At 61.0% G+C, this 55584-nt stretch carries 52 protein-coding genes, 8 tRNA genes and 1 pseudogene (1 of these 61 running past the window's edge); 40 read left to right on the forward strand and 21 right to left on the reverse strand.

The annotated features are described in order from the left end of the window. The 5 genes from lpdA to BFP99_RS11200 all read left to right on the forward strand — a co-directional run. Positions 1 to 86, forward strand: the final stretch of a protein-coding gene (gene lpdA / locus BFP99_RS11180) for a dihydrolipoyl dehydrogenase (protein ID WP_065924490.1). The gene continues 1351 nt to the left of window position 1, outside the view; only the last 86 of its 1437 coding nucleotides appear in the window; its start codon lies off the left edge, out of view; it ends in the stop codon at positions 84 to 86. A 204-nt stretch (positions 87 to 290) separates the two neighbouring features. Next, positions 291 to 1457: an ADP-forming succinate--CoA ligase subunit beta gene (gene sucC, locus BFP99_RS11185; RefSeq protein ID WP_003233235.1), complete on the forward strand. Its 1167-nt coding sequence runs from the start codon at positions 291 to 293 to the stop codon at positions 1455 to 1457. Next, positions 1457 to 2338 (forward strand): succinate--CoA ligase subunit alpha, encoded by an 882-nt coding sequence (sucD, locus tag BFP99_RS11190; RefSeq protein ID WP_003172813.1) that lies wholly within the window; start codon positions 1457 to 1459, stop codon positions 2336 to 2338. The genes sucC and sucD overlap by 1 nt, the downstream gene beginning before the upstream one ends. Before the next feature lie 417 nt (positions 2339 to 2755). Further along, positions 2756 to 4069: a branched-chain amino acid transport system II carrier protein gene (gene brnQ / locus BFP99_RS11195; protein WP_065924491.1), complete on the forward strand. Its 1314-nt coding sequence runs from the start codon at positions 2756 to 2758 to the stop codon at positions 4067 to 4069. Between the two features lie 143 nt (positions 4070 to 4212). Then, positions 4213 to 4950 (forward strand): DUF599 domain-containing protein, encoded by a 738-nt coding sequence (locus BFP99_RS11200; RefSeq protein WP_027607062.1) that lies wholly within the window; start codon positions 4213 to 4215, stop codon positions 4948 to 4950. Between the two features lie 96 nt (positions 4951 to 5046). On the opposite strand, the gene BFP99_RS11205 is transcribed toward BFP99_RS11200, so the two are convergent. Then, a complete protein-coding gene (locus BFP99_RS11205; RefSeq protein WP_010211724.1) occupies positions 5047 to 5298 on the reverse strand; it encodes a hypothetical protein in 252 nt (83 codons plus the stop codon). Between the two features lie 158 nt (positions 5299 to 5456). On the opposite strand from BFP99_RS11205, the gene BFP99_RS11210 reads away from it, so the two are divergent. The 4 genes from BFP99_RS11210 to BFP99_RS11225 all read left to right on the forward strand — a co-directional run bounded on the left by BFP99_RS11210 (position 5457) and on the right by BFP99_RS11225 (position 9284). Continuing rightward, positions 5457 to 5933 carry a PaaI family thioesterase gene (locus BFP99_RS11210; RefSeq protein WP_065924492.1) on the forward strand — a complete coding sequence of 159 codons (477 nt, stop codon included), beginning with the start codon at positions 5457 to 5459 and terminating at the stop codon, positions 5931 to 5933. Then, a complete protein-coding gene (locus BFP99_RS11215; protein ID WP_065947271.1) occupies positions 5930 to 6382 on the forward strand; it encodes a PaaI family thioesterase in 453 nt (150 codons plus the stop codon). Before BFP99_RS11210 ends, BFP99_RS11215 begins: the two co-directional genes overlap by 4 nt. An 89-nt stretch (positions 6383 to 6471) precedes the next feature. After that, a complete protein-coding gene (gene htpG, locus BFP99_RS11220; RefSeq protein ID WP_065947272.1) occupies positions 6472 to 8376 on the forward strand; it encodes a molecular chaperone HtpG in 1905 nt (634 codons plus the stop codon). Positions 8377 to 8555: 179 nt separating this feature from the next. Next, positions 8556 to 9284 (forward strand): dienelactone hydrolase family protein, encoded by a 729-nt coding sequence (locus BFP99_RS11225; RefSeq protein WP_065924495.1) that lies wholly within the window; start codon positions 8556 to 8558, stop codon positions 9282 to 9284. Between the two features lie 46 nt (positions 9285 to 9330). Here the strand turns inward: BFP99_RS11225 and BFP99_RS11230 are convergent, their stop codons facing one another. Then, positions 9331 to 10197, reverse strand: a complete 867-nt coding sequence (locus BFP99_RS11230) for a pirin family protein (RefSeq protein ID WP_065947273.1) — start codon at positions 10195 to 10197, stop codon at positions 9331 to 9333. Between the two features lie 64 nt (positions 10198 to 10261). Continuing rightward, on the reverse strand, positions 10262 to 10678 hold the full coding sequence (locus tag BFP99_RS11235; RefSeq protein ID WP_065924497.1) for an OsmC family protein: 417 nt from the start codon (positions 10676 to 10678) through the stop codon (positions 10262 to 10264). 141 nt (positions 10679 to 10819) lie between these two features. On the opposite strand from BFP99_RS11235, the gene BFP99_RS11240 reads away from it, so the two are divergent. Then, complete coding sequence (locus tag BFP99_RS11240) at positions 10820 to 11842, forward strand: amidohydrolase family protein (protein WP_065947274.1); 1023 nt, start codon at positions 10820 to 10822, stop codon at positions 11840 to 11842. Positions 11843 to 11947: 105 nt separating this feature from the next. Here the strand turns inward: BFP99_RS11240 and fabB are convergent, their stop codons facing one another. The 5 genes from fabB to BFP99_RS11265 all read right to left on the reverse strand — a co-directional run bounded on the left by fabB (position 11948) and on the right by BFP99_RS11265 (position 18894). Continuing rightward, the gene (fabB, locus tag BFP99_RS11245; protein WP_027607070.1) at positions 11948 to 13168 is read right to left on the reverse strand and encodes a beta-ketoacyl-ACP synthase I; all 1221 of its coding nucleotides are present in this window, start codon (positions 13166 to 13168) and stop codon (positions 11948 to 11950) included. Positions 13169 to 13179: 11 nt separating this feature from the next. Continuing rightward, positions 13180 to 13695, reverse strand: coding sequence for a 3-hydroxyacyl-[acyl-carrier-protein] dehydratase FabA (gene fabA / locus BFP99_RS11250; protein ID WP_003210552.1), 516 nt, complete (start codon positions 13693 to 13695; stop codon positions 13180 to 13182). A gap of 249 nt (positions 13696 to 13944) precedes the next feature. Next, entirely contained in the window at positions 13945 to 15846 is a 1902-nt protein-coding gene (locus BFP99_RS11255) for an ATP-binding protein (RefSeq protein ID WP_065947275.1), read from the reverse strand. Further along, positions 15843 to 16772: an ABC transporter substrate-binding protein gene (locus tag BFP99_RS11260; RefSeq protein WP_065947276.1), complete on the reverse strand. Its 930-nt coding sequence runs from the start codon at positions 16770 to 16772 to the stop codon at positions 15843 to 15845. Before BFP99_RS11260 ends, BFP99_RS11255 begins: the two co-directional genes overlap by 4 nt. A gap of 1 nt (position 16773) precedes the next feature. Then, a complete protein-coding gene (locus BFP99_RS11265) occupies positions 16774 to 18894 on the reverse strand; it encodes a TonB-dependent receptor plug domain-containing protein (RefSeq protein WP_323146955.1) in 2121 nt (706 codons plus the stop codon). A gap of 195 nt (positions 18895 to 19089) precedes the next feature. On the opposite strand from BFP99_RS11265, the gene BFP99_RS11270 reads away from it, so the two are divergent. From BFP99_RS11270 to BFP99_RS11305, 8 genes are all read left to right on the forward strand, one after another. After that, the gene (locus BFP99_RS11270; protein WP_065924502.1) at positions 19090 to 20115 is read left to right on the forward strand and encodes an NAD(P)H-dependent glycerol-3-phosphate dehydrogenase; all 1026 of its coding nucleotides are present in this window, start codon (positions 19090 to 19092) and stop codon (positions 20113 to 20115) included. A 10-nt stretch (positions 20116 to 20125) separates the two neighbouring features. Continuing rightward, positions 20126 to 20473, forward strand: a complete 348-nt coding sequence (locus tag BFP99_RS11275) for a DUF4389 domain-containing protein (RefSeq protein WP_065939916.1) — start codon at positions 20126 to 20128, stop codon at positions 20471 to 20473. Continuing rightward, positions 20470 to 20919, forward strand: a complete 450-nt coding sequence (sixA, locus tag BFP99_RS11280; RefSeq protein WP_065947277.1) for a phosphohistidine phosphatase SixA — start codon at positions 20470 to 20472, stop codon at positions 20917 to 20919. The genes BFP99_RS11275 and sixA overlap by 4 nt, the downstream gene beginning before the upstream one ends. A gap of 118 nt (positions 20920 to 21037) precedes the next feature. Then, positions 21038 to 21481: a hotdog fold thioesterase gene (locus BFP99_RS11285; RefSeq protein ID WP_065924505.1), complete on the forward strand. Its 444-nt coding sequence runs from the start codon at positions 21038 to 21040 to the stop codon at positions 21479 to 21481. A gap of 97 nt (positions 21482 to 21578) precedes the next feature. After that, the gene (locus BFP99_RS11290; protein WP_027607078.1) at positions 21579 to 22382 is read left to right on the forward strand and encodes an alpha/beta fold hydrolase; all 804 of its coding nucleotides are present in this window, start codon (positions 21579 to 21581) and stop codon (positions 22380 to 22382) included. Continuing rightward, positions 22379 to 23233, forward strand: coding sequence for an alpha/beta hydrolase (locus tag BFP99_RS11295; protein WP_065924506.1), 855 nt, complete (start codon positions 22379 to 22381; stop codon positions 23231 to 23233). The genes BFP99_RS11290 and BFP99_RS11295 overlap by 4 nt, the downstream gene beginning before the upstream one ends. A 102-nt stretch (positions 23234 to 23335) precedes the next feature. Continuing rightward, positions 23336 to 24154: a DUF4892 domain-containing protein gene (locus BFP99_RS11300; RefSeq protein WP_065924507.1), complete on the forward strand. Its 819-nt coding sequence runs from the start codon at positions 23336 to 23338 to the stop codon at positions 24152 to 24154. A gap of 71 nt (positions 24155 to 24225) precedes the next feature. Beyond that, the gene (locus BFP99_RS11305) at positions 24226 to 25287 is read left to right on the forward strand and encodes an AI-2E family transporter (protein ID WP_065947278.1); all 1062 of its coding nucleotides are present in this window, start codon (positions 24226 to 24228) and stop codon (positions 25285 to 25287) included. Here BFP99_RS11305 and BFP99_RS11310 read toward each other — a convergent pair. Together BFP99_RS11310 and BFP99_RS11315 are read right to left on the reverse strand one after the other, a co-directional pair. After that, complete coding sequence (locus BFP99_RS11310; protein ID WP_065924509.1) at positions 25284 to 26321, reverse strand: sensor histidine kinase; 1038 nt, start codon at positions 26319 to 26321, stop codon at positions 25284 to 25286. The genes BFP99_RS11305 and BFP99_RS11310 overlap by 4 nt on opposite strands. Beyond that, the gene (locus BFP99_RS11315) at positions 26321 to 27085 is read right to left on the reverse strand and encodes a response regulator (protein ID WP_065924552.1); all 765 of its coding nucleotides are present in this window, start codon (positions 27083 to 27085) and stop codon (positions 26321 to 26323) included. The genes BFP99_RS11310 and BFP99_RS11315 overlap by 1 nt, the downstream gene beginning before the upstream one ends. A 259-nt stretch (positions 27086 to 27344) precedes the next feature. Between BFP99_RS11315 and pyrF the strand changes: the two genes are divergently transcribed. Continuing rightward, entirely contained in the window at positions 27345 to 28043 is a 699-nt protein-coding gene (pyrF, locus tag BFP99_RS11320; RefSeq protein WP_065947279.1) for an orotidine-5'-phosphate decarboxylase, read from the forward strand. Positions 28044 to 28092: 49 nt separating this feature from the next. Here the strand turns inward: pyrF and BFP99_RS11325 are convergent, their stop codons facing one another. Next, complete coding sequence (locus tag BFP99_RS11325) at positions 28093 to 29100, reverse strand: NADP-dependent oxidoreductase (RefSeq protein WP_065947280.1); 1008 nt, start codon at positions 29098 to 29100, stop codon at positions 28093 to 28095. Between the two features lie 228 nt (positions 29101 to 29328). Between BFP99_RS11325 and BFP99_RS11330 the strand changes: the two genes are divergently transcribed. From BFP99_RS11330 to BFP99_RS34070, 4 genes and pseudogenes are all read left to right on the forward strand, one after another. After that, complete coding sequence (locus tag BFP99_RS11330) at positions 29329 to 30090, forward strand: SDR family oxidoreductase (RefSeq protein ID WP_065924512.1); 762 nt, start codon at positions 29329 to 29331, stop codon at positions 30088 to 30090. A 202-nt stretch (positions 30091 to 30292) separates the two neighbouring features. Then, on the forward strand, positions 30293 to 31705 hold the full coding sequence (locus BFP99_RS11335; protein ID WP_065924513.1) for an aminotransferase-like domain-containing protein: 1413 nt from the start codon (positions 30293 to 30295) through the stop codon (positions 31703 to 31705). A 1024-nt stretch (positions 31706 to 32729) separates the two neighbouring features. Further along, positions 32730 to 32927: pseudogene (locus BFP99_RS34065) on the forward strand (HAMP domain-containing protein); the annotation flags it as partial. Positions 32928 to 32945: 18 nt separating this feature from the next. Next, positions 32946 to 33788 carry a methyl-accepting chemotaxis protein gene (locus BFP99_RS34070; RefSeq protein WP_370671245.1) on the forward strand — a complete coding sequence of 281 codons (843 nt, stop codon included), beginning with the start codon at positions 32946 to 32948 and terminating at the stop codon, positions 33786 to 33788. A gap of 36 nt (positions 33789 to 33824) precedes the next feature. Here BFP99_RS34070 and BFP99_RS11345 read toward each other — a convergent pair whose 3' ends face one another. Beyond that, positions 33825 to 34637 carry an alpha/beta fold hydrolase gene (locus BFP99_RS11345; RefSeq protein WP_065924515.1) on the reverse strand — a complete coding sequence of 271 codons (813 nt, stop codon included), beginning with the start codon at positions 34635 to 34637 and terminating at the stop codon, positions 33825 to 33827. A gap of 126 nt (positions 34638 to 34763) precedes the next feature. Further along, positions 34764 to 35534 carry a hypothetical protein gene (locus BFP99_RS11350; RefSeq protein ID WP_027607090.1) on the reverse strand — a complete coding sequence of 257 codons (771 nt, stop codon included), beginning with the start codon at positions 35532 to 35534 and terminating at the stop codon, positions 34764 to 34766. A 359-nt stretch (positions 35535 to 35893) separates the two neighbouring features. On the opposite strand from BFP99_RS11350, the gene BFP99_RS11355 reads away from it, so the two are divergent. The 5 genes from BFP99_RS11355 (at position 35894) to BFP99_RS11375 (ending at position 37190) form a co-directional block, all read left to right on the forward strand. After that, positions 35894 to 35969, forward strand: a tRNA-Glu gene (locus tag BFP99_RS11355). Between the two features lie 3 nt (positions 35970 to 35972). Then, positions 35973 to 36048: transfer RNA gene (locus tag BFP99_RS11360), tRNA-Gly, on the forward strand. Between the two features lie 105 nt (positions 36049 to 36153). Further along, positions 36154 to 36229 (forward strand) — tRNA-Glu (locus tag BFP99_RS11365). A 3-nt stretch (positions 36230 to 36232) separates the two neighbouring features. Then, positions 36233 to 36308: transfer RNA gene (locus BFP99_RS11370), tRNA-Gly, on the forward strand. A 144-nt stretch (positions 36309 to 36452) separates the two neighbouring features. Then, positions 36453 to 37190, forward strand: coding sequence for a hypothetical protein (locus BFP99_RS11375; RefSeq protein WP_065924516.1), 738 nt, complete (start codon positions 36453 to 36455; stop codon positions 37188 to 37190). A 64-nt stretch (positions 37191 to 37254) separates the two neighbouring features. Here BFP99_RS11375 and BFP99_RS11380 read toward each other — a convergent pair whose 3' ends face one another. Then, positions 37255 to 38994, reverse strand: a complete 1740-nt coding sequence (locus tag BFP99_RS11380) for a dipeptidase (RefSeq protein WP_065924553.1) — start codon at positions 38992 to 38994, stop codon at positions 37255 to 37257. Between the two features lie 145 nt (positions 38995 to 39139). Then, the gene (locus BFP99_RS11385; RefSeq protein ID WP_065924517.1) at positions 39140 to 39766 is read right to left on the reverse strand and encodes a hypothetical protein; all 627 of its coding nucleotides are present in this window, start codon (positions 39764 to 39766) and stop codon (positions 39140 to 39142) included. An 89-nt stretch (positions 39767 to 39855) separates the two neighbouring features. Here BFP99_RS11385 and BFP99_RS11390 point away from each other — a divergent pair, with 89 nt between their 5' ends. After that, positions 39856 to 40788, forward strand: a complete 933-nt coding sequence (locus BFP99_RS11390) for a LysR family transcriptional regulator (RefSeq protein WP_065924554.1) — start codon at positions 39856 to 39858, stop codon at positions 40786 to 40788. 69 nt (positions 40789 to 40857) lie between these two features. On the opposite strand, the gene BFP99_RS11395 is transcribed toward BFP99_RS11390, so the two are convergent. Then, entirely contained in the window at positions 40858 to 41265 is a 408-nt protein-coding gene (locus BFP99_RS11395) for a PA2817 family protein (RefSeq protein ID WP_010567536.1), read from the reverse strand. A 75-nt stretch (positions 41266 to 41340) separates the two neighbouring features. Continuing rightward, positions 41341 to 43788 (reverse strand): acyl-CoA dehydrogenase, encoded by a 2448-nt coding sequence (locus BFP99_RS11400; RefSeq protein WP_065924518.1) that lies wholly within the window; start codon positions 43786 to 43788, stop codon positions 41341 to 41343. A gap of 191 nt (positions 43789 to 43979) precedes the next feature. Here BFP99_RS11400 and BFP99_RS11405 point away from each other — a divergent pair, with 191 nt between their 5' ends. The 4 genes from BFP99_RS11405 (at position 43980) to BFP99_RS11420 (ending at position 47156) form a co-directional block, all read left to right on the forward strand. After that, a complete protein-coding gene (locus BFP99_RS11405) occupies positions 43980 to 44639 on the forward strand; it encodes a transglutaminase-like domain-containing protein (RefSeq protein WP_065947282.1) in 660 nt (219 codons plus the stop codon). A gap of 56 nt (positions 44640 to 44695) precedes the next feature. Next, positions 44696 to 45313, forward strand: coding sequence for a glutathione S-transferase family protein (locus tag BFP99_RS11410; protein ID WP_065947298.1), 618 nt, complete (start codon positions 44696 to 44698; stop codon positions 45311 to 45313). 134 nt (positions 45314 to 45447) lie between these two features. Then, a complete protein-coding gene (locus tag BFP99_RS11415; RefSeq protein ID WP_027607098.1) occupies positions 45448 to 46380 on the forward strand; it encodes an ABC transporter ATP-binding protein in 933 nt (310 codons plus the stop codon). Continuing rightward, positions 46377 to 47156 (forward strand): ABC transporter permease, encoded by a 780-nt coding sequence (locus BFP99_RS11420; protein WP_012723134.1) that lies wholly within the window; start codon positions 46377 to 46379, stop codon positions 47154 to 47156. Before BFP99_RS11415 ends, BFP99_RS11420 begins: the two co-directional genes overlap by 4 nt. A 128-nt stretch (positions 47157 to 47284) precedes the next feature. Here BFP99_RS11420 and BFP99_RS11425 read toward each other — a convergent pair whose 3' ends face one another. Then, positions 47285 to 47824, reverse strand: a complete 540-nt coding sequence (locus BFP99_RS11425; RefSeq protein ID WP_065947283.1) for a TetR/AcrR family transcriptional regulator — start codon at positions 47822 to 47824, stop codon at positions 47285 to 47287. A 91-nt stretch (positions 47825 to 47915) separates the two neighbouring features. Between BFP99_RS11425 and BFP99_RS11430 the strand changes: the two genes are divergently transcribed. The 3 genes from BFP99_RS11430 (at position 47916) to BFP99_RS11440 (ending at position 52284) form a co-directional block, all read left to right on the forward strand. Then, entirely contained in the window at positions 47916 to 49115 is a 1200-nt protein-coding gene (locus BFP99_RS11430; protein WP_065947284.1) for an MFS transporter, read from the forward strand. Positions 49116 to 49203: 88 nt separating this feature from the next. Next, positions 49204 to 50352: a TDT family transporter gene (locus BFP99_RS11435; protein ID WP_065947285.1), complete on the forward strand. Its 1149-nt coding sequence runs from the start codon at positions 49204 to 49206 to the stop codon at positions 50350 to 50352. 57 nt (positions 50353 to 50409) lie between these two features. After that, positions 50410 to 52284, forward strand: a complete 1875-nt coding sequence (locus tag BFP99_RS11440; RefSeq protein ID WP_065924523.1) for an MFS transporter — start codon at positions 50410 to 50412, stop codon at positions 52282 to 52284. Positions 52285 to 52340: 56 nt separating this feature from the next. Here BFP99_RS11440 and sugE read toward each other — a convergent pair whose 3' ends face one another. From sugE to rdgC, 3 genes are all read right to left on the reverse strand, one after another. After that, a complete protein-coding gene (sugE, locus tag BFP99_RS11445; RefSeq protein WP_027607103.1) occupies positions 52341 to 52655 on the reverse strand; it encodes a quaternary ammonium compound efflux SMR transporter SugE in 315 nt (104 codons plus the stop codon). Positions 52656 to 52762: 107 nt separating this feature from the next. Next, the gene (locus BFP99_RS11450) at positions 52763 to 53728 is read right to left on the reverse strand and encodes a bile acid:sodium symporter family protein (protein ID WP_065924524.1); all 966 of its coding nucleotides are present in this window, start codon (positions 53726 to 53728) and stop codon (positions 52763 to 52765) included. A 91-nt stretch (positions 53729 to 53819) separates the two neighbouring features. Beyond that, a complete protein-coding gene (gene rdgC, locus BFP99_RS11455) occupies positions 53820 to 54740 on the reverse strand; it encodes a recombination-associated protein RdgC (RefSeq protein WP_065939896.1) in 921 nt (306 codons plus the stop codon). A 159-nt stretch (positions 54741 to 54899) separates the two neighbouring features. Here rdgC and BFP99_RS11460 point away from each other — a divergent pair. The 4 genes from BFP99_RS11460 to BFP99_RS11475 all read left to right on the forward strand — a co-directional run bounded on the left by BFP99_RS11460 (position 54900) and on the right by BFP99_RS11475 (position 55419). Beyond that, a tRNA-Val gene (locus BFP99_RS11460) sits at positions 54900 to 54975 on the forward strand. Between the two features lie 19 nt (positions 54976 to 54994). Beyond that, a tRNA-Asp gene (locus BFP99_RS11465) sits at positions 54995 to 55071 on the forward strand. Positions 55072 to 55247: 176 nt separating this feature from the next. Next, a tRNA-Val gene (locus BFP99_RS11470) sits at positions 55248 to 55323 on the forward strand. Between the two features lie 19 nt (positions 55324 to 55342). After that, positions 55343 to 55419: transfer RNA gene (locus tag BFP99_RS11475), tRNA-Asp, on the forward strand. The last annotated feature ends 165 nt before the right edge of the window (positions 55420 to 55584 follow it).

The raw sequence follows: 55584 nt of genomic DNA on the forward strand, positions 1-55584 counted from the left end.
ATCCGACCCTGTCCGAAGCGCTGCACGAAGCCGCGTTGGCAGTGAATGGCCATGCCATCCACATCGCCAACAAGAAGAAGCGCTAAGCGAGATAATAAGAAACCACGGCGGAGTTGCCCGTCGTGAGCCTTGCGCGCAAGACTCACCGCGGAATATCCGCTGGACGCAGTCTTGCGCAGCTTTACGGGCCTTGAGCCCCGCAAGTTGCGCAAGCAGCAGTCACAGGTGGCGCGGCACTCATAATGAGCGCAGCGCCGAATGCGCAGTACCTAACGAAGACGGTAAAAAGCATGAATCTTCACGAGTATCAGGGTAAGCAGCTGTTCGCTGAATACGGCCTGCCAGTTTCCAAGGGCTACGCAGTAGACACCCCGGAAGCAGCAGCAGAAGCTTGCGACAAAATCGGCGGCACCGAGTGGGTTGTCAAAGCCCAGGTCCACGCTGGTGGTCGCGGTAAAGCGGGCGGCGTTAAGCTGGTTCGCAGCAAAGAAGACGCCAAGGCCTTCGCACAGCAGTGGCTGGGCAAGCGTCTGGTGACTTACCAGACTGATGCCAATGGCCAGCCAGTCACCAAGATCCTGGTTGAATCGTGCACTGATATCGCTAAAGAGCTGTACCTGGGCGCTGTCGTTGACCGTTCGAGCCGTCGCATCGTGTTCATGGCTTCCACCGAAGGTGGCGTGGACATCGAGAAGATCGCTCACGAAACCCCAGAAAAAATTCTGAAAGCCACTATCGACCCACTGGTTGGCGCCCAGCCATTCCAGGGTCGCGAGCTGGCTTTCCAGCTGGGCCTGGAAGGCAAGCAAGTTGCCCAGTTCGCCAAGATCTTCGTAGGTCTGGCCAAACTGTTCCAGGATCACGATCTGGCCCTGCTGGAAGTGAACCCGCTGGTGATCAAGGCTGACGGCGATCTGCACTGCCTCGACGCCAAGATCAACATCGACGCCAACGCCATGTACCGTCAGCCTAAGCTGAAGACTTTCCACGATCCGTCCCAGGACGATCCGCGCGAAGCGCACGCTGCCAAGTTCGAACTGAACTACGTAGCCCTGGAAGGTAACATCGGTTGCATGGTCAACGGTGCCGGCCTGGCCATGGGTACCATGGACATCGTCAACCTGCATGGCGGCAAACCAGCCAACTTCCTCGACGTGGGCGGTGGTGCTACCAAGGAACGCGTAACCGAAGCCTTCAAGATCATCCTGTCCGACTCCAACGTCGCTGCAGTACTGGTCAACATCTTCGGCGGCATCGTTCGTTGCGACATGATTGCCGAAGGCATCATCGGCGCAGTGAAAGAAGTCGGCGTTAAAATCCCGGTTGTTGTTCGCCTTGAAGGCAACAACGCTGAACTGGGCGCTAAAGTACTGGCAGAAAGCGGTTTGAACATCATCGCGGCTACCAGCCTGACCGACGCTGCTCAACAAGTTGTCAAAGCTGCGGAGGGCAAATAATGAGCGTCCTGATCAATAAAGACACCAAAGTTATCTGCCAGGGTATTACCGGTTCGCAAGGTAGTTTCCACACCCAGCAAGCCATCGAATACGGCACCAAGATGGTTGGCGGCGTAACCCCGGGCAAAGGCGGCACCGAGCACCTGGGCCTGCCAGTGTTCAACACCGTGAAAGACGCTGTAGCTGCCACTGGCGCCACCGCCAGCGTGATCTACGTTCCAGCTCCTTTCTGCAAGGACTCGATCCTGGAAGCGGCATTCGGCGGCATCAAGCTGATCGTGTGCATCACCGAAGGCATTCCTACCCTGGACATGCTGGACGCTAAAGTTAAGTGCGACGAGCTGGGCGTAGTCCTGATCGGCCCTAACTGCCCAGGCGTGATCACTCCAGGCGAATGCAAGATCGGCATCATGCCAGGTCACATTCACTTGCCAGGTAAAGTCGGTATCGTTTCCCGTTCCGGCACCCTGACCTACGAAGCTGTGAAGCAAACTACTGACGCCGGTTTCGGTCAGTCGACTTGCGTCGGCATCGGCGGTGACCCGATCCCGGGCTCCAACTTCATCGATATCCTGAAGCTGTTCCAGGAAGACCCGAAGACCGAAGCGATCGTGATGATCGGTGAGATCGGCGGTTCGGCTGAAGAAGAAGCGGCTGCCTACATCAAGGCACACGTGACCAAGCCGGTTGTTTCCTACATCGCTGGTGTGACTGCCCCTGCGGGCAAGCGCATGGGCCATGCTGGCGCAATCATCTCTGGCGGCAAAGGCACTGCAGACGAGAAATTCGCTGCACTGCAAGACGCAGGCGTTAAAACCGTGCGTTCGCTGGCAGACATCGGCAAGGCCTTGGCCGAGCTGACCGGTTGGGCTGTCAAGTAAGCCTCGCGCTTAGCTGACGCTTTACCAGCAAAGGCCACCTTCGGGTGGCCTTTGTGCATTCTGCAGATTGTTGACGATTCAAATGTGGGAGGGGGCTTGCCCCCGATTGCAGTGCATCAGCCAGCTGATGTGGGACTGACGCACCGCTATCGGGAGCAAGCCCCCTCCCACAATTTTGTTTGTATTGCCAAATTAAGTATGAAAACGCGACATCGAGATGTCGCTTATCGGACAGTACGCCCCGCAACAGTGCGTTTGTCAGGCTAATTCTGTACCCTAGCCGCCTCTTTATGCGTCCGCCTCCCAAAAGGAAGCTGCGCGCTAGACCGGTCGGTGCCCATAAGGGCCGGCAGCATTTCCCTCATCCATAGGGAATCCCTCTCTAAATTCCGATTCAGTAGTGTGGTATTTCCTCAAATGAAAGTGTTGAAAAGCCAGGACATCCTGGCGTTGGGCTTCATGACCTTCGCCCTGTTCGTGGGCGCCGGCAACATCATCTTCCCGCCTATCGTTGGTTTGCAGTCCGGGCCTCATGTCTGGATGGCGGCGCTGGGCTTCCTGATCACCGCCGTTGGCCTGCCGGTGGTCACCGTGATCGCCCTGGCCAAGGTCGGTGGCGGCATGGACGCGCTGAGCAGCCCGATCGGCAAGATCGCCGGTGGCCTGCTCGCGGCGGCGGCGTATCTGGCGGTAGGGCCGCTGTTCGCCACCCCGCGTACCGCGACCGTGTCGTTTGAAGTGGGCCTGGCGCCGCTGACCGGCGAAAGCCCGCTGGCGCTGTTCCTCTACAGCTCGGTGTATTTCCTGGTGGTGTTCTTTGTCTCCCTGTACCCAGGCCGACTGCTGGACACCGTGGGTCGCTTCCTGGCGCCGCTGAAGATCATCGCCCTGGCCATCCTCGGCATTGCCGCGTTTGCCCTGCCGGCAGGTGAGGTGGGTGTCGCCACCCCGGAATACGTCGCCGCACCGTTTTCCCAGGGCTTTATCAATGGCTACCTGACCATGGATACCCTGGGGGCGCTGGTGTTTGGCATTGTGATCGTCAATGCGATCCGTTCCCGTGGTGTCGAATCGCCCAAGCTGATCACCCGCTACGCGATCATTGCCGGGTTGATTGCCGGCGTCGGTTTGGCGCTGGTGTATGTCAGCCTGTTCCGCCTCGGGTCGGGCAGCCATGAAGTCGCTGCCGGCGCTGCCAATGGCGCCGCAGTGCTGCACGCTTATGTTCAGCACACCTTCGGTTCCCTGGGCAGTGGGTTCCTGGCTGTATTGATCTCCCTGGCATGCCTGGTCACTGCCGTCGGCCTGACCTGCGCATGTGCCGAGTACTTCAGCAAAATCCTGCCGCTGTCCTACAAGACCCTGGTAGTGATCCTGGCGCTGTTCTCGCTGTTCGTGTCGAACCTGGGCCTGACCAAGCTGATTGCGTTCTCGATCCCGGTACTCACCGCGATCTACCCGCCGTGCATCGTGCTGGTGGCCTTGAGCTTCTGCAAAGACTTCTGGCAGGAACAGGGCCGTATCGTCGGGCCGGTGATGCTGGTGTCGTTCATCTTTGGTTGCATCGACGCGCTCAAGGGCGCAGGCCTGGCAGGCTGGATGCCTTCGCAGCTGGCGAACCTGCCGCTGAGCGAGCAAGGCCTGGCGTGGCTGGTGCCGTCGGTGATGACGCTGGTTGTGGCGGTCGTCATTGATCGCATGCTGGGTAAGCGCAGCGAAGCCATCGCATAACAAGCGGGTTTCATGCAGTACGGAAATGCCTCGTATCAATCGATACGGGGCATTTTTTTTGAGCGCAAGGCAGTGTCTTTTTCTTTGCGCTAACGTCGAACAGACGCAAAAAGTTTCTCAATCTTCTTTCTGCAAGGACCCGCATGTCGTTCGTCGAAGCCAATCAGATCCACCTGCTTGCCGCCCTCTGGTTCATCCTGTGCTGGGGCGGCTACACCCGTTATGCCACCTGGAAAGCCCGAGACACCGCGTGCCTGGCCAGCGTGCTGCATTTGTATCGCGAGGACTGGATGCGCCGCATGCTGCTGCGTGACAACCGCATCGCCGATGCCAGCGTGATCGGCAACCTGGAGCGTAATGCCTCATTCTTCGCCTCCAGCACCTTGATCATCCTCGCCGGCATTCTCACGGTGCTGGGGGCTTCCGAGCGGGCGGTGTCATTGCTGGCGGACATACCCATGGTGCAGCAGGCCTCCCAGGGCATGTCGGAGATCAAGCTGCTCTGCCTGGCGCTGGTCTTCGTGTATGCCTTCTTCACCTTCAGTTGGTGCATGCGCCAGTACAACTTTGCCGCGGTGCTGGTCGGGTCGGCACCGATGATCGGTGAACGGCATGTGTCGGAGCAGGAGCGCAAGGCGTTTGCCCTGCGTGCGGCGCGGGTGATCTCCATGGCCGCCAACCAGTTCAACTTTGGCCTGCGTTCTTATTACTTCGGCATGACCATGCTGGCGTGGTTCGTCAGCCCCTGGTTGTTCATGTTGATGAGTGCCGGGGTGGTGTTTGTGTTGTATCGCCGGGAGTTTCATTCCGACGTACTGCAAGTGATGGTGTATACGCAGACGGATACACCGATGCCTGAGCCCGCCAAAGAGGAGATTTAATGCGTGACGCGCTGAGTTAAAACAACAGGCAAAGTAAAGCCCGCTCTATAAGCGGGCTTTCTTTTTATTGCAGCGAAGCTATTTCATGCAGCGGTATCAGGAACCGGTGGCAGGAGTAGCTGGTGCTGCTTCTTTTGCGGCGGCTTCGTTCGATTCAGCCTGAGCTTTGGCAGCATCGGCGTTTTCTTTCGCAGCGTCGTTCACTTTATCCTGAGCTTTCGCCATGTCTTTTTGAGCTTGCTCAGAATGCGCTGCGGCATCTTGGGCTTTGTCTTCGGATTTCTTGTCGCAAGCAGCGAGACCGAGGGCAGCGGCCAACATCATGGAAATAGCTAAAGTCTTACGCATGGGGTGTTTCTCCTTAGTGAAGATATCTACTGGCCTTTCGAGCATGGCCGTTCAGCATTAGTTCCTTTTATTCCACAGATATATAAACAACGACCTCAAAGGAACTTTCGCCCGCACCGTCTATTTCGCCCATCAACACTAATAAGAGTCTGCAACGAATGACCGAAAATCCCTTGTTAGAGCGCGCGACGCGCTTTGTCTCGGCCTTGCGCCATTGTCAGGTGCTGGGTATCAGCGTTCATCATGCCAGCGAGGAGGGCATCACGTTGGCCATGCCTTACGCCCCGCAGTTGGTGGGTGACCCCCAGACCGGCGTGATCCACGGTGGCGCTTTGACATCCTTGATGGACACTGCCTGCGGCATGGCCACCCTGTGTGTCCTGCCGGAGTTCGAGGTGTGCCCGACCCTGGACCTGCGTGTCGACTATATGCATCCCGCCGAGCCGCATAAGCCGGTATATGGTTTCGCCCAATGCTACCGGGTGACCACCGACGTGATCTTCACCCGTGGTTTTGCCTACCAGGACGATCCGCAACAACCCATCGCCCATGTGGTGGGCACTTTCATGCGCATGGGCAAGCGTCTCAAGGGCACCCACGGGTTGGGGCGCGCGATCAAGGGAGAGCAGGCATGACCCATCGATTCAAGACCCGCCTGGAACAGGCTCATCAGCGCGGCAACTACGAGGCGCTGCTGGACCTGATCCCCTACGCCAAACTGATCGGTATCGAATGCACCCGGCTGGGGGATGAATTGCTGTTTCGCCTGCCGGCCCACAAGGACAATATTGGTAACCCCATATTGCCGGCGCTTCACGGCGGGGTGATTGCCGGCTTCATGGAACTGGCAGCGGCGTTGCACCTGCTGGTGTTTACCGGAGCGCCTGGCCTCCCGAAAATCATCGATTTCTCCCTCGATTACCTGCGCGCCGGCCAGTTTCGCGACACTTACGCCAAATGCCAGGTGTGGCGCCAGGGCCGACGGGTGGCGAATTTGGCGATCACCGCCTGGCAAACCACCGCCGCCGAGCCCATCGCCACCGCCCGTGCGCATTTCAAGATCGAGGACGTGGTCCGCCCTTGAAATCCTGCTCTTAGCCCCCAACTTTGATGACAACCCGCCGCCAACCATTCAGGGCGCGGCCACTGCCATCCAATTGGAGTTTGATGACCATGAGTGTGGAAACTCAAAAGGAAACCCTGGGCTTCCAGACCGAGGTGAAGCAACTGCTGCACCTCATGATCCATTCGCTGTATTCCAACAAGGAAATCTTCCTTCGCGAATTGATCTCGAACGCCTCTGACGCTGTCGACAAATTACGTTTCGAAGCCCTGTCCAAGCCTGAACTGCTGGAAGGCGGCGCGGAACTGAAAATCCGTGTGAGCTTCGACAAAGACGCCAATACCGTCACCCTCGAAGACAACGGTATCGGCATGAGCCGTGAAGATGCGATCACCCACCTGGGGACCATCGCCAAATCCGGTACCGCCGACTTCATGAAAAACCTGTCCGGCGACCAGAAGAAAGATTCGCACCTGATCGGCCAGTTCGGTGTGGGCTTCTACTCGGCCTTCATCGTGGCCGACAAGGTTGAAGTGTTCAGCCGTCGTGCCGGCCTTGACGCCAGCGAAGGCGTGCACTGGGCTTCCAAGGGCGAGGGCGAATTTGAAATCGCCACCATCGACAAGGCTGACCGTGGTACCCGCATCGTCCTGCACCTCAAATCCGGTGAAGACGAGTTCGCCGACGGCTGGCGCCTGCGCAATATCATCAAGAAGTACTCCGACCATATTGCCTTGCCGATCGAGCTGCCGAAAGAACAAGCGGCTGCCGAAGGTGAAGAGAAGCCTGCCCAGGAATGGGAAACCGTCAACCGCGCCAGTGCCCTGTGGACCCGTCCGCGTACCGAGATCAAGGACGAGGAATACCAGGAGTTCTACAAGCATATCGGCCACGACTACGAAAACCCGCTGAGCTGGAGCCATAACAAGGTCGAAGGCAAGCTGGAATACAGCTCGCTGCTCTACGTGCCGGCCCGTGCGCCGTTCGACCTGTACCAGCGTGAAGCGCCAAAAGGCCTGAAGCTCTACGTGCAGCGCGTGTTCGTGATGGACCAGGCGGAGTCGTTCCTGCCGCTGTACCTGCGCTTTATCAAGGGTGTGGTCGACTCCAATGACCTGTCGCTGAACGTGTCGCGGGAAATCCTGCAAAAAGACCCGATCATCGATTCCATGAAGTCGGCGCTGACCAAGCGCGTACTCGACATGCTGGAAAAACTGGCGAAGAACGAGCCAGAGCAATACAAGGGTTTCTGGAAAAACTTCGGCCAGGTCATGAAAGAAGGCCCGGCGGAAGATTTTGCCAACAAGGAAAAAATCGCCGGTCTGCTGCGCTTTGCTTCCACCCAGGGTGAAGAGGGCGAGCAGGTGGTGTCCCTGGCCGAGTACCTGGCACGTGCCAAGGAAGGCCAGGACAAGATTTACTACCTCACCGGCGAAACCTACGCACAGGTCAAGAACAGCCCGCACCTGGAAGTCTTCCGTAAGAAAGGCATCGAAGTGCTGCTGCTGACCGACCGTATCGATGAGTGGCTGATGAGCTACCTCAACGAGTTCGACGGCAAATCCTTTGTCGACGTGGCCCGTGGCGACCTGGACCTGGGTAACCTGGACTCCGAGGAAGAGAAGAAAGAAGCCGAGGAGGTCGCCAAGGCCAAAGAAGGCCTGGTTGAGCGGATCAAGGCGTCCCTGGGCGATGCCGTCAGCGAAGTGCGGGTTTCCCACCGTCTGACCGATTCCCCGGCGATCCTGGCCATCGGCGAGCAGGACCTGGGCATGCAGATGCGCCAGATCCTCGAAGCCAGCGGCCAGAAGGTCCCGGACTCCAAGCCGATCTTCGAATTCAACCCGGCTCACCCGTTGATCGAGAAACTCGACGGCGAGCAGAGCGAAGAGCGCTTTGGCGACCTGTCCCACATCCTTTTCGACCAGGCGGCCCTGGCCGCTGGCGACAGCCTCAAGGACCCGGCCGCCTACGTGCGCCGACTGAACAAGCTGTTGGTTGAACTGTCGGTTTGATACCGTTGTAGAAAAACCCGCTTCGGCGGGTTTTTTCGTTTGTAGGAGCGAGCTTGCTCGCGAAAAAACTGCGGGCGGCGCTGGGTGTCAGGTTGCCCGCGTGATCGTTGAGGTTCTTCGCGAGCAAGCTCGCACCTACAGCCTATTTCCGTTCTAGTGATCTTCAACTGGAGAAAATGATGAGCCAAGTCACTGTGCGTTCCGTGGTCTATCAGATTGATGGCCAGTCTTATGAAAGCCGCCTGGCGTTCGATGCCAGCCAAAAGAACCCGCTGCCCGGCCTGCTGATGGCGCCGAACTGGATGGGGGTGAGTGCGGGTGCCGAGGAGATCGCCAAGAGCGTTGCCGCCAAGGGCTACGTGGTGCTGATCGCCGACCTCTACGGGCAAACCGTGCGCCCGTCGAATGGCGATGAAGCCGGCGCCGCAATGATGCCGTTGAAGAATGATCGCCCGTTGCTGAACAAGCGCATGCAGGCTGCCCTTGAGCAGCTGCAGGGCCAGACCGAAGCGGCAGTGGACACCTCGAAGCTGGCCACCTTTGGTTTCTGCTTCGGCGGTTGCTGCTCCCTGGAGCTGGCACGTACCGGTGCGCCATTGAAGGCTGCCGTATCGTTCCACGGCACCCTCGACACGCCGAACCCGGCAGACGCGAAAAACATCAAGGGTCCAGTGCTGGTACTGCACGGTGCTTCCGACCCGTTGGTGCCGAAAGAGCAACTGCCGGCGTTCGAAGATGAAATGAACGCGGCCGGCGTGGATTGGCAATTGCTGAGTTACGGCGGTGCGGTGCATTCCTTCACTGACCCGGATGCCAATGTGCCGGGCAAGATGATGTATGACGCCAAGACCGCTGCACGGGCGTTCCGGTCGATGCATAACTTGCTGGATGAAGTGTTCAAGGGCTGAATCTTCAGCGCCTGTTCCGGCGTCATCGGGGGCTTGCCCCCGATAGCTATCTCACCGGCAACTCAATTCTTTCAGTTTCACCCGGCACCGTCGGCCAATCCCCAGCGGCCCAGCGTTGCCTGGCCTGCTCGATCTTCAACGGATCGCTCGCGACAAAATTCCAATTGATCCGCCGTGGCCCATCCAGCGGTGCTCCGCCAAACACCACCAACTGGCAATCGCTCTCGGCGAACAGGGTCATTGCCTGCCCGGCCGGCAATACCACCAGGCTGTGCACCTCAAGCCGCTCACCCTCCAACTGGGCTTCACCCTCCAGCACATACACCGCGCGTTCCTCGTGCTCGTCAGGAATCAGCAGGGTCGTGGCCGTTTGCATGTGTACATCTGCATACAACGTAGGCGACAGCACCGGCACCGGTGATTTGAGGCAGAAGCCACTGCCGGCGATCAGGCGAATCCGCACGCCCAGGTTGTCACTCACCGGCAGGCTCGCTGCAGGGTGATGGCTGTAGTGTCCCGGCCCCGCTTCGTGGTCCTTGGGCGACGCCAGCCACACTTGCAGGCCATGCATGCTGAAACCGTGGGCCTTGAGTGCCTCGGGTGTGCGCTCGACATGGGCGATTGCACCGCCTGCAGTCATCCAGCTGACATCGCCGGCCTCTACCACTTGATCCGACCCCAGGCTGTCCTTGTGCTGCAGTGCGCCTTCGAACAGATAGGTGAGGGTGGACAGGCCGATATGCGGGTGCTGGCGGATGTTCATGCCGCTGCCCGGTGCATAGCGGGTCGGCAGCATATGGTCGAAAAACACAAAGGGCCCGACGCTGCGACATTCCCGCGAGGGCAGCGGGCGCAGGATCGGCTGGCCTTCGACATCTTCGGGGCGTGGGCGGATCACGGTGAGGGTGGTCATGGTGCGTCCCAGTCTGAGCGGGTTGTAGGGTAATGAGCATAACCCGCTCGACGGGAGGTTGCCGCTATTGGCTGAACGCGCCTTCAGAGAGGCGGGTTTCGATGGTGACCTCGGCGGTGGTCATCAGCTTGTGTACCGGGCAGCGATCGGCCACACGGTGCAGCTCGTCGCGCTGTTCGTCGGTGAGTACGCCCTTGAGCGTCAGCTTGACGTTGAGCCTGTATTTGCCCTTTTGCTCTTCGCTGGCGTCGTGGGTGACTTCCACGGTCACGCCGGTCAGGGGGATGTCTTTTTTCTGGGCATAGAGCTTGACGGTCAGCGCCTTGCACGATGCCAGCGCGGCGTCGAAGTAATCGTGGGGGGAGGGCGCCGAGTCGTCACCACCCAGGCTCTTGGGCAGGTCGGTAAACAGCTCGTGGTTATTGATATTGACGCTGTGGCGGAAGTTGTCGGCGTTCAGCGTATTGACGGTAACAGGCATGGCAAACCTCACGGGTTGGCAGAAGGAAGGTCATGCAGTTATAGAGCATGCTGGCACGGGGGTGTTCCACATTTTTTTGCCGGCTGAACCCCGGTACGACACGCAAGGTCTACCGGTATTCGCCCTTATCGAGGTTATACCGTGCCCTGGACCCGCTTGAGTCTCGCCCTGTTGCTCGCCGCCAACAGTCTTGCCGCGCAGACTCGCGACTATGCCTACAGCGATGCCCACCTGCATTACGTGGATTTCTTCCAGGAAACGGCGGGGATGGACACGTTGCTCAAGGCGATGGCAGAAAATCGCATCGAGCATGTCATGATTTCCGGCATTCCCGTCGCAAAGAAATGGCACGAAGACGAGCCCAAGCGCCCGCGCTACTACACCGGTGATGACGCGGATGCCTATTGGTACAGCGCCACGGACGTGATTGTTGCCGCAGCGGTAAATAAACTGACACCTGAACAGCGCCAGCACTTTCATCCATTTCTGTCCGGCTTCAACCCCAATGACAAGAATTCGGATGCCCATATCCAGCGCATGCTCGACCTCAACCCGGGGCTGTGGCAGGGCATCGGTGAAGTGTTTACCCGTCACGACGACCTTACCGCCCTCACATCGGGGGATACCCCGCGCGCCAACAACGAGGCCATGACGCGCATCTATCACCTGGCGGCGGAAAACGACTTGCCGGTGATGCTGCACTCCAACATCACCTCCAAGCGCGAGCGTAACCCGCTGTACCTCGCCGAAGTGGAAGAGCCGCTGCGCAACCACCCGCACACCCGCTTTATCTGGGCTCACGCCGGCACCAGCAAGGAAATTCACCGCCACCAGGTGCAAATGGACTTTTTGCTACCCACCTTGAACCGTATGCTCGAGGCTTACCCCAACCTGTATATCGACCTGTCCTGGAGCATGCTCACGCCGTACTTGCTGGATGATGGGGGCAAGCCTCGGCCGGAGTGGGTAACGCTGGTGGAGCGCTTCCCGGAGCGCTTTATGCTGGGTTCGGATGTCGTCGGGCGTTTCAACAAGCTGGGTGAGGAAATGCACCGCTTTGATGTCTTCCTTGATGCATTGCCTGAGGACGTTGCCCACAAAGTGGCGAGGGACAACTTCCTGGCCATCCTGCCTAAACCTCGCGGCGATGAGGGTGCGCGTTGATATTGCGTTTTCGTCTCACGCAAATGCGGTTGCGGTCTCAAATCCCGTCGCCCATAAAAAAGCCCCGAACCAGTCGGGGCTTTTCATGTGATCAACCTGCGGGGCTCACTTACCCTGCCAGCGTTTCAGCACCAGGGTGGCGTTAGTGCCACCGAAGCCGAAGCTGTTGCTCATCACGGTGTCGACTTTGACGTTTTCAACCGTCTTGGTCAGGATCGGCATATCGGCGACGACCGGGTCGATCTCGTCGATGTTGGCCGAACCGGCCATGAAGTTGCCTTCCATCATCAGCAGGCAGTAGATCGCTTCGTGAACGCCGGCGGCGCCCAGGGAGTGACCCGACAGGCTCTTGGTGGAGCTGATGGCTGGGGCTTTGTCGCCGAATACCGCGCGTACACCTTCCATTTCCTTGGCGTCGCCGACCGGAGTCGAGGTGCCGTGGGTGTTCAGGTAGTCGATCGGGGTATCCACGGTGGACATGGCCATCTGCATGCAACGGATGGCGCCTTCACCGCTTGGCGCAACCATGTCGTAGCCATCGGAAGTGGCGCCGTAGCCGACGATTTCCGCGTAGATCTTGGCGCCACGGGCCAGGGCGTGCTCCAGCTCCTCGACCACCACCATGCCGCCACCGCCGGCGATGACGAAACCGTCACGCTTGGCATCGTAGGCGCGGGAGGCCTTTTCCGGGGTTTCGTTGTACTGGGTGGACAGGGCGCCCATGGCGTCGAACAGGAACGACTGGCTCCAATGTTCTTCTTCGCCGCCGCCGGCGAACACGATGTCCTGCTTGCCCAGTTGGATCTGCTCGACGGCGGTACCGATGCAGTGTGCACTGGTGGCGCATGCGGAGGAGATCGAGTAGTTCACGCCCTTGATCTGGAACGGCGTGGCCAGGCAGGCCGAAACGGTGCTGCCCATGGTCCGCGTGACACGGTACGGGCCAACGCGCTTCACGCCTTTTTCGCGCAGGATGTCCAGCGCTTCCATCTGGTTGAGGGTCGATGCGCCGCCGGAGCCGGCGATCAGGCCGGTGCGTACGTTCGATACCTGGTCTTCGCTCAGGCCGGAGTCGGCGATGGCGTCTTTCATGGCCAGGTAGGCATAGGCGGCAGCGTGGCCCACGAAGCGATAGATCTTGCGATCGATCAGTTCTTCGAGGGGCAGGTCGATGGAGCCGGAAACCTGGCTACGCAGACCCATTTCGGCATATTCCGGGTTGAAGCGGATGCCAGGGCGACTTGCACGCAGGTTAGCGGTGACGGTCTCTTTGTCATTGCCCAGGCAAGAAACGATGCCCAGACCAGTGATAACGACGCGGCGCATGCGGATAACCCTTAAAAGTTGTCAGTGGAAGTAAATACGCCGACCCGAAGGCCTTCGGCAGTATAGATCTCGCGACCGTCGACAGTCACCGAACCGTCGGCGATGGCCAGGTTCAGCTTGCCCTTGAGGACGCGCTTGATTTGAATGTTGTAGGTGACTTTCTTGGCGGTCGGCAGGACCTGGCCGAAGAACTTCACTTCGCCCGAACCCAGGGCGCGGCCACGGCCTGGCAGGCCTTGCCAGCCCAGGTAGAAGCCGACCAGTTGCCACATGGCGTCGAGGCCCAGGCAGCCAGGCATGACAGGGTCACCTTCGAAGTGACAGGCGAAGAACCACAGGTCCGGGGTGATATCCAGCTCGGCGACCAATTCACCTTTGCCGTACTTGCCACCCTCTTCGCTGATATGGGTGATGCGATCCACCATCAGCATGTTCGGGGCGGGCAGTTGCGCGTTACCTGGGCCGAACAGCTCACCGCGACTGCAGCGCAGCAGGTCTTCCCGAGTAAAGGCGTTTTGTTTGGTCATGCGAGCTCCTCAATAATCCCATGCGGCAGGGTAGGGCAAATCTTCCCGAACCGAATGAAGCGTTCATGCCTCATGTCGGCAGCCTACACATAGACTATTGCGTTGTAGTGAAAGTCACAGCGGCAAGGTACTGAATGTACACTTGTTCACTGAAATTTTAAACCGAGCCTGTTTATGGGCCCGTTCGGGTGCCTAAGACTGCCGCACTTTCGTCTTTCACGCCAGTCGGAGTTGGCTAGTGGCGCGCCGCTATTGCACCCAGCGCTGCAGGATTTGCTGCAGATCCGTGCGTTTGAACGGCTTGGCCAGGTAATCGTTCATTCCAGCCGCAAGGCAGGCTTCCCGGTCGCCCTGCAAGGCGTTGGCCGTCAGGGCGATGATCGGCAGGTCGGCGCAGCCGGGCAGTTGGCGAATCTGCCGGGTGGCTTCATAACCGTCGATCAAGGGCAGGCGACAATCCATCAGGATCGCGGTGAATATCAGGCTCTCGGCACTGCGGATCGCCTCGGCGCCATCGGTGGCCAGGCTGACTTCAAAGCCCAGGCTGCGCAGCATGGCTTCGACCACGGCGCGGTTGACCGGATTGTCCTCCACCAGCAACACATGGCGACCCTCGCCGGCGCTGTGCTTGCCCTCGGCATCCAGGGCGATCGACGGCTGGCTGTGGGGGTCGATGGCCAGCGGGATCTCCAGGGTAAACACCGAGCCACGGCCTTCTTCGCTCTGCGCGCGCAGCGTGCCACCCATGCGTTCGGCCAGGGTACGGGCGATGGGCAGCCCGAGACCGGTACCGCCGTAACGTCTTGAAATGGAACTGTCGGCCTGCTGGAACGCATCGAACATCAATTCCAGGCGCTCGGCGGAAATCCCGATGCCGCTGTCACGCACGGTGCAGGTGAACCACACCAACTCATGGTCGAGCACCTGCCAATGGGGCTCGACGCTGACGGTGCCGTATTCGGTGAACTTCAAGGCATTGCCGATCAGGTTCACCAGGATCTGGCGGATCCGCGTCGGATCGCCCTGTACCCGCAGTGCGTCCATGCCGGGCGGAATCGGCAGCTTGAGCGCCAGCCCGCGCTGCTGGGCGCTGTGCTGGAAGGCCTGGGCGCAACTGTTGATCAGGTCGGCCAGGTTGAAGGGGATATGTTCCAGCTCCAGGGCCGCGCGTTCGATGCGCGAGAAGTCGAGAATGTCGTTGATCACCTTGAGCAAATGCTCGGTGGATTCGGAGGCCAGCGCCGCGTATTCGGTCTGTTCCTCGGTCATGTCGGTGGTTTCCAGCAGTTGTAGCATGCCCAGTACACCGTTCATCGGCGTGCGCAGTTCGTGGCTCATCATGGCCAGGAAGTCTGACTTGGCGTTGTTGGCCCGCTCGGCCTCTTCGCGGGTCTGGATCAACTGGGCAATGGCCTGCTGTTGTTCGCGGCTGGCCTGGTTGAGGCCTTCGGCGAGGTTGTTGATATGCCGCGACAGGTCGCCCAGCTCCGAGTCATCCACAATCGGCAGCGGCGTCTTGTAGTCGCCCTGCTGGATGGCCTTGACCGCATTGCCCATGGCGCTGATCGGTTGCGACAGGCTCGCCGCCAGGCGCCGGGCGAGCAGGAACGTAAACAGCAGGGCGAACAGCGCGAGGATACCGGCCTTGAACAGGATCTCCTGCTGGCGCTGGCTGAAGGCGTCATTGGACATGCCGACGATCACCCGGCCCAGATAGTCCGCGCGGGGGGCCTTGGGTTCGTTAAGGTTGTCCTGGAAAAAGTCGTTGCCCAACTGGATATGCTGCAGGCGGATCGGCGCCTGGAACACTTTGACCGACAGCGCGCGGTCGTGTTTCTCCGCGGGTTGCTCGACGTACACCAGGATATTTTCGCTGCTGTCCTGAATCTCCAGGAAGCGCACATGGGGCGTGGCCAGCGTGGCGCGCAGCAGGCTGTCGAGCACATCGTTGTTGCCCGAGATCACCCCATATTCGGTGGCGGGTGCCAGTTGGTTGGCGATCAATTGGCCGGTGTGGTCCAGTTCCTGGCGCAGGTCCTGGATACGCACGAAGGTGAAGAAGCTGATCAACAGCAACGTCAGCAACAGCGCCGGGCCCAGGGTTATGAGCTGGGTGCGGGTATTGATGTCCCAACGACGACGCAAGGTCATGGGCGTTTTTCTCCTTCGGCCATTCGGGCGGCGACGCTGGCTTCGTCCACCTGTTCGATGCCCAGTGAGCGTGCGACCTGCGCGTTGCCCACGACTTTGAAGTGGTCGGGGTACAGCGCGCGTGGCCAAGCGGCCGGCGGCTGGTCGAGCAAACGATCGAGTACCGCCAGCCAATCGTCCTGGTCGCTGTAGGTGCTGGCGAGGCTGCCGGCGCGCACAAACCCTGCATTGGGCCCGAACAGCGGCAATTGCTGGGCGTAGCTGCTCAGCAGCAGGTTTTTAGCGGTCTTCGGGTTGTACAGCTGCGGGTCATCGAGGCCGAGCAGCACGTCGCTGCTCCTGAACAGGGTTTGCAGCGGGCGACTGTCGTTAGTGTTGTCCCAGCGCTGCGGCACGATCTCCAACTCCAGGGACGCCGCGTGCTGGCGCAATTCGGGCAGCAGGAATTCACTGTCGGTGCCGTAGAGCACACCGATGCGCCGTGCCTGGGGCAGGACGCTGCTGATCAGGCGCAGCTGCCGCTCCAGCGGCGGGTCGCTCCACAACAGGCTGACCCGCGCGTGCCGTGAGGCCTCCGGGCGCTGATGGGCTTGTAGCCGACTGATGCGCAGTACCAGCGTCGGCGGCCCTTGGGTATCCCGCAGGCGCCAGTCGAGGCCGGGCAGGTCGAGCAGGATCAGGCGCGTGCCGGCGGGCAGGTGGCTGGGTGCCGGCAAGGCCGCAAGGGACGTGAAGGTGACGCGGTCTTCGGGGCGTTGCCGGGCCAGCGCCTGGGTAAAGGCCTGCACCCCGGCGCCGTCTTCGGCGGCGGTCAGCAGGATCTCGGCGCTCCACGCCGGTGCGCACAGCAACAGGCCGGCCAGCAGCCCGGCAAGTCGCCGCAACTTATAGATAAAGAAGGAGGTCATCCGTGACGAGTCGCCCATCTCAGAACTCCAGCTCCGCGCTGAAGTAGAGTACGTGACGATGGTCGTAAGTGTTGTCGGCCCAGGTGGTGGGCTGGTTATCGAGGCGTTGTTGCAACATGCCGGCCAGCTCCACGTTGGCTTTGCCCAGGGCAATGCGCTTGGCCACCCGCAGGTCGACCCGTTCGAAACGATATTGGTTGAGTGCGTCGTCGCCATAGTAGAACAGCGCGCTGGACCAACCTTGGCCCCATTCGCGCAACCAGCCGGCCGAGCCACTGTTACGCGCGGTCTGTGCTTTGTCCAGTGGGTTGCTGGTGGTGGCGTCGACATACGCGTAAGTCAGCCGCAGGCGGTCGGCGTTGCTCACGCGCCAGTCGAACTGGGACTCGGCGCCGGTGAAGCGTGAGCTGTTGGCGTTGCTGGCAATGTACTGGTTATTGCGCAGCGGCGAGCTGATCATGTCGGTGATTTCGTCGTAGAACACCTTCACGTCCATGTTCAGCCCGATGTCGGCAAAGAAGCCGTTGTAGCCCAGTTCCCGCGAGCGCATCAGTTCTTTGTCGAGGTTGCCCGGGCCCCGCGTCTTCACGAAGTACTGTCCGGAACTCTGCCCATAGGTCGGTGAGCTGAGGTTGGTGACGCGGTAGCTCCAGTTGACATTGTTCTCGAACATGTCCGGCGAACGGATGGCTTCCGAGTACACCGCGCGCAAGCCGTGGCGCGGGTTGATCAAATAGTTGACCGCCACCCTTGGCGTCAGCGAATGGCCGCTCAGGTGCGTGTCTTCGAACATGGCGCCGCCTTGCAGCAGCCAATGTTCACTGGCGCGCCATTCCAACTGGCCGAACAGGCGCCAGGTGGTGTCGTCCAGGGTGCCGTTGAAGTAGGTATCGGAGTCGGCGCGGTCGTAGCGGTAATTCATGCCGCTGACCAGGCGCAGGCTGTCGGACAGGCTGAGGGTGTCCTGGATTTCCACATCGTAGCGGCTTTCGCGGGTGCTCTGGTCGATGTCGCCGCATACGCTCTGGTTGGCGCCGTTGCGCCACTGGTCCAGTACCTGGTTGGCCAAGGCTTGTTCGGCGGCGCTGCCCGGTGGCGCGGTGCCCTGGCTGTAGGTGTCCATATGCCGGGCCAGCCGTTCGGCATAGTTGGGGTTGAGCTGCCACAACTGGGTCAGCTCGGGGCTGAACGAGACCTTGGCGTCACAGGCCTTCCAGATTTGCCGACGGTCCCACTGCTGGGCCGAGCCTTGGATATACAGGCTGTGCTCTGGGTTGAAATCAAAGTTCCAGCGCAGGGAACCGGCGTAGTCCTTGGCCGTGACATCGGAATTGTCGCCGCCCTCGGTAATCCCGGCGAATACGGGGGTGTAGGTGTAAGGGCGCTGGTTGGTGCCTTCCTTGGCATTCAGTTGCCAGTCGATACTCTGTTGCGCGTTCAAGGTCTGGCTCACTGCCAGGCTGAAGCGGTTGAGGCGACGGCCGTCTCGGCGGTCGGCGCCAACGGCATCGCTGTCAAAGCCATCGTCCTGTTGCCCGGACAGCGACAGGCGCAGATCGCCGGTTTCCCAGCCCACGCCCTGGCTGGCATAAAAGTCATTGATACCGCGCTCACCGCGAATCACCTTCACCCGTGAGCCATGGCTGTTGGCCGGTGAGCGCGTGAGGATATTGACCACTGCCATCAAGGCATTCGCCCCGTAGCTGACGGTGTTGGGACCGCGGAAGACCTCGATGCGCTCGATGTCTTCCATCGCCACCGGAATGTCGCTCCAGTCCACCGTGGCCAGGCCGGCGCGGTACACCGAACGCCCGTCGATCAATACTTGCATGCGGCGCGCATCGCTGGCGCTGGTGCCGTGGTAGTTCACCGCCGCCTGGTTGCCGGTGGTGTAGCCGACCATCATCCCCGGCACCAGGCGCAGCAGCTCGCTGATATCCCTTGCGCCGCTGGCCTTGATCAACTCGCTGTCGATCACGGTCATGCTGCCCGGCACGGCGGCGGCCGATTGCTTGAGGCGCGTGGCGGTCAATACCTGCGGCAGCGGCTGGCTGTCGAGGAACAGGTCGTCAGCCAGCGCAGGTGCACTGCACAACAGCATAAGCAGTAGAGATGAACGGGAAGGAGGGCCCAAATACACGACATGGCCTTGATAGTGACGGATAGCCGCCCATGTTAACCGAGGCGAGGCTATTTGCCAGTCGCCGCCCTTGCAATTCCGTCCCACAGGCATGGCATTTCCCGACAGGCCCACGATTTGATACGGGGGCTGGCCGCAAGCGGGTCGCCCCGTATAATGCCGCCATCGCCACTGGTATGGATTAACGGATTGCATATGACTGAACAGCGCCCTATTGCGGTCCTGGGAGGCGGAAGTTTTGGTACCGCCGTGGCTAACCTGCTGGCCGAGAACGGTCATGCGGTGCGCCAGTGGATGCGCGATCCCGAGCAGGCCGAGGCCATTCGCGTACACCGCGAAAACCCGCGTTACCTTAAAGGCATCAAGATTCATCCGGCGGTCGAGCCGGTCACCGACCTGTTGGCCACCCTGGCGGACTGCGACCTGTGCTTTGTTGCGCTGCCTTCCAGCGCCTTGCGCGCGGTGCTGGCGCCCCATGCCGAGCGCCTGGCGGGCAAGCTGCTGGTCAGCCTGACCAAGGGCATCGAGGCGCAGACCTTCAAGTTGATGAGCGAAATCCTCGCCGAGATCGCCCCCCAGGCGCGCATTGGCGTGCTGTCCGGGCCGAACCTGGCGCGGGAAGTCGCCGAGCACGCGCTGACCGCCACGGTGATCGCCAGCGAGGATGAGGCGTTGTGCGAGCGCGTCCAGGCGGTGCTGCATGGCCGGACCTTCCGCGTGTACGCCAGTGGCGACCGCTTTGGCGTGGAACTGGGCGGGGCGCTGAAAAACGTCTACGCGATCATCGCCGGCATGGCGGTGGCGCTGGGCATGGGCGAAAACACCAAGAGCATGCTGATTACCCGTGCCCTGGCGGAAATGACCCGCTTCGCGGTGAACCAGGGCGCCAACCCCATGACCTTCCTGGGCCTGGCCGGCGTGGGCGACTTGATCGTCACCTGCTCGTCGCCGAAAAGCCGCAACTACCAGGTGGGTTTCGCCCTGGGCCAGGGCCTGAGCCTGGAAGACGCGGTGACGCGCCTGGGTGAAGTGGCCGAAGGGGTCAACACCCTCAAGGTGCTCAAGGCCAAGGCCCAGGAAGTCGGCGTGTACATGCCGCTGGTCGCCGGGCTGCACGCGATCCTGTTTGAAGGGCGCACCTTGAACCAGGTCATCGAGTTGCTGATGCGGGCCGAGCCCAAAACCGACGTCGACTTTATTTCCACCAGTGGTTTCAACTGAGGAACGCGCCATGAACGATCCAAAAGCAGCCCCCAAGTACGAGTCCATTGTCCTGCGCATCCTGTGGATGCTGGTGTTTGCCCTGGTGTGGCAGGTGGCGCAGTTCCTGCTCGGCGCATTGGTGGTGGTGCAGTTGATCTACCGCCTGGTCTACAGCGCGCCGAACCTCGGCCTGATGAACTTCGGCGACAGCCTCAGCCAGTTTCTTGCCCAGATCGGCCGCTTTGGCAGCTTCCACACCGAGCAGAAGCCCTGGCCGTTCGCCGACTGGCCAACCCCGCGCGCTCCCGAGGGCGAAGCCGCCCACAGCGTGCCGCCGGCGCCGCACCCGGTGCGGGATGAGGAGCCGAAGCTATGAAGGTGTGGGTCTTGCGTCACGGTGAGGCCGAGGCGCATGCCCGCACGGATGCCGAGCGCAACCTCACCGAGCATGGCCGCGCCGAGGTGTTGCGCAGTGCTGCGCACCTGATCGGCCAGCCGCTCAGCGCGATCCTTGCCAGCCCGTACGTGCGGGCGCAGCAAACTGCACAGCTGGTGCGGGACGCGTTGGGTTTTGCGCCGGACATCCGCACGGTGCCTTGGCTCACGCCGGAGGGCAATCCGCTGGAGGTCCTGAGCAAGCTCGACAGTGATGACAACGTGCTGCTGGTCAGTCATCAGCCCCTGGTCGGCAGCTTGATCAGTTTTCTGCAGCATGGCCATCAGCGCCAGCCGCAGCCGATGTCCACCGCCAGCCTGGCAGAGCTTGAGGGCGACTTCCCGCTGGCGGGGTTGATGAGCCTGGTCAGCGTGAAGAATCCGTAGGCTACCGCCAGGCCACAGAGGATCGGGTCTTATGTCCGTCGCTTTTCGTTGGAGCGAGCGCAGCGAGGCAGTTGTGTGGCAGGATTAGGGCCGTAATAAAACCAATAAGGACAATTCCATGAGCTTGTGGCGCACCCAACCGAATATCGAGCAACTCAATGCCGGCCAGAAAAACACCATCGGTGAACTGCTGGACATCCGTTTTGAAAGCTTCGACGAGGAATCCCTCACCGCCAGCATGGTGGTCGACCACCGCACTCACCAGCCCTACGGCCTGCTGCATGGCGGTGCGTCGGTGGTTCTGGCCGAGAGCGTCGGCTCCGTGGCGGCCTATTTGTGCATCGACCCGAGCAAGTTCTATTGCGTGGGCCTGGAGGTCAACGCCAATCACCTGCGCGGTGTGCGCAGCGGGCGGGTGACGGCGGTGGCCAAGGCGATCCATATCGGCCGCACCACCCAGGTCTGGGACATTCGCCTGACCACCGATGACGGCAAGTGCAACTGTGTCTCACGGCTGACCATGGCCGTGGTGCCTTTGGGCGAAACCCCTCCGGCGCGATAGGTGTGGCGTGAGTGTCATCATTCCTGGCAGTTACAGTCATTGCTGTGGGGCTTGGGCCTGGTGACAATCAATCTCGGTTTTTGCAGATGGATCCGCTATGTCGCAGCACGTGTTTTTTGCCCACGCCAATGGCTTCCCCTCGGCCACCTACGGCAAGCTGTTTGCCGCCCTGGCCCCGGAGTATGCGGTGGCTCACTTGCCGCAACACGGTCACGACCCCAGGTTTCCAGTGGACGATAACTGGCAGAACCTGGTGGACGAGTTGATCCATCATCTGGAGCAGCAACCGCAGCCCGTCTGGGGCGTGGGCCACTCCCTGGGTGGCGTGCTGCATTTGCACGCGGCCCTGCGCTGCCCGCAGCTGTATCGCGGGGTGGTGATGCTCGACTCGCCAGTATTGACCCGCGCCGACCGTTGGGTGATCCGCGCCGCCAAGCGCTTCGGTTTTATCGACCGCCTCACGCCGGCCGGGCGCACCCTGGGCCGTCGTGAAGAATTCAGCGACCTGGACGCCGCGCGCAGCTACTTCGCCGGCAAGACCCTGTTCCGAGGCTTTGACCCGGAATGCTTCGACGCCTACCTGCAACACGGCCTGTACCAGGCGGGTGATCGCCTGCGCCTGCGTTTCGACCCGGCCACCGAAATCAGCATCTACCGGGGCGTGCCCCACACCAGTCCCGGCCAGGTGCGCCAATTGAAAGTGCCGCTGGCGGTGGTGCGCGGTCGCCAGAGCCGCGTGGTGATGCGTCACCACGCCAGCGGCGTCGACCGTCTGCCCATGGGCGAAATGCTCACCATGCCCGGCGGCCATATGTTTCCCCTCGAACGCCCCCAGGACACCGCGACCTTGATCAAGACCCTGTTCGCCCGCTGGGAAGCCCGGGAGCGCAGCTGCGCATGAGCACACCCGTCGAAGAGGTTCGCCTGAGCCTGCCGCACATTGAGTTGGCGGCCCATCTGTTTGGCCCCGAGGACGGTTTGCCGGTGATCGCCCTGCATGGCTGGCTGGACAATGCCAACAGCTTTGCACGCCTGGCGCCGAAGCTTGCGGGTTTGCGTATCGTGGCGCTGGACATGGCCGGCCATGGGCATTCGGCGCATCGTCCTACAGGTGCCGGTTATGCCTTGTGGGATTACGTCCACGACGTGCTGCACGTTGCCGAGCAACTTGGCTGGAAACGTTTTGCATTACTCGGCCACTCCCTCGGCGCCATCGTGTCCCTGGTGCTGGCCGGTGCCTTGCCGGAACGGGTGACGCACCTGGGTTTGATTGACGGCGTGATCCCGCCCACGGCCAGCGGTGAGAACGCCGCCGAGCGCCTGGGCATGGCCTTGCAGGCGCAATTGAACCTGCAGGATAAGCGCAAGCCGGTCTACACCACCCTCGACCGGGCGGTTGAGGCGCGTATGAAAGGTTTGGTCGCCGTGAGCCGTGAAGCCGCAGAACTGCTGGCCCAGCGCGGTTTGATGCCGGTGCCGGGCGGTTATACCTGGCGCTCGGACAGTCGCCTGACCCTGGCATCGCCGATGCGCCTGACCGATGAGCAGGCGATGGCTTTCGTGCGCCGCGTGGGTTGCCCTACGCAGTTGGTGGTCGCCGCCGATGGCATGTTGGCGAAACATCCCGAATTGCTTTCCCAGCTACCCTTTACGGTAACCACGTTGCCGGGTGGCCATCATTTACACCTGAATGATGAGCCTGGTGCGGTCCTTGTTGCAGACTGTTTCAATCGGTTCTTCTCCGCGCCTTGACTTGGGGCGGTCAACTGCCGAGGCTGGGCGGATTGAAAGGGAGTCAACCATGAACCAACTCAACACTGCTGCGACCTCCGATGGCCAGGGCTCACCGATCCGATGAGCCTGCGTAAAGGATGTATACGTGCCCTCGGACTGTGCTGTTTCAGCCCCTTGGTGTTCGCCGCCGATGTGCCGGGAAGCCAGGACCTGCCTGCCGTGGCCCGTCAGGTCGACGCACAGATCGTCGATTACCGTCCCGCTGAAGAAAAGGAACGCATCTACCCCATGGGGGCGATCCGCAAGATCAGTGGCCAGTTGCGTTATGAGGGCCAGGCCACCGCCCGTGGGCAAGCCACAGCGATTACCTACGAGCTGCCTGCCGAACACACCTCCAGTGCTGCGTTCACGTCGACGCGAGAAGCGTTGCAGGCCAACGGCGCGCAGTTGTTGTTCTGGTGCCAGGCCCGCGATTGCGGTGAAAGCAGCCTGTGGGCCAACGAAGTGTTCGGTAATGCCAAGCTGGTAGGTGCCGACGGCCAGCAGGAATACCTGCTGCTGCGTCTCGCCGCCCCGCAGGAAAACTCCCTGGTGGCCATCTACGGCATCACCCGAGGCAACCGTCGTGCCTACCTGCATGTGGAGCAGTTGGATGCCGGCGCACCGCTGGGCGACCTGCTGCCCACCTCGGCCACCTTGTTGCGCGAGCTCAAAAGCACCGGTGAGCTGGATTTCCCCGCGCTTGGCGGCGACCCCGACGACACCTGGCTGACCCTGATTTCCCGGGGCTTGAACCTCGATACGACCTTGCGCGTCAGCCTGACCGGCCCGAAAGCCGAAGCCTGGCGCCAGGCTTTGGTCGACAAAGGCGTGCGCGCCGCGCGCCTGGAAACCGGCAGCACTGAAACCAAAGGCCTGCACCTGCATCTGATACGCTGACCGCAACAGGGCGAACGGACCCGTGCCGTTCGCCTAAGCTCTCTTCCTACAGCCTTTTCTAGAGATACCCCATGCTCAATAACGATCGCCTGCTGGTGCAAATCCTGCTGCTGGTGCTGTTTGGTGCCAGCTTCTGGGTGATGGCGCCGTTCTGGTCGGCGCTGTTCTGGGGGGCGGTGCTGGCGTTTGCCAGTTGGCCGCTGATGGTGCTGCTGACCCGCGCGCTGGGTGGCCGTGAATCCCTGGCCGCCGGCATCCTGACCCTGGGCTGGATGTTGCTGGTGGCGGTGCCGCTGGTATGGCTGGGGTTCAATCTCGCGGACCATGTGCGCGATGCCGTGGCGTTGATCAAGGATATTCAGGTCGATGGGCTGCCCGAGGCGCCAGCCTGGTTGGGGGCGATTCCCTTTGTGGGGGAACGCCTGGTCGGCATGTGGAACAGCATCGACGAGCAGGGCGCGGCGCTGATGGTCAGCCTCAAACCGTACCTGGGGCAGGTGGGCAATTGGCTGTTGGCGCGCAGTGCGCAGATCGGCGGCGGCATCCTCGAACTGACCCTGAGCCTGGTGTTCGTGTTCTTTTTTTATCGTGATGGGCCGCGTCTGGCGATGTTCGTGCATCGCTTGCTGGAACGACTGATCGGTGACCGTGCCGGTTACTACATCGAACTGGTGGCCGGTACGGTGCAGCGGGTGGTCAACGGTGTGATCGGCACTGCCGCCGCCCAGGCCCTGCTGGCACTGATCGGCTTCCTGATCGCCGGCGTGCCGGGTGCGTTGGTGCTGGGGATCGTGACGTTCCTGCTCAGCCTGATCCCGATGGGCCCGCCGCTGGTATGGATCCCGGCCACGGCCTGGCTGGCGTGGAAAGGCGACTACACCTATGCGGTGTTCCTTGGCGTGTGGGGGACGTTCATCATCAGCGGCGTGGACAACGTGCTCAAGCCCTACCTGATCAGCCGTGGCGGCAACCTGCCGCTGGTGATCGTGTTGCTCGGGGTCTTCGGCGGCTTGATTGCCTTTGGCTTTATCGGCCTGTTTATCGGCCCGACCCTGCTGGCCGTGGCCTACAGCCTGCTGATGGATTGGAGCGCAACCCAGGCCCAGGTTCGGCGTGAAGACAAGCCCCTTTAAGCCCTGGGCAACCACATCACGGCGGTCAAGCCGCCGCCTGGGGTCTCTTCCAGGCTCAGGCGGCCGCCCAGGCGCTCCGCGGCTTCCTTGGAAATGGTCATGCCCAGGCCAACGCCGCCGGAATTGCGGTTACGCGAGCCTTCCAGCCGATAGAACGGCTCGAACACCGCCTCACGCTTATCGGGCGCAATCCCCGGCCCGTGGTCGATCACACGTATGACCAGCGCTTCGCGGCTGTCCTCCAGCTCCACGCGGGCGGTGCCGGCATAACGCAAGGCGTTGTCGATCAGGTTGTTGAGGCATGAGCGCAGGGCCATCGGTTGCACCTGCAAGGGCAGGCAGCTGCCCGCACATTGCACATCGGAGCCTTGGTCCTGGGCGTTTTCACTCATGGACTCCACCAGCGCCTGCACATCCAGCCAATGCCGGGTTTCACTGGTGCGCTGTTCGTGCAGGTAGCTCAGGGTGGCGTCGAGCATGTCGATCATGTCGTTCAGGTCCTGGCGCATCTGGCCCTGCAGCCGGGTGTCCTCGATCTGCTCCAGGCGCAGCTTGAGGCGGGACAGCGGGGTGCGCAGGTCATGGGAGACTGCGCCGAGCATGCGCGCGCGTTGGCTGACCTGCTCGCGAATACGCCTTTGCATCAGGTTGAAGGTCGAGGCGGCCTGCCGTGCTTCCCTCGGGCCGGATTCATCGAGGGGTGGGCTGTCGAGGTCCAGGCTCAAGCGTTCCGCCGCTTCACTCAGGCGCTGTATCGGCCGGCTCAGCAGTTTGGCACCGTACCAGGCCGCGATAATCAACGAGACGAATTGAAAGGTCAGGGGCACCACCGGGCCGCCAAACCAGGGGCGTGGGTGCTTGTCGCGCATCGGCGCCAGGGTCCCGTCCGGCTGCTCGATAAATCGCTCAGGAGGGGGCGGCGGCGGTTGGCCGTAGTGGTGAAACCAGAAGAACGCCAGCCCATGGGCCAGCACAATCGCCACCAGTAACACGCCGAACAGCCGACCGAACAGCGTGTTGAAGGGCGCGCGCATCAGCCAATATCCCGGGCGTCGAACAGGTAGCCTTCGCCGCGCACGGTCTTGATCAACTGCGGTGCCTTGGGGTCATCCCCGAGTTTTTGCCGCAGGCGCGACACCAGCAAGTCGATACTGCGATCAAAGGCCTCTATCGAGCGGCCACGGGCGGCATCAAGCAGCTGCTCCCGGCTCAGCACCCGGCGCGGGCGTTCGATAAACACCCACAACAGGCGGAATTCCGCGTTGGACAGCGGCACCACCAGGCCATCGTCGGCCACCAATTGACGCAACACGCTGTTGAGGCGCCAGTTGTCGAAGCGGATATTCGCGCGCTGTTCGGTGCGGTCATCGCGCACGCGGCGCAGGATGGTCTGGATCCGCGCTACCAGTTCACGGGGTTCGAAGGGCTTGGACATGTAGTCGTCGGCCCCCAGTTCCAGGCCGATGATGCGGTCGGTGGGCTCGCAGCGGGCGGTGAGCATCAGGATCGGGATATCCGATTCGGCGCGCAGCCAGCGGCACAGGGTCAGGCCGTCTTCCCCCGGCAGCATCAGGTCGAGTACCACCACATCATAGGTTTCGGCTTGCATGGCCAGGCGCATCGCGGCGCCGTCGGTCACGCCGGTGGCGAGGATATTGAAGCGTGCCAGGTAGTCGATCAGTAATTCGCGGATCGGCACATCGTCGTCGACGATCAGCGCACGGGTGTTCCAGCGCTTGTCATCGGCGACCACCGCGCCTTTTTGCTCGTCGTTCACGGGGACGGAAGGGGTATGCATAGTGCGATCATCTGCCTGGTTGTTACGGTCAGCATAGGCGCCCAGCCCCATGGCTGGTAGTGCTGGTCGGTGGGTCGTGCGGGCGAGGCTAGCGGCAGGGCGTGTTGTGGGCATGTCATGAATGTATCAGCTTTGAAATAATCATCTGGAATGCCTGGCTGATGGCGGTTGGTCAGTATTTACCGATCATCGGATCCCGCAACGGCGCTGCTTGCGCTACAATCCGCGCCGATTTCGACTTGCCTGAGAGCCCATTCCAATGTCCGCCTGCCAGACTCCTATCATCGTCGCCCTGGATTACCCCACCCGTGACGCCGCACTGAAGCTGGCTGACCAGTTGGACCCCAGGCTTTGCCGGGTCAAGGTCGGCAAGGAACTGTTCACCAGCTGCGCCGCGGAAATCGTCGGCACCCTGCGTGACAAAGGCTTCGAGGTGTTCCTCGACCTGAAATTCCACGACATCCCCAACACCACCGCCATGGCGGTCAAGGCTGCGGCCGAGATGGGCGTGTGGATGGTCAACGTACACTGCTCCGGCGGCCTGCGCATGATGACCGCCTGCCGCGAAGTGCTGGAACAGCGCAGCGGCCCCAAGCCGTTGCTGATCGGCGTGACCGTGCTGACCAGCATGGAGCGCGAGGACCTGGCGGGCATTGGCCTGGATATCGAGCCTCAGGAGCAGGTGCTGCGCCTGGCCGCCCTGGCGCAGAAAGCCGGCCTTGATGGCCTGGTGTGCTCGGCGCTGGAAGCCCAGGCCTTGAAAACTGCCCATCCGTCGTTGCAATTGGTGACCCCGGGGATTCGCCCTGCGGGCAGTGCCCAGGACGACCAGCGCCGCATCCTGACCCCGCGCCAGGCACTGGACGCGGGTTCCGACTACCTGGTGATCGGTCGTCCGATCAGCCAGGCGGCGGATCCGGCCAAGGCGTTGGCGGCGGTAGTCGCCGAGATCGCCTGATCGATGCGCGTTCCCACGTTCGCGTGGGAACGCGCGGATCTGCCGTGTATCAGCTGACCTTGAGCACCAATTTGCCAAAGTTTTCGCCGTTGAACAGCTTCATCAGCGTCTCCGGGAACGTCTCCAGCCCCTCGACGATATCCTCCTTGCTCTTGAGCTTGCCCTGGGCCATCCAGCCGGCCATTTCCTGCCCGGCGGCGGCAAAGTTCGCCGCGTGATCCATCACCACAAAGCCTTCCATCCTTGCGCGGTTGACCAGCAGTGAGAGGTAGTTGGCCGGGCCTTTCACCGCTTCCTTGTTGTTGTACTGGCTGATGGCCCCGCAAATCACCACGCGGGCTTTCAACGCCAGCCGACTGAGCACCGCGTCAAGAATGTCGCCGCCGACGTTATCGAAATACACATCCACGCCTTTAGGGCACTCGCGCTTCAGGGCGGCGGGCACGTCTTCGTTCTTGTAGTCGATGGCGGCGTCGAAGCCCAGCTCATCCACCAGGAACTTGCACTTGTCGGCGCCGCCGGCAATGCCGACCACGCGGCAGCCTTTGAGCTTGGCGATCTGCCCGGCAATGCTGCCCACGGCACCGGCCGCGCCGGAGATCACCACGGTTTCACCGGCCTTGGGCGCGCCGGTGTCCAGCAGTGCGAAGTAGGCGGTCATGCCGGTCATGCCCAGCGCAGACAGGTAGCGGGGCAGGGGCGCCAGATTGGGGTCGACCTTGTAGAAGCCGCGCGGTTCGCCCAGGAAGTAATCCTGCACGCCCAGGGCGCCATTCACGTAGTCCCCGACGGCGAATTTCGGGTTATTCGAGGCAATCACCTTGCCTACACCCAGCGCGCGCATGACCTCGCCGAGGCCTACGGGCGGAATGTAGGACTTGCCTTCATTCATCCAGCCACGCATGGCCGGGTCGAGGGACAGGTATTCGTTGTGCACCAGCACCTGCCCGTCCCCGGGCGTGCCCACCGGCACGACCTGGTAAGTGAAGGTTTCCCGCGTGGCCGCGCCGACCGGGCGTTTGGCGAGCAGGAATTGGCGGTTGGTCTGGGCGGTCATGGCAAGGACTCTTTAGAAGTGAAGCATGATTGATAGACCTTGGACGGCCCGGGGGCAAGGTCAGCCTAGGGTGCGAATGCTCATCGATAGGTGCCATTGATAGTGAGCCCGGTTGCCTTATCACTATGACTCATGCAGCACTAACCGGACTTCTGATAGTGCTGACGTGTGCGTCTCGGCGTTGGCTAGACTCGTGCCACTGCCATTAATCCCAATAGGACATCCTCCATGAGCATGACGTTTTCCGGCCAGGTCGCCCTGGTGACTGGCGCCGCCGCCGGTATTGGTCGCGCCACTGCGCTGGCGTTCGCCGCCGAAGGCTTGAAGGTCGTGGTCGCCGACCTGGACGTAGCTGGCGGCGAGGGTACGGTCGCGCTGATCCACCAGGCCGGGGGCGAGGCGCTGTTCGTGCGCTGCAACGTCACCCAGGAGGCGGATGTGCAGCAGTTGATGGCACAGACCATCGGCGCCTATGGTCGCCTGGACTATGCGTTCAATAACGCCGGCATCGAGATCGAGAAGGGCAGGCTGGCGGACGGCAGCCTGGATGAGTTCGACGCGATCATGGGCGTCAACGTCAAGGGTGTGTGGTTGTGCATGAAGTACCAGTTGCCGCTGCTGCTGGCCCAGGGCGGTGGGGCGATCGTCAACACCGCGTCGGTGGCGGGGTTGGGCGCGGCGCCGAAGATGAGTATCTATGCGGCCTCCAAGCACGCCGTGATCGGCCTGACCAAGTCCGCAGCTATCGAATACGCGAAGAAGAAAATCCGCGTCAATGCCGTCTGCCCGGCGGTGATCGATACCGATATGTTCCGGCGCGCCTATGAAGCCGACCCCCGCAAGGCCGAATTCGCCGCCGCCATGCACCCGGTCGGGCGTATCGGCAAGGTGGAGGAAATCGCCAGCGCAGTGCTGTACCTGTGCAGCGACGGAGCGGCGTTCACCACCGGCCACGCCTTGGCCGTGGACGGTGGCGCGACGGCTATCTAGGACCTGGCGCCGGCCCCTTGTTCGAAAACGTCTGGGCGCGCGTGGGGCTTTTCCAAAGCTGGCAAAACGCTGTGACCGAATATGTGTCAGTAGGTAAATAAGTCAATAAAATCAATAATTTAATAAATTTATGCGGCCGGCAACCTGCTGCTTCTGTGCTTAACTCTCCGGGTTGATAACAGACAGTTGAAGTGAGTGGCTCATGGATTTAGGGATCGATCGACAGGCCCTTGTACCGGTAGTGCAGCAAATCGTCAGTGCAGTGGTGCAATGGATTCGCAAGGACGGCGTGAGCCCCGGAACGCGCTTGCCGTCCGTCCGCCAGTTGGCCCTGGATAACCTGCTCAGCCAATCCAGCGTGATCGAAGCATTCGAACGGATGGTCGCCCAAGGGGTGCTGGCGCCCCGGCAGGGCTCGGGATTTGTGGTGGCCCAGCCGGCTGCCTGCCACGAAGGCAATTGGTATGAGGGGGCGGAGCGCGAGTGGGGCGCCTTTGCCGACAATCCGTTGGGCGAGTTGAAGCTGGGCTGTGGCTGGTTGCCCGATGCCTGGCGCGAAAGCGATGACATCAGTTACGCGATTCGTGAAGTCACCCGCACCGACACGGCCGGCCTGTTCAACTACAGCACCCCTCTGGGTCTGCCTGCGCTGCGCGAGCAACTGCTCAAGCGCCTGACCCAGATTCACATCGCCACCAGCCTGGAGCGCATCCTGACCACCGCAGGTGCCAGCCATGCCCAGGACCTGCTGATACGTACGCTGCTCAAGGCCGGCGACAGCGTGGTGGTCGAAACCCCCGGGTATGCCAACCTCTATCGGCAGCTGGCGTTCCAGGGCGTGCAACTGCTGGAAGTACCGCGTACCCGAGGCGGCCCCGACCTCCCGGCGCTTGAAGCGCTGCTGCAGCACCATCATCCCAAGTGCCTGTTCATCCACAGCCTCTATCACAATCCCACGGGCACCAGCCTGTGCCGGCTGGTGGCCGAGCGCTTGCTGGAACTGGCACACCGCAAGAACTTCCTGATCATCGAGGAAGATGTCTACGGCGATCTGCAACAGGCCAGTTGCACGCGGCTTTCTGCATTGCCCCATGATGATCGGGTGATCTACGTCGCGAGTTTTTCCAAGACCCTGAGCAGCGCCTTGCGCGTGGGCTACCTCTGCGCCAGCAGCGCAATCATCACGCAACTGGCCAGCCTCAAGACCTTGAGCGGCTTCGGCACCTCCCGGTTTGCTGAAGCGGTGGTCGCCACGTTGCTGGCCAATGGCACGTATCGCAAGTGGGTGCAGCGCCTGCGCAAGCGGTTGAGCAGTGAAATGGCCGTGACCCTGCAAGTGCTGGAGGACGAAGAGTGGGAGGTGTTCGCCGTACCCACCGGCGGTATGTTCCTGTGGGCACGCCCGGGGACGGCGCAGCCTTCGCGGTTGCAGGCGTGCGCCCGGCAGTTGGGGGTGTTGTTGTCGCCCGGGGCGTTGTTCAGTCCCACCGGCGGGCACAGTGAGTGGCTACGCCTTAATGTCGCCTATGCTACTGATCAACGTGCCTTGGCGTTGTTCCGTGCGATGGGGCCCGCCAGATCGACCTCGACCATTCTGAAAACGACGAGTGTGTAGCTTTTTGCCATTATTGTGGCGCCAGTGCCTTGTGCTCAGTGCCTTTTGGTTGCGAATCTCGTTGCTTGTCCATCGGACTTGATGGCGTCCGCCATTGCAAGAGGATTCAAGTGCAATGATTTCAGGCGTGCAACGACGTTTCGCCAACCTGGGTATGGCGAAAAAACTGGGCTTGGGCTTCACCCTGGTGCTGCTGCTGACGGCGTTGGTCGCGGCTATCGGCGTGTGGTCCCTGCAAACCGTTGGCCAGCGTTTTGAAGGCCTCAAGGCCATGTCGTCGCTCAACAGCGGCTTGCTCAAGGTGCGCCTGATCGAACAGGACTACGCGCTGCACGCCGACCCCAAGGCCGTCGACGCCTTGCATGAAAGTCTCGATGCCCTGGCGGCCCAGGCGGCCGGCCTCAAGGCCCAGTCTGCGGCGAATGTGCCGGTGATGGCCGAGGTCGAGCAGGCTCTGGCAGCCTACCGGAAGGCGTTCGATGAGTTCGTCGAGCTGACGCAGACCAAGGATCTGGCGCTGGAAATGGCCAGTTGGTCGGTGTCCAGCGTGGCGAATAACCTGGATGTATTGCAGGCCGGGCTGGCGGACGACGGCGCCTATGGCCTCAAGGAAAGCCAAGGTAAGGAGGGGGCCGAGTTTATCGAGCAGGCAGGCCAGATCAGGCAGGTTTCCCGCTTGATGTTGCAGGCCATGAACGAAGCCCATGTGCGCCTGGACCAGAGCCGCAAGGCGGATGCTGACGACGCCGAGCAAGGCAAGATCGAGCAGGCCGACCAGGCCCTGGCCCAGGTCGAGCAATTGAAAACGTCGGTCAAGGACCCTGGTTATCAGACGGTGCTCAACGAAGTTTCCGGGCATATCGCCGCCTTCAGCGAAAAGCTGGGGGAATACACCGGCCTGCTGGCCCAGGAAAAAGTCGTCTACAAACAACTGCATGATCGAGCTGACCAAGTCGTCAGCCGGGTCAACCAGGCCTATGACGCTGAAGACCTGTCGATGCAGGCGCAACTGAAGAAAAGCGCGATGTTGATCATTGGCTCGTCGGCCCTGGCCTTGCTGGTGGGGTTGATTGCGGCCTGGGTGATTACCCGCTTGATTGTCGCGCCGCTGCGCAGTGTGATCGCGGTAGCCCGACAGATTGCCGCCGGGGATCTGAGCGGGCGCATGGAGGTCAGCCGCCGTGATGAAATCGGCCAGTTGATGCAGGCGATGCAACAGATGGGCGGCGGCCTTAGCCAGATGGTCAGCGGCCTGCAGGCCGGTATCGAACAATTGGCCAGCTCGGCGCAGTCGCTGTCCAGCGTGACCGAGCAGACCAATGTCGAGGTCAGCAGCCAGAAGGAAGAAACCGAGCAGGTCGCTACCGCGATGAACCAGATGACCGCCACCGTGCACGATGTGGCACGCAACGCCGAGCAGGCCGCACAAGCCGCGCAGACGGCGGATGAAAAAGTCGACAGCGGCCAGCAGGTGGTGCGCCAGAGTTTGCAGCGTATCGAATTGTTGGCCACGTCCAGTACACGCGCGAGCACCAGCATCGAGAGCCTCAGTGCCGAAATCCAGAATATCGGCACCGTGCTGAGCGTGATCAAAAGCGTCGCCGAACAGACCAACCTGCTGGCCCTGAACGCAGCCATCGAAGCCGCCCGCGCAGGCGAACAGGGCCGGGGTTTTGCGGTGGTGGCCGATGAAGTACGGGCACTGGCCAAGCGCACCCAGCAGTCGACCGAAGAAATCGAGCGGCTGGTCAGTACCTTGCGCAGCGCGGCGCAATCATCGGTGCAGCAGATCCAGCAAAGTGGCGAACTGGTCAAGCTGGCGGTCAGCGATGCGCTGGAAACCGAAAGTGCCCTGGGCAGCATTGCGGTAGCGGTGTCGTTGATCCAGCAGATGAACCAGCAGATTGCCGCTGCGGCTGAGGAGCAGAGCTCGGTGGCCGAAGAGATCAACCGTAGTGTCACCAGTATTCGTGCGAGTGCCGATCAATCGGCGTTGAGCATGCAGGGCAATGCGGCGTCGAGCATCCAGCTGGCGCAGTTGGGGGCGGAGCTCAAGGGGATGGTGGGGCACTTCCGCCTTTGATCGTCGCCCCGAGGCGGCGATCAAAAGGGAGGGCGATCAGGCGTGGTTGGCGAGGAAGGTGAGCAGCGCTTCGTTGACGAAATCCGGGTTCTCCCGGCTGGAGATATGCCCGGCGTCTGGAATCAGGATCAGGGCACAGCCAATCAGTTCGGCCATTTCCTCGGATTCGGCGGGTGGCCGAGGCTTGTCCTGTTCGCCACACATCACCAAGGTGGTATCGGCGTCCAGCCGCGGTAGTTGCTCCAGTACATCTTCGCGGCTGAAGATCAATCGACCCAGGGGGACGATGCTGTGCAGCAGGCGTTCCCGGGGAAAGTCCTGCAGTGACTTGCGAAAATCCTGGTAGAGCGCCGATTCGCGGTCGATGTCGGGGCGAAAGAAGATCGGCGCGATCACATCCAGCAACGGCTCAGGAATGGCGCCGGCATCTTCAATCATCTTGAACAACGAGAAGTAATACTGGCGCGTGGCCTCTGGCTCGGCACCGAGGTAGGTGTCCATCAGCACCAGGCTGTTGATCCGCTCGGGGGCCTGCAATGCCAGGCGTGCGCCCCACATGCCGCCCACCGACAGGCCTGCCAGGTTGATCTGTGCGATCTCCAAATGGTCAAGCAGGGCCAGGACCTGGCGCGCAAGGTCGTCGAGGGTGTGGGTGGGGGCGGGGAGTTGGCCCGATTCGCCGTGGCCCCACAGTTCGGGCACGATGACCCGGTACTGTTGTGACAGGGCTTCGATCTGCGGGGCCCACATGTCGCGGTCCCACAGGTAGCTTGAGCCGAGCAGGACGACAGGGCCGGTGCCCTGGTCGACGTAATGCAGCGGTTGTCCATCAATGACGGCGATAGGCATAGCGGGCCTCTGACTTCACGGAGTGAGGGGCACTTTTTTACGCTAGTCGGGGGCGGGGCGATAGATGCAAATTGATGGCATGTTGGGGCGAGCGGGCAGCCCGCTCACCCCAGGGGAGTGGGCAGATCAGTCGTAGATGACTTTCTTTTTCCACTCGGCATCGGCGTCGACTTCTTTCATGCCTTCGGTCAATTCGTTGACTTCCTCCGCCGCCTGTTTGCTGTTAGCCAGCACGGTCGAGTTGGCGCGGGCCAGTTGACCTTCCAGCAATTGCAGCTGTGCACTGTAGAGCACCGGTTCAGGCTGCTTGCGCAGGTACTGCACGCCACGCTCGAAGGCCAGGCGCGCCTGGCCAGGCTGGCCCTGCTGCAAGGCGTGCTGGCCGAGGTTGTTGAAGAACTCTATGTGCAACAGCACCAGGATATGACGGATTTCCTTGATCCAGTGCTTGGCTTCGTTGGTCGGCAGGAACCCGTCCTGGGCGGCGCGGGTGACCTGGCCATGCAGGGCTTCCAGCAGGAAGCGCACGTCCTTGGCCTTGGCTTCGGTCTGGATCGGCGCCGGCGGGTTGTTCACCGGGATGGACTCGCCCTGGGCCACCAGCGTGTTCAGCTCGGTGATACGGGCCTTGAGCGGTGCACTGGTCTTGTTGAGGTTCAACAGGCGCTGATTGACGTTGAGCTCCAGGCGGGCCAATAACAGCTTGAGCGCCGGGGTCATCAGTTGGCCAGGGAAGGTCTCGGTGATCTCACCGCAACGGCGCAGGCGATCATTAAGCTCGATCTCGGTGCGCTTCTTTTCCAGCTTGTTGTTTTCCACCACGTGGTTCATGTAGCCAATGGCGATCAGTATTACGATCCCGGCAATTACCAGCAGGGTGATCATGAGTGGTGTCACCGGTGTGACCTCTTTGATAGGGTTTACAGTGGAGTGTAGTGACTGGGCTTGTCGACGGATAGGACTGATCGACCAGTTACCCAGGTAGTTCTTCTATATAAGTAGCCGCTCCCTGCGTAGATGCACATTGCCATCACTTGCTGGAACGAACTATAGCGCCTTGTCGGACGCCAGAATATAGGCGTCAAGGCCTGGACGGGCAGAATGCCCCGCGCGGGCCGGTAAACACGGGCGAAGTCATTGATTTAAATAAATTTATCCTTGGGGGTTGACGACCTTTCAATCCATCCATAGAATGCGCGCCACTTACAGCGTAAAGCACACAGCGAAACGCGGTAGGGAGTGAATGTTGTACGTGTGTCCCCTTCGTCTAGTGGCCTAGGACACCGCCCTTTCACGGCGGTAACAGGGGTTCGAGTCCCCTAGGGGACGCCATATGCGGGAATAGCTCAGTTGGTAGAGCACGACCTTGCCAAGGTCGGGGTCGCGAGTTCGAGTCTCGTTTCCCGCTCCAATTTACAAGCAGTGTGGCTTTCGGGCGGCACTGAGTGAAACCAGGACCAAGTCTTCGGACGAGGCCTCTGGGCACTGAAATACACACCATGTGTTTCAGTAGCGTGTCCCCTTCGTCTAGTGGCCTAGGACACCGCCCTTTCACGGCGGTAACAGGGGTTCGAGTCCCCTAGGGGACGCCATTTGCGGGAATAGCTCAGTTGGTAGAGCACGACCTTGCCAAGGTCGGGGTCGCGAGTTCGAGTCTCGTTTCCCGCTCCATATTCAACAAAAACGCCGATCAGTGATGATCGGCGTTTTTGTTTGTGCGTTATTTGTTCATCTGCCTGAACCTGTCATCTTCCTGACTCAGTTCCTGGCGTGTTCGAGATATAGTCTGGCGTTTGAGTTCAAGGAGCACGCGTGATGGCAGAAACTTCTCAATCGTCCGGTGAAACCAAGGTCGCCCCATTGGGTATCAGCGCCTTGGAAAAAGCATGGGATTTCCATTGGGCAATGCGCTTTGTCAGCGTTGTGCTGTTTCTCGATATCGCTTTGCTAATCCGTACCCGGACGCCCTTGGTGGAGTGGACGACCAGCAGCGATGCATTGCTCGCTGACTTGGGGTTCCTGGCGGTCACCGCGGCCTCTTTTGCGCTGGTGGTGTCTTTCGTTCTGCCGCTGTTGACGGAAATCGTTCGTGGGATCGGCACAAGGTTGCGAATGGCCTTTCCAAAGCTCTTGGGTGATGCCTATACACCTCCTTCAAGGGGGATCGGTTATGTGTGGGCCAACGACCTTCTGGACCTGGCACTGAAGGAAAACAGTGATTTCCTGCTTAGCTGGTATCAGCGGCATGTGCAGTTGCGAGAACAGCACCGGTTGATGATGAACAAAGTCGCGCACTTGGTGTTTGGTTGTTTGGTGCTGTCCGTCGTGGATTGGGCGGTGCCATATTTTGGATTCGGCACTGGTTCGCTGATTTTCTCGGCCATGCATGTACTGGGTGATACGGGGCTGTTTCTGGCCAGCATGGTCGTGGTAGCGGGCGGGGTAATGTTGGCGTCGGCATGGTTTGCCATCGAGTCTTCCCTGTATATCTACTACCCACCCCTGGACATGTTGCAGCGGGAGCAGGAGCGCAAGCGATACCAGGGCGCATGAAGAACCTGAGTAAAAATGCCGATCATCACTGATCGGCGTTTTTTTGCGCACACTTCAATCGCTGTCAGAGCTTCGGCAACTGTCCGATACGCCCCATCATTTCGGTGACGATCTGCAGATCCAGCAAGAACTGGTCGACCGTCTTGAACTCATTGTCGGTGTGCCCGGTGTATTTCACTTCCGGCCGCGCCAGGCCGAATTGCACGCCATTGGGCAGTTCATGCACGGACGTCGCGCCGGCCGAGGTGCCGAATTTGTGCTCCATACCGAGGTTTTCGCTGGCCACGGCCAACAAGGCCTTCACCCACTCACCTTCCGGGTTGCGGTACATCGGTTCGGCGACCGAGTAGGTGAAGTCCACGTTGACCTTGGTTTGCTTGTCCCAGGCGCTCAACTTGTCGGAAATCTCGGCTTTCAGTTTCTCCGGCGATTTGCCCTTTGGTACACGCAGGTTCACCGCCAGCTTGAAGGCTTTGTCATCCAGGCCGACAAAGGTCAGCGAGGTGGTCAGCGGCCCCATGAAATCATCGGAGAAACCCACGCCCAATTTGCCGCCCAGATAATCCAGACCCCAGTTGTCCGAGGCATAACGGGCCGCGTCGGTGATGTGGTTGTGCTTGAGGGCGATCTTGCCGTCGATGCTGTGGATCAGCTCCAGCATGCGCGACACCGGGTTGATACCGGATTCGGGCTCGGAGGAGTGCGCGGAAACCCCGGTCACTGTCAGCTTGACCTCTTTGCCAACCACCTTGGCTGTTACTTCGAAGTCACCGCCGTTGCGTTTGGCATACTCCGTACCGGCTTTTTGCAGGCTGGCGGCCAGTTCGGCAGGCGTGTCGCTGATCAACGTGGCAACCGAGGCCGAGGGAATCTGGTTGGTGGCCATGCCGCCGGTCATCGCGATGATTTCCGCGCCTTGGCCTTCCCCTTTGCGGCGCGGGAAGGTGGCCATGACAGTGCCATAACCTTTTTCGGCAATCACCACCGGGTAGCCGCCATCCAGCGCCAGGTTGTACTGCGGCGTCGGGTTGCGTTCGAAGTAATAGGGGATCGCGTCGCCGGAAGTTTCTTCGGTGGTGTCCACCAGCAGCTTGAAATTGCGCGCCAGCGGCAACTTCTCTTCCTTGATCACCTTCATGGCGTACATCGCCACCACGATGCCGTTTTTGTCATCCTCGGTGCCACGGCCATACATGCGGTCGCCGATCAGCGTGACCTTGAACGGGTCGAGCCTGGTGCCGTCTTTCAACACCCAGTTCTCCGGCGTCACCGGCACCACGTCGGCGTGGGCGTGGATACCCACCACTTCGTCGCCGTTGCCTTCCAGGGAAATCTCGTACACGCGGTTGTCGACGTTGCGGAAGTTCAGGTTGAAGGTCTTGGCCAGGGCCTGGATCTTGGCGGCAATCCGGATGAATTCCGGATTTTTGTACTGCGGCATGCCGTCCACGTTGAAGGTCGGAATTTCCACCAGTTCGCGCAAGGTATCGAGGGCGGCTTTGCCGTATTTCACTCGGGTGTAAATACCCAAAAGGCGATGGATTTCGTTCTGCTGGTCGGCGGTCAGGGTTTTGTTATCGAGGAAGGCACCGATCGCCGGGCCTACGTCGTTGGCCTTGCCCAGGTCGCCTTTGGCCAGGGTGCCGAGGAAACCACGGAAATCCGTGACCGACGTTTCGCTGAAGCTCGTCAGGATCGCCGTGCTTTGCTCTGGGGTGATGTTGGCAAAGGCAGGTGTGGTCATCACCGAAAGGCCGGCCGCGAACAGGGTGGCAGCCGCTAATTGCTTGAGTCGAAAGTGCATGGTCAGGGGCATTCCTTTGCAAAGGGAAATGGGGGATTCCTGATCAATAGGTCAGAAATATTTCGACACACTACCACTGCCAAGGTGTGCCCGGGAGACCACTGGGAGGCTTATCTAAAAACTCGATAGCACCCGACTCTGCTCTCTAGTCCAGGCTGTAACGCACCGACAACGCACCCTTTTTCTCCGAAAGCGCCAGGATCGTTACCTGACCCAACTCGCCCAGCGTTTGCACATGGGTACCGCCGCAAGCGTAGGTGGGCAGATCACCGAAGCCCACTTCGCGGGTGCCGTCGTCCAGGGCCATATGGCGCGGGTAGTCGGCGGCGATCCATTGGTTGATCTGCTGTTGAATGATCTCGGCGTCCATGGCTTGCGCGGTTTCGCCACGGATAAAAGTGATCTTGCCTTCACCTGGCCAGTGGTGCGCCTTGATCGGCATCCAACCCAGGGTTTCGCCAGCGTTGCCGATCAAATGCCCGGCGGAGTGCAGGCGGGTGTGCAGGGCGCGGCGTGGTTCGTCGACCCGCGCGGTGATGGGGCCCGGTTCCACCGGTTGGTTGACATAGTGCACCACGCGATCGGTTTCCTGGGTGACTCGCAGCACCTGGCTGTCGCCCAGCCAGCCGGTATCGAACGGCTGGCCACCGCCTTGGGGATGGAAAATCGTCGACTGCAAAACGACCGCAAACTGGCCCTCGCAGGGGGTGCAACTGAGTACTTCAAGCTCGGCGGTCAGGTGGTCATGGGTGAAAAACAGGCGCTCGGTCATTTTCTACATCCGCATCAGGGTTCTGCGGGCAGTATAAATAGTGCCTGGATAGGTGATAATCCGCTCAAATATCAATGGACCTGTGCGTCATGAGCATCAATCTTCCTTTGCCGCTGCTGGGCGAAATGGCGATTTTCGTCAAGGTAGTAGAGACCGGCAGCTTCTCCGAAGCGGCGCGGCAGTTGAGCGTTTCGCCGTCGGCGGTAAGCCGCAGTATTTCGCGCCTGGAAAAGGCCCTGTCCACCCGTTTGCTGCAACGCACCACGCGCAAATTGCGCCTGAGTGAAGCCGGTGAGGAGGTTTTCAAGCGCTGCCAGGAAATGGTCAGCGCGGCGCGCTCAGTGATGGAAATCAGCGGCCAGTTCACCCACGAGGCCGAGGGCCTGGTGCGGGTCAGTGTGCCGAAGGCGGTGGGGCGGTTTGTGGTGCACCCGCATATGCCGGAGTTCCTGCGGCGTTATCCCAGGGTGGATGTGCAATTGATCCTCGAGGACCGGCATGTGGACCTGATCGATGACAATGTCGACCTCAGCATCCGCATCACCGACAGCCCGCCGCCGGGCCTGGTGGGGCGGCAGTTATTGCCGATTGAGCATTTACTCTGTGCCACGCCGCAGTATCTAGCCGAGCATGGTGCGCCGGAGCATCCCCATGATTTGCTGGCGCACAGTTGCATCTATCTCGGTGAAACCCCGGGGGATTCACGCTGGAAATTCCGCCAGGGCGGCAAGGCGGTGACGGTCGGCGTGCGTGGACGTTATGCGGCGAACCACACCGGCGTTCGGCTGGATGCGGTGTTGCAGCACGTGGGAATTGGCAGCTTGCCGTATTTCACCGCGCGGCATGCGTTGGAGGAGGGGCGGTTGGTACAGGTGCTGCCCGGGTGGGACTTTATTGCGTCCTACCATGGCGAAGCGTGGTTGTTGCATTCGCCCACGCGTTACCTGCCGCCGAAGCTTCGGGTGTTTATCGATTATCTGGTGGAGTGCATGGCGAGGGAGCCGACATTGCGCCGGCGATAGGCGCACGGTCGAAAATGTGGGAGGAGGGCTTGCTCCCTCCCGCATTCAGTTATGCAGTGTCTTGAACAATCAGTGTTTGCTTTGGTCCTGCGGCATGGCCAGCAGTTGCTTTTCCTGGTTCCAGTCGAAGGGTTCGTCGTTTTGTTCGGCTTCAAAGCGACGCTCTTCCAGGGCCTGGTACAGGTCCAGTTCTTCGTCGGGCATGAAGTGCAGGCAATCGCCGCCGAAGAACCACAGCAGGTCGCGCGGGACCAGGTGGGCGATCTGCGGGTAGCGCAGGATGACCTGGCTCATCAGGTCCTGGCCCAGGTACTGGCTTTCGATCGGGTCGATCGGCAGCAGGGCGCGCAGTTCGTCGAAGCGCTCCAGGAACAGGGTGTGGCTTTCCTCGGGCACCTGTTCGGCTTCGCCGACGGCAACCAGGATGCTGCGCAGGTGGTCGAGCAAGACGAGATGATCGGCAACGACGTTGGACACGAGATAAGTCCTCTAAAGCAAAAACGGGCGCGAGAGTATATGCCTCTCGCGCCCGTTTTTATATGACCGCCGGACTCAGCGGACTTTACCTTCAGCGTGTACCAGCTCTTCCTTGCTGAAATCATCCACGTCGATCACCTTGCGCCGTGCCGCTTCGGCGTCGCGCAAGCTCTGCGCTTCCGCCGGTTGCAGCACACCGGCGTGCAGGGCGGCATCGATCGCATGTTCGCCGGCAGCGGGTTTGACCTGGCCACTTTTGAGCGCGGTGTGCAGTTTTTTCTGCAATGGATGGCTGGCACCCAATAGATCGTAGGCGTGTTGCAGAGCGCCCACTGGATCTTCTGCCGATTGTGGGCGGTAGCAGCCGGCCAGCAATTCTTCCAGGGTCGGGTCGCCTTTGGCGCGGCCAATCACTGCGGCCACTTCGGCATCCAGCGCATCGGACGGACCGGTATGACGACGTCCGAACGGGAATACAATCACCCGCAGCAGGCAGCCCAGCACTTTATTCGGGAAGTTGCTCAGCAGCTCATCCAACGCACGCTCGGACTCGCCGAGGCTTTCTTCCATGGCCCAGGCGAACAGCGGTTCCAAGTGATCCGGCGAATCCAGGTCGTGGTAACGCTTGAGTGCCGCCGACGCCAGGTACATATGGCTTAGCACGTCACCGAGGCGTGCCGACAGGCGTTCGCGGCGTTTCAACTCGCCACCCAGCAGCATCATGCTCAGGTCCGCCAGCAGCGCGAACGCGGCAGCCTGGCGGTTCAATGCGCGGAAATAACCCTGGCTCAAACGGTTGCCCGGGGCTTTCTCGAAGTGCCCCACGCCGAGGTTCAGCACCAGGGTGCTGGCGGCATTGCTCACGGCAAAACCAATGTGTTGCATCAGCAGCCCGTCGAACTCCTTCAGCGCCTGATCGTGGTCCTCACGCCCGGCCAGCGCCATTTCCTTGAGCACGAACGGATGGCAGCGGATGGCACCCTGGCCGAAGATCATCAGGTTGCGCGAGAGGATGTTCGCGCCTTCCACGGTGATGAAGATCGGCGCGCCCTGCCAGCTGCGGCCCAGGTAGTTGTTCGGGCCCATGATGATGCCCTTGCCGCCGTGTACGTCCATGGCGTGGCTGATGCACTCACGGCCGCGTTCGGTCAGGTGGTACTTGAGGATCGCCGACAGCACCGAGGGTTTTTCCCCAAGGTCCACGGCATTGGCGGTGAGCATGCGTGCGCTGTCCATCAGCCAGGCGTTGCCGCCGATGCGCGCCAGGGCTTCCTGGATACCTTCGAAGGCTGACAGCGGTACGTTGAACTGCTCGCGCACCTGGGCGTACTGGCCGGTGACCAGGCTGGTGAACTTGGCGGCGCCGGTACCCACGGCGGGCAGGGAGATCGAACGGCCGACCGACAGGCAGTTCATCAGCATCATCCAGCCTTTGCCGAGCATTTCCTGGCCGCCGATGAGGTATTCCAAGGGGATGAACACGTCCTTGCCGGAGTTCGGACCGTTCATGAACGCGGCGCCGAGGGGCAGGTGGCGACGGCCGATTTCCACACCGGGGGTGTCGGTAGGGATCAGTGCGAGGCTGATGCCCAGGTCTTCTTCTTCACCCAGCAGGTGGTCTGGATCGTGGGCCTTGAAGGCCAGGCCCAGCAGGGTCGCGACCGGGCCAAGGGTGATGTAGCGTTTTTCCCAGTTCAGGCGCAGGCCGAGGGTTTCCTTGCCTTCCCATTCGCCTTTGCAGATCACCCCCGTGTCAGGCATGGCGCCGGCATCGGAGCCCGCCAGCGGGCCGGTGAGGGCGAAGCAGGGGATGTCATCGCCACGCGCCAGGCGTGGCAGGTAGTGGTTGCGTTGTTCGTCGGTGCCGTAATGCAACAGCAATTCGGCCGGGCCGAGGGAGTTGGGCACCATCACTGTGGAGGCCAGGTCGCCGCTGCGGGTGGCGAGTTTCATCGCGACCTGGGAGTGGGCATAAGCGGAGAAGCCCTTGCCGCCATATTCCTTGGGAATGATCAGGGCGAAGAAACCGTGGGTCTTGATGTGCTCCCACGCGGCCGGCGGCAGGTCCATGGCCTGGCCGATTTCCCAGTCGCTGACCATGGCGCAGAGTTCTTCGGTGGGGCCGTCGATAAAGGCCTGTTCTTCCTCGGTCAGTTGCACCTTGGGGTAGGCCAGCAGCTTGTCCCAGTCGGGACGACCGCTGAACAGTTCGCCGTCCCACCACACGGTGCCGGCGTCGATGGCGTCGCGCTCGGTCTCGGACATCGGCGGCAAGACTTTCTGGAACCAGCTGAACAGCGGCTTGGTGAAGTATTGGCGGCGCAGGTCCGGCAGCAGCAAGGGCGCGGCCACCACAGCGATCAATACCCAGAAAATCAGCAGCAGCCAACCCGGTGCATGGCTCCAGGCGCCCATCGCCAGCAGGTAAACGGCGACCACGCCCAGGGCGGGCAGGGGGGCGACGCGGCGATGTGCCAGGTAGGCAATGCCGACCACCAGAACCAGTATCCACAACAACAGCATATTCAATCCTCCGTGAAACCAGGGGCGAAACCACCAGGGAGCTTAGTCGGCATCCGAACAAGCGGGGTGATCAGGGTGTTACAAGTTGTACTGGGAACACCTGGCATCAGGCGCCGACATTTGGCCGAATCGTCGTTATCTCCGTGGCGGACCTGTCGTTAAACTCCAGGCTTCCTTCGGAGATCAAGCTCATGGATACGTATCTGAGTCCCAGCCGCTTCATCGATAGTGACCACCCTGCGGTGGTGGAGTTCGCCGAAAAACACCGCGGCTCCAGCGCGAATTTACGTGACCAGGCGGTCAGTCTCTATTACGCCGTGCGTGAGGCGATTCGCTATAACCCCTACACCTTCAGCCGCGATCCCGCCACCTTGAATGCCAGCTTCGCCCTGGCCGCCGGCGAAAGCTATTGCGTGCCCAAGGCCACCTTGCTCGCCGCCTGCGCCCGTCACTGCGGCATCCCGGCGCGCATCGGTCTTGCGGATGTGCGCAATCACCTGTCGACACCGCGCCTGATCGCGTTGCTCAAAAGCGATGTGTTTGCCATGCATGGCTACACCGAGCTTTACCTGGACGGCCGCTGGGTCAAGGCGACGCCGGCGTTCAACCGCCAACTCTGTGAGGTGTTCGACGTACCACCACTGGACTTCGACGGGATCAGCGACAGCGTATTCCATGCATTCAACCGCCAGGGGCGGCGCTCGATGGAGTACGTGGTGGACCATGGGCAGTTTCCCGATGTGCCCGAGGATTTCTTCTTCGCCCATCTGGAGAAATGTTACCCACACCTGTTTGCTGAACAGATGCCGATCTTGTCGGGCGACTTGCCGAGCGATTTGAGCCGCGGGTGAACCGGCGTATGCTGCTGCGTTCATCCAGCCATGTTCATCAACAAAAAGGCGCGGTCATGCTGAAGATCTGGGGTCGTAAAAATTCATCAAACGTCAGGAAAGCACTGTGGTGCGCCGAGGAACTCGGCCTGGACTATGAGGCAATTGATGCGGGCGGGGCTTTTGGCGTGGTAGACACGCCGCAATACCGGGCATTGAACCCGAATGGCCGCGTGCCGATGATCGAGGATGGCGACTTTGTGTTGTGGGAGTCCAACACCATCGTGCGCTACCTCTGCGCCAAGCACGCGTCGGCGTTCTACCCGAGCGACCTGCAGGCGCGTGCCAGCGCCGAGAAATGGATGGACTGGACCACCTCGACCCTCGCCGAGCCGTTCAAGGCCGTGTTCTGGGGCGTTGTGCGCACCCCGGCGCAGAAGCAGGACTGGGACAGCATCAACGCCGGGCGTCAGGCCTGTATCGATGCACTGAGCACCGTGGACAATGCATTGGCCGAGCAGCCTTACCTGTCGGGCGACACCTTCGGCGTAGGTGATATTCCCCTGGGCTGCTTTATCTACGCCTGGTTCGAGATGCCCATCGAACGCCCTGCGATGCCCAACCTAGAGGCCTGGTACCAGCGTCTGCAACAGCGCCCGGCCTACCGCAAGGCGGTCATGACCGCGTTGACTTAATACTGACTATTAATACAGGTGACTGTACTTGTGCGGCGCGGGCAAGCACCATGCCTGTCATGCGCCGCCGTTGAACTACCTGCGCTGCGCCCTCATCTACTCTTTCTATTCCCTTCTTTGGTGCGTATTCCGATATGAGTTCCGCTCTGTCCATCCGGCAGCTAACCAAAACCTACGGCAACGGTTTCCAGGCCCTGAGTGGTATCGATCTGGACGTTGCCGAAGGTGACTTCTTCGCCTTGCTCGGCCCCAACGGCGCCGGCAAATCCACCACCATCGGTATCCTCTCCACTCTGGTCAACAAGACCAGCGGCACGGTGAATATCTTCGGCCACGACCTGGACAAATCCCCGGCGGCGCTCAAGCGCTCCATCGGTGTGGTGCCCCAGGAATTCAACTTTAACCAGTTCGAAAAGACTTTCGACATTGTCGTGACCCAGGCTGGCTACTACGGCATCCCGGCGAAAGTTGCCAAGGAGCGCGCCGAGCAATACCTGACCCAGTTGGGCCTGTGGGACAAGCGCGACGTGCCGTCCCGCTCGCTGTCCGGCGGCATGAAGCGTCGCCTGATGATTGCCCGCGCACTGGTGCATGAACCGCGCCTGTTGATCCTCGATGAGCCCACCGCCGGCGTGGACATCGAACTGCGTCGTTCGATGTGGACCTTCCTCACCGAGCTGAACGAGAAGGGCATCACCATCATCCTCACCACCCATTACCTGGAGGAGGCTGAGCAGCTGTGCCGCAACATCGGCATCATCGACCACGGCACCATCGTCGAGAACACCAGCATGCGTAACCTGCTGGGCCAACTGCATGTGGAAACCTTCCTGCTCGACCTGAAGAACAACCTGTCGGCACCGCCGCAACTGCTCGGCTACCCCAGCCGCCTGGTGGACAGCCACACCCTGGAAGTCCAGGTGGATAAAGCCATGGGCATCACTGCGTTGTTCACCCAGTTGGCGGCGCAGAACATCGACGTGCTGAGCCTGCGTAATAAAACCAATCGCCTTGAGGAGTTGTTCGTGTCCCTGGTGGAGAAAAATCTGACGAAGGTGGCGGTATGAGTTCTGAGCTGCAACCCAACCTCGTCGCACTGCAGACCATCGTCTACCGCGAAGTGAAGCGCTTTACCCGGATCTGGCCGCAGACCTTGCTGCCGCCGGCGATCACCATGGTGTTGTACTTTGTGATCTTCGGTAACCTGATCGGCCGGCAGATCGGCGACATGGGTGGTTTCACCTATATGGAGTACATCGTGCCGGGCCTGATCATGATGTCGGTGATCACCAACTCCTACGGCAACGTGGTCTCCAGTTTCTTCGGCAGTAAGTTCCAGCGCTCCATCGAAGAGCTGATGGTCTCGCCGGTGTCGCCGCATACCATTTTGATCGGCTACACCCTGGGTGGCGTACTGCGCGGCTTGATGGTGGGCGTGATCGTGACGCTGCTATCACTGTTCTTCACCCACCTGCAGGTGCATCACCTCGGCGTCACCATTCTGGTGGTGGTGCTGACGGCGACCATCTTCTCGCTGCTGGGGTTTATCAACGCCGTGTTTGCACGCAACTTCGATGACATCTCGATCATCCCGACTTTCGTGCTGACGCCGCTGACCTACCTGGGCGGGGTCTTCTACTCCATCACCTTGCTGCCGCCGTTCTGGCAGACCGTGTCGCTGGCCAACCCGGTGCTGCACATGGTCAACGCCTTCCGCTACGGCATCCTGGGCGTGTCGGATATCAAGATCAGCGTGGCGATCACCTTCATGCTGGTGGCGACTGTGGTGTTGTATATCGGTTGCGCGAAGCTGCTGGTGAGCGGGCGCGGGATGCGTACCTGATAAAACGCGGTCAAAAAATGTGGGAGGGGGCTTGCTCCCGATTGCGATGTGTCAGCTACAGATAAGCTGACTGACATACCGCTATCGGGAGCAAGCCCCCTCCCACATTTGGTTTTTGTGTCAGGTCTTCAGGCTTTCAGTGCCAGCTCAATCAGCGTGTGCAGTTCTTCAACGTTCAGCGGCGCGCTTGAGAACAGAATACGAAACACCGTCGGCGCTGCCAGCAGATTGATCAAGTGGTCCACGCTCGGTGGCGACTGGTGCGGATAACGGTCGACAATCGCCTGCAGCTGCCCACTCAAGATGCTCACGCAGTAGCCCGGCGTCCCCCTGCATTGCAGGTCGCGCATCATGTTGCGGCCCGGCTCCGAACTCATCTCATCCAGGTATTGCTCGGCCCACGCCCGCAAGTCGCCACGCAGGCTGCCGGTGTTGGCGGGCTCGCTGTCGGGGCGCATACGCGCCAGGGCCACATCCGCCAGCAGCACCGAGAGGTCGCCCCAGCGCCGATAGATGGTCGAGGGCGTTACGCCTGCGCGCGCGGCAATCATCGGCACCGTGACACTGGAGCGCTCATGGGTTTCGAGCAATTCACGCACGGCCGAATGGACCGATTCCTGTACCCGGGCACTGCGGCCCCCCGGGCGGAGGCCTTCTTTTATCGCCATGCGTGTGACCTTAACACAAAGAATTTGCTTTAAGCGCCGGCGAGTAGCACACTCCGCAAAAGCAAAAAATTAGCTTTAGCGGAGCGTGCCCATGTCCAGCCTCACTTCTCATCGTTCCAGCCTGGTGTTCCTCGCGGTCACGTTGCTGACGTTTCTCGCCGCTTCCAGTGCGCCGACTCCGTTGTATCACCTGTACCAGGAGGGTCTGCATTTTTCGGCGGGCACGCTCACGCTGATCTTTGGCGTGTACGCCTTGAGCCTGTTGGCGGCGCTGTTGACCGTGGGCTCGCTGTCGGACCACCTGGGACGCAGGCCAGTGATTTTTACGGCGTTGGTCCTGAATATGTTGGCGATGCTGCTGTTTATCAATGAAGACAGCGTGGCCTGGCTGATCGCTGCGCGTACCGTACAGGGGTTTGCCACCGGCATGGCCACGGCGGTGCTGGGCGCGGCCTTGCTCGACACCGACCGCCAGCAGGGCCCGCTGGTCAACAGCGTGGCACCGCTGCTGGGCATGGCGTGCGGTGCGATGGGCAGCAGCGTGCTGGCGGAGTTCGCGCCACTGCCGACGCAGTTGATCTACTGGACGCTGCTGGCGCTGATGCTGATGCAGGCGCTGTATGTGTGGCGCCTGCCGGAAACCGTTGATCGTATTCCCGGTGCACTGGCCTCGCTGCGCCCCACGCTGCATGTGCCGCCCCAGGCGCGTCGCGCGTTGTGGCTGTCATTGCCGGTGGACGTGGCGGTGTGGGCGATGGGGGGCTTTTACCTGTCCCTGGCGCCGTCGCTGGTACGGGCGGCGACAGGCTCTACATCGAACCTTATCGGTGGCGGCCTGGTGGCGGTGCTGACGTTGAGTGGCGCGCTGATGATCTTCACCCTGCGCAATCGCCCGGCCAGCAAGGTGCTGCGCCTGGGCGCGACGCTGCTGGCGGTGGGGGTGGCGCTGATCCTTACTGCGGTGCACAGCGCCAGCCTGCCGCTGTTTTTTATCGCCACATTGATCGCCGGCAGCGGCTTCGGCGCCGGCTTTCTCGGCGCATTGCGCAGTGTGGTGCCGCTGGCTTTGCCCCATGAACGGGCAGGCTTGATGTCGGCATTCTATGTGCTGAGTTATTTGGCGTTCTGCTTACCTTCGCTGCTGGCGGGCAACCTGATTCGCAGCTTTGGCCTGATCGTCACCACCGACGGTTACGGCGCTGTACTGATCCTGCTGGCCCTCGGGGCGTTGGTCGCCTTGCTGCTGCAGGATTCGGCAAAATCCAAGGCGGCCTGCATATCTGTAAAGTAGATAACAGTTAGAGATATTACCCGTTATATAGATATTCGATCAGGTTCTACCATGGCCTCAACCTCATGCGAGGAAGAGGATTGCCATCATGAACTGCTCGACGACCATCAGCTACAAACCCTTCAGTCACCTGACCCGGCCTCGGGAAGTGATTCGCCAATTCACCCCCAACTGGTTCGCCGCGACCATGGGCACCGGTGTGCTGGCGCTGGCCCTGGCGCAATGGCCGGTCAACCTGCCAGGTGTGCAGGCCATTGCCGAAGCACTGTGGTGGTTCACCATTGGTCTGTTCATTCTGTTCAGTGCCCTGTATACCGCGCGCTGGGTGATGTTTTTCCACGAGGCGCGGCGGATTTTCGGGCACTCCACGGTCTCGATGTTCTTCGGCACCATCCCCATGGGCCTGGCGACCATTCTCAATGGCTTGCTGCTGTTTGGCCTGCCGCGTTGGGGCGCCGATGTGATTGCGTTGGCCGAAGCCCTGTGGTGGCTGGATGTGGCGATGGCCCTGGCCTGCGGTGTGCTGATTCCCTTCATGATGTTCACCCGCCAGGAACACAGCATCGATCAGATGACTGCGGTCTGGTTGCTGCCGGTGGTGGCGGCCGAAGTCGCCGCAGCCAGCGGCGGCTTGCTCGCGCCGCACCTGGCGGACGCTCATTCGCAACTGGTGATGCTGGTGACCAGCTACGTGTTGTGGGCGTTTTCCCTGCCGGTGGCGTTCAGCATCCTGACCATCCTGATGTTGCGCATGGCCCTGCACAAACTGCCCCACGCCAACATGGCGGCGTCGAGCTGGCTGGCGCTGGGCCCGATCGGTACCGGTGCCCTGGGCATGTTGTTGCTGGGCGGCGATGCTCCGGCGATCTTTGCCGCCAATGGCTTGTCCGGCGTGGGTGAAATAGCCAATGGGCTCGGCCTGGTCGCAGGCATCACCCTGTGGGGCTTCGGCTTGTGGTGGATGCTGATCGCGGTATTGATCACCCTGCGTTACCTGCGCGGCGGTATCCCGTTCAACCTCGGTTGGTGGGGCTTTACCTTCCCATTGGGGGTGTACGCCCTGGCCACGCTGAAGTTGGCGAGCCTGCTGCACCTGGGCTTCTTCAGCGCCTTCGGTAGCCTGCTGGTGGTGGCGTTGGCGCTGATGTGGCTGATCGTGGCCAAGCGCACCGTGCAGGGCGCCTATAAGGGAGAGCTTTTTGTTTCGCCGTGCATTGCAGGACTAGGGAATAAGTAAGCGGAGTTAGGTAAAGTCGTGGCCTGATAACTATTAGGCCACGCAGGAACACGGACGATGAGCCACCCCTCACAATTCACCTTGCTGCGCACACGGCGCTTCCTGCCGTTTTTCATCACCCAGTTGCTGGGCGCTTTCAACGACAACATCTTCAAGCAATCGCTGATCCTGGCGATTCTCTACAAGCTCACCATCGACGGTGACCGCAGCATTTGGGTCAACCTGTGCGCCTTGCTGTTTATCCTGCCGTTCTTCCTGTTTTCGGCGCTGGCCGGGCAGTTTGGCGAAAAATTCAACAAGGATGCGTTGATCCGTGCGATCAAGATCGGCGAGATCGTGATCATGGCCGTCGGTGCCACAGGCTTCCTGTTCAACCATTTGGAATTGATGCTGCTGGCGTTGTTTGCCATGGGTACCCATTCGGCGCTGTTCGGTCCGGTGAAGTACTCGATCATGCCCCAGGCCCTGCACGAAGATGAGCTGGTAGGTGGCAACGGCCTGGTGGAGATGGGTACGTTCCTGGCCATCCTGGCCGGCACCATTGGCGCCGGTATCATGATGTCGTCCACCCATTACGCGCCGATCGTGGCGGTGGCGATTGTCGGCGTGGCGGTGCTGGGTTACCTGGCCAGCCGCAGCATTCCACGGGCGGCCGCATCCACGCCGCAACTGCGCCTGGATTGGAATATCTTCACCCAGTCCTGGGCCACGCTGCGCATGGGCCTGGGGCAGACGCCCGCGGTGTCGCGCTCGATTGTCGGTAACTCGTGGTTCTGGTTTGTCGGCGCGATCTACCTGACGCAGATCCCGGCCTACGCCAAGGAGTGGTTGTACGGCGATGAAACCGTGGTCACCCTGATCCTCACGGTGTTCTCGGTGGGCATCGCCCTGGGCTCGATGCTCTGCGAAAAACTCTCCGGGCGTAAGGTGGAAATCGGCCTGGTACCGTTTGGCTCGTTCGGCCTGACGGTGTTCGGCCTGCTGCTGTGGTGGCATTCCGGCGGTTTCCCGCAGAACGTCCAGGCCAACGATTGGCTCGCGGTGCTCAGCTACGGCCAAGCCTGGTGGGTGTTGTTCGATATCCTTGGCCTGGGTGTGTTCGGCGGCTTCTATATCGTGCCGCTGTACGCGCTGATCCAGTCGCGTACCGCCGAGAACGAGCGGGCGCGGGTGATCGCCGCCAACAACATTCTCAATGCGCTGTTCATGGTGGTATCGGCGATCGTGTCGATCCTGCTGCTGAGCGTGGCCAAGCTGTCGATCCCGGAGTTGTTCTTGGTGGTGTCGCTGCTCAACATCGCGGTCAACGCCTACATCTTCAAGATCGTCCCCGAGTTCACCATGCGCTTCATGATCTGGCTGCTCAGCCATTCCATGTACCGCGTGGAGCATCGCAACCTCGACCTGATCCCGGACGAAGGCGCAGCGTTGCTGGTGTGCAATCACGTGTCGTTTGTCGATGCGTTGTTGATCGGTGGCGCGGTGCGTCGGCCGATTCGCTTTGTCATGTACTACAAGATCTACCGTTTGCCGGTGCTGAACTTTATCTTCCGCACCGCCGGGGCGATTCCGATTGCCGGGCGCAATGAAGATATCCAGATCTACGAAAAGGCCTTCACGCGCATTGCCCAGTACCTGAAGGACGGGGAGTTGGTGTGTATCTTCCCGGAAGGCAAATTGACGGCGGATGGCGAGATGAATGAGTTCCGTGGTGGGGTGACGCGCATCCTGGAAGAGACACCGGTGCCGGTGATTCCGATGGCGTTGCAGGGGCTGTGGGGGAGTTTCTTCAGCCGCGATCCGCACAAGGGCTTCTTTCATCGGATCTGGTCGCGGGTGGTATTGGTGGCGGGTGAGCCTGTTGCCGTGGGGGCGGCTACGCCTGCGCAGTTGCAGGCGGTGGTGGGTGTTTTGCGGGGGAGTGTCAGGTAGTTCTGTGCTGGATGTTCCGGACTCATCGGGGGCTTGCCCCCGATGGCGGTAGCGGCCTAAGCGCTGATCTTAAGCCCAACAAGCCCGCAAATGATCAACGCCACACTGGCCAATCGAAACAACGCCATGGACTCCCCGAACAGGACAATCCCGGCAATCACGGTGCCCACCGCACCCACGCCGGTCCAGATGGCATAGGCGGTGCCCAGGGGCAGTTCTTTCATGGCCAGCCCCAGCAGGCCGAGGCTGATGGCCATGGCTGCAATCGTCAGGGCCGTGGGCAGTGGCTTGCTGAAACCGTCGGTGTACTTCAGGCCGACGGCCCAGCCGACTTCGAACAAGCCGGCAAAAAACAGAATGATCCAGGACATGATGACCTCGCTTCCATAGGCGGGGTCGTCCCCGGATTGTGCGCCTCGACAGCGTCGCGAGGTCGTCCCCGCGAAGCTCGGTAGAGTGCCGAAAATTGATCATGCGATCAAGTTTGCGGCGTGTTCTCCATTACGCGGCGGTCTTCCTTCTCGCTCATGCGGCGGAAATACGTCGACAGCAATGCCCCGGAAATATTGTGCCAGACACTGAACAACGCACTGGGCACTGCCGCCAACGGCGAAAAGTGCGCACTGGCCAAGGCGGCGCCCAGCCCTGAGTTCTGCATGCCCACTTCCAGCGCCAACGACTTGCGTTGGGCCAATGGCAACTTGAACACGCGGCCGGTGAAGTAGCCCAGCAGGTAGCCGAAGCTGTTGTGCAGCATCACCACAGCCATGATCAGCAGGCCCGATTCGGCAATTTTCGCCTGGCTGGCAGCCACTACCGCGGCAACGATGATCACAATGCTGACCACCGACACCAGGGGCAGCACGTCCACCGCATGGCGGACCCGCTCGCCGAGCACGCGTTGCGCGACCACGCCGAGCACGATCGGCAGCAGCACCACTTGCAGGATCGACCAGAACAACTCCATGAACGACACCGGCAACCAGGCCGAGGCCAACAGCCAGATCAGCGCCGGGGTGAGCAGCGGGGCGAGGAGGGTGGTGACGGCAGCGATGGCCACCGACAGCGCCAGGTCGCCACGGGCCAGCCAGGTCATCACGTTGGAGGAGGTGCCGCTTGGGCAGCAACCGACCAGGATCACGCCGACGGCAATTTCCGGCGGCAGGTGAAAGGCCTGGCACAGCAGCCAGGCCACCCCCGGCATGATCACGAAATGCGCGACCACGCCCAGAGCCACGCGCCACGGGTGGCGAGCGACTTCGGCGAAGTCTTCAAGTTTGAGGGTCAGCCCCATGCCGAACATCACCAGGCCCAGCAGCGGGACGATGGCGCTTTTCAGGCCGATGAACCAGCTGGGCTCGAGGAACGCGACAACGGCGAAGATCAACACCCAGTAGGCGAAGGTATTGCCGACGAAGCGGCTCAAGGCGGCGAGTGCGCGCATGGGGGTGTCCTTGTTATTAGATTCTTGAAGTGCAAATGCGATCAAATGTGTGAGGGGTAATTCCCCTCCCACAATTTGATCTTCAAACGGCTTAGATACCTTGCGGGGTTTCTTCGCCGCCAAGGGCTTCGATCAGCGCCGGCAGGAAGTCACCGAAGGTCAGCATCATCAGCGTGAAGCTGGCGTCCAGTTGACCCAGGGCCTCTTCACCACCGTCCTGTTCCGCCTGGTCTTGCAGCAGGTCTTCGAACTTCAGGCGCTTGACGGTCATCTTGTCGTCGAGCATGAAGGACAGCTTGTCCTGCCAGGCCAGGGACAATTGGGTCACGACTTTGCCGGTGGTCAGGTGCAACTGGATTTCTTCGCCGGTCAGGTCCTGGCGCTTGCAACGCACAATGCCGCCGTCTTCGTGGGTGTCGCGCAGTTCGCATTCGTCGAGGACGAAGAAGTCAGCGGCCGGTTTCTGGGTGGTGACCCAGTCGGTCATGATGGCCGTGGGCGCGGTCTTCACGGTGAGTGGGCGAACCGGCAGGGTGCCGATCACTTCCCGCAGGGTGGAGAGCAGGTCTTCGGCGCGTTTCGGGCTGGCGGAGTTCACCAGGATCAGGCCCTGTTTCGGCGCGATGGCGGCAAAGGTCGACGAACGACGAATAAAGGCGCGGGGCAGGAAGGCCTGGATGATTTCATCCTTGATCTGGTCGCGTTCCTTTTTATAGACCTTGCGCATTTGCTCGGCTTCGATCTCTTCGACTTTCTCTTTCAGTGCGTCACGCACCACGCTACCCGGCAGGATGCGTTCTTCCTTGCGGGCGGCGATCAGCAGGAAGTCACCGCTGACGTGAACCAGGGGAGCGTCCTCGCCTTTACCGAAAGGCGCGACGAAACCGTAGGTGGTCAACTCCTGGCTTGCACAAGGGCGCGCCAGTTTGGTGGCCATGGCCGCTTCCAACGCCTCGGCATCAACAGGCAGATCTTGGGTCAGGCGATAGATAAGCAGGTTCTTGAACCACATGGGGTGAGTCTCTCCTTTATACAAAGGGGGGCATTATTCTCTTGATAGCGCCCCAGGCCAACCCTGCCTAAGCCATTGGAAGGCCTCAAAAAAAAGATTTAAGAAAGTGCTTGCCAGACCCAAGGTCGCTCCGTAGAATGCGCGCCACACCGAGACGAAGGGTGATTAGCTCAGCTGGGAGAGCATCTGCCTTACAAGCAGAGGGTCGGCGGTTCGATCCCGTCATCACCCACCATTCGCTTCATGTGTTACGCGCAGCGGTAGTTCAGTCGGTTAGAATACCGGCCTGTCACGCCGGGGGTCGCGGGTTCGAGTCCCGTCCGCTGCGCCATATTCGGTAGCCTGGAACGCTGAACGCCAGGTCACCACAGAAAGCCCGCCTGATCGCGGGCTTTTTGCTGTCCGGAATATGGCAAAAAATCGTACGATGAACTTTTTTTGAATAAATTGCATTTAAATCAAGACATTACGATTTTTTGGTGTATGATGCGCCCACACCGAAACGAAGGGTGATTAGCTCAGCTGGGAGAGCATCTGCCTTACAAGCAGAGGGTCGGCGGTTCGATCCCGTCATCACCCACCATTCGCTTCACGTGTTACGCGCAGCGGTAGTTCAGTCGGTTAGAATACCGGCCTGTCACGCCGGGGGTCGCGGGTTCGAGTCCCGTCCGCTGCGCCATATTCGGTCACATGGCCCACTGAACGCCAGGTCACCACAGAAATCCCGCTCATTGAGCGGGTTTTTTTTGCCTGCGATTTGACCTTTCTGCGCCTTGCCTTTGCGCTGACGCTACCTGACCTTTTTCTTGCGTGGCTGGCGCGTGGCCAAGTGCTCGAAGCAAAA

The sequence above is a fragment of the Pseudomonas sp. 1 R 17 genome, assembly GCF_900067035.1.
GTDB lineage: Bacteria > Pseudomonadota > Gammaproteobacteria > Pseudomonadales > Pseudomonadaceae > Aquipseudomonas > Aquipseudomonas marginalis.

Excerpts from the sequence above, each read along its gene's own strand:
- sucC (WP_003233235.1), top strand. The coding sequence starts at position 291 with ATGAATCTTCACGAGTATCAGGGTAAGCAGCTGTTCGCTGAATACGGC.
- BFP99_RS11440 (WP_065924523.1), top strand. The coding sequence starts at position 50,410 with ATGAGCCACCCCTCACAATTCACCTTGCTGCGCACACGGCGCTTCCTG.
- BFP99_RS34070 (WP_370671245.1), top strand. The coding sequence starts at position 32,946 with ATGGTCAGCGGCCTGCAGGCCGGTATCGAACAATTGGCCAGCTCGGCG.
- pyrF (WP_065947279.1), top strand. The coding sequence starts at position 27,345 with ATGTCCGCCTGCCAGACTCCTATCATCGTCGCCCTGGATTACCCCACC.
- BFP99_RS11235 (WP_065924497.1), bottom strand. The coding sequence starts at position 10,678 with ATGCCTGTTACCGTCAATACGCTGAACGCCGACAACTTCCGCCACAGC.
- fabB (WP_027607070.1), bottom strand. The coding sequence starts at position 13,168 with ATGCGCCGCGTCGTTATCACTGGTCTGGGCATCGTTTCTTGCCTGGGC.
- rdgC (WP_065939896.1), bottom strand. The coding sequence starts at position 54,740 with ATGTGGTTCAAGAACCTGCTTATCTATCGCCTGACCCAAGATCTGCCT.
- BFP99_RS11435 (WP_065947285.1), top strand. The coding sequence starts at position 49,204 with ATGAACTGCTCGACGACCATCAGCTACAAACCCTTCAGTCACCTGACC.
- BFP99_RS11380 (WP_065924553.1), bottom strand. The coding sequence starts at position 38,994 with ATGCACTTTCGACTCAAGCAATTAGCGGCTGCCACCCTGTTCGCGGCC.
- BFP99_RS11400 (WP_065924518.1), bottom strand. The coding sequence starts at position 43,788 with ATGCTGTTGTTGTGGATACTGGTTCTGGTGGTCGGCATTGCCTACCTG.
- sixA (WP_065947277.1), top strand. The coding sequence starts at position 20,470 with ATGAAGGTGTGGGTCTTGCGTCACGGTGAGGCCGAGGCGCATGCCCGC.
- BFP99_RS11420 (WP_012723134.1), top strand. The coding sequence starts at position 46,377 with ATGAGTTCTGAGCTGCAACCCAACCTCGTCGCACTGCAGACCATCGTC.
- BFP99_RS11390 (WP_065924554.1), top strand. The coding sequence starts at position 39,856 with ATGAGCATCAATCTTCCTTTGCCGCTGCTGGGCGAAATGGCGATTTTC.
- BFP99_RS11310 (WP_065924509.1), bottom strand. The coding sequence starts at position 26,321 with ATGCGCGCGCCCTTCAACACGCTGTTCGGTCGGCTGTTCGGCGTGTTA.
- BFP99_RS11425 (WP_065947283.1), bottom strand. The coding sequence starts at position 47,824 with ATGGCGATAAAAGAAGGCCTCCGCCCGGGGGGCCGCAGTGCCCGGGTA.
- BFP99_RS11300 (WP_065924507.1), top strand. The coding sequence starts at position 23,336 with ATGAGCCTGCGTAAAGGATGTATACGTGCCCTCGGACTGTGCTGTTTC.
- BFP99_RS11305 (WP_065947278.1), top strand. The coding sequence starts at position 24,226 with ATGCTCAATAACGATCGCCTGCTGGTGCAAATCCTGCTGCTGGTGCTG.
- BFP99_RS11260 (WP_065947276.1), bottom strand. The coding sequence starts at position 16,772 with ATGGGCGACTCGTCACGGATGACCTCCTTCTTTATCTATAAGTTGCGG.
- htpG (WP_065947272.1), top strand. The coding sequence starts at position 6,472 with ATGAGTGTGGAAACTCAAAAGGAAACCCTGGGCTTCCAGACCGAGGTG.
- BFP99_RS11215 (WP_065947271.1), top strand. The coding sequence starts at position 5,930 with ATGACCCATCGATTCAAGACCCGCCTGGAACAGGCTCATCAGCGCGGC.
- sucD (WP_003172813.1), top strand. The coding sequence starts at position 1,457 with ATGAGCGTCCTGATCAATAAAGACACCAAAGTTATCTGCCAGGGTATT.
- sugE (WP_027607103.1), bottom strand. The coding sequence starts at position 52,655 with ATGTCCTGGATCATTCTGTTTTTTGCCGGCTTGTTCGAAGTCGGCTGG.
- BFP99_RS11255 (WP_065947275.1), bottom strand. The coding sequence starts at position 15,846 with ATGACCTTGCGTCGTCGTTGGGACATCAATACCCGCACCCAGCTCATA.
- BFP99_RS11415 (WP_027607098.1), top strand. The coding sequence starts at position 45,448 with ATGAGTTCCGCTCTGTCCATCCGGCAGCTAACCAAAACCTACGGCAAC.
- BFP99_RS11410 (WP_065947298.1), top strand. The coding sequence starts at position 44,696 with ATGCTGAAGATCTGGGGTCGTAAAAATTCATCAAACGTCAGGAAAGCA.
- BFP99_RS11345 (WP_065924515.1), bottom strand. The coding sequence starts at position 34,637 with ATGCCTATCGCCGTCATTGATGGACAACCGCTGCATTACGTCGACCAG.
- fabA (WP_003210552.1), bottom strand. The coding sequence starts at position 13,695 with ATGACCAAACAAAACGCCTTTACTCGGGAAGACCTGCTGCGCTGCAGT.
- BFP99_RS11230 (WP_065947273.1), bottom strand. The coding sequence starts at position 10,197 with ATGACCACCCTCACCGTGATCCGCCCACGCCCCGAAGATGTCGAAGGC.
- BFP99_RS11450 (WP_065924524.1), bottom strand. The coding sequence starts at position 53,728 with ATGCGCGCACTCGCCGCCTTGAGCCGCTTCGTCGGCAATACCTTCGCC.
- BFP99_RS11270 (WP_065924502.1), top strand. The coding sequence starts at position 19,090 with ATGACTGAACAGCGCCCTATTGCGGTCCTGGGAGGCGGAAGTTTTGGT.
- BFP99_RS11315 (WP_065924552.1), bottom strand. The coding sequence starts at position 27,085 with ATGCATACCCCTTCCGTCCCCGTGAACGACGAGCAAAAAGGCGCGGTG.
- BFP99_RS11325 (WP_065947280.1), bottom strand. The coding sequence starts at position 29,100 with ATGACCGCCCAGACCAACCGCCAATTCCTGCTCGCCAAACGCCCGGTC.
- BFP99_RS11385 (WP_065924517.1), bottom strand. The coding sequence starts at position 39,766 with ATGACCGAGCGCCTGTTTTTCACCCATGACCACCTGACCGCCGAGCTT.
- BFP99_RS11285 (WP_065924505.1), top strand. The coding sequence starts at position 21,038 with ATGAGCTTGTGGCGCACCCAACCGAATATCGAGCAACTCAATGCCGGC.
- brnQ (WP_065924491.1), top strand. The coding sequence starts at position 2,756 with ATGAAAGTGTTGAAAAGCCAGGACATCCTGGCGTTGGGCTTCATGACC.
- BFP99_RS11290 (WP_027607078.1), top strand. The coding sequence starts at position 21,579 with ATGTCGCAGCACGTGTTTTTTGCCCACGCCAATGGCTTCCCCTCGGCC.
- BFP99_RS11205 (WP_010211724.1), bottom strand. The coding sequence starts at position 5,298 with ATGCGTAAGACTTTAGCTATTTCCATGATGTTGGCCGCTGCCCTCGGT.
- BFP99_RS11210 (WP_065924492.1), top strand. The coding sequence starts at position 5,457 with ATGACCGAAAATCCCTTGTTAGAGCGCGCGACGCGCTTTGTCTCGGCC.
- BFP99_RS11200 (WP_027607062.1), top strand. The coding sequence starts at position 4,213 with ATGTCGTTCGTCGAAGCCAATCAGATCCACCTGCTTGCCGCCCTCTGG.
- BFP99_RS11430 (WP_065947284.1), top strand. The coding sequence starts at position 47,916 with ATGTCCAGCCTCACTTCTCATCGTTCCAGCCTGGTGTTCCTCGCGGTC.
- BFP99_RS11225 (WP_065924495.1), top strand. The coding sequence starts at position 8,556 with ATGAGCCAAGTCACTGTGCGTTCCGTGGTCTATCAGATTGATGGCCAG.
- BFP99_RS11405 (WP_065947282.1), top strand. The coding sequence starts at position 43,980 with ATGGATACGTATCTGAGTCCCAGCCGCTTCATCGATAGTGACCACCCT.
- BFP99_RS11295 (WP_065924506.1), top strand. The coding sequence starts at position 22,379 with ATGAGCACACCCGTCGAAGAGGTTCGCCTGAGCCTGCCGCACATTGAG.
- BFP99_RS11275 (WP_065939916.1), top strand. The coding sequence starts at position 20,126 with ATGAACGATCCAAAAGCAGCCCCCAAGTACGAGTCCATTGTCCTGCGC.
- BFP99_RS11335 (WP_065924513.1), top strand. The coding sequence starts at position 30,293 with ATGGATTTAGGGATCGATCGACAGGCCCTTGTACCGGTAGTGCAGCAA.
- BFP99_RS11375 (WP_065924516.1), top strand. The coding sequence starts at position 36,453 with ATGGCAGAAACTTCTCAATCGTCCGGTGAAACCAAGGTCGCCCCATTG.
- BFP99_RS11330 (WP_065924512.1), top strand. The coding sequence starts at position 29,329 with ATGAGCATGACGTTTTCCGGCCAGGTCGCCCTGGTGACTGGCGCCGCC.